Below are 57,671 nucleotides of genomic sequence, written 5' to 3' on the forward strand. Positions count from 1 at the left end.
TACTTCATTTCAATTTTAGCAGAGACCGAAGTAGAAGAACTTCCTAAATCTAATTCAGCAGTAGGGATAGATGTAGGGTTAAAAGACTTTGCCACACTATCAGATGGAACTACCTATCAAAATCCTAGATTTTTCCGTACATTAGAAGAAGGACTAGCAAAAGAACAGCGGATTCTTTCAAGGCGACAAATTGGGTCTTCGAATTGGCAAAAACAAAAAACGAAAGTGGCCCGAATTCATGAGAAAATCGCAAATGCAAGAAGAGATATGTTACATAAAATTTCAACCGAGATTGTCAAAAACCACGACATCATCGGTATTGAAGATTTATCTGTCAAAAATATGCTCAAACATCACAACCTCGCAAAAGCCATAAGTGAGGTATCGTGGTCACAATTCAGAACCTTGCTAGAATACAAAGCGAAATGGTACGGAAAACAAGTTGTTTCCGTAGCGAAAAACTTTCCAAGTAGTCAACTGTGTTCCACTTGTGGTCATAAACACAAAGACGTTAAAAATCTTGCTTTGCGTGAATGGACTTGTCCCATTTGTAAAAGCCATCATCAAAGGGATAGTAACGCAAGTATCAATCTTCGTAATGAAGCATTGCGATTAACCGCAGGAACTGCGGGGATAGCCTAATCATAAACTGACCGGTAGGTTGGTGTTCTTAGGAATCTCCATCTTAAAATTTCATTAGAAATTAAGGTGGGGTAGTTCAATGAGATTGACTTTGTCCTTAATAACCAATCAAAAATAAAAACAGTTGATGATCAGGATAAAATCCGAGAGGAAATTAACAGACATACAAAGGATTTGCGTTATAAAAAATGGCTTACTGTCTCATTTACAAATGATAAAAAATGGGCAGAAAGAATGTTGGTGTAGTGAGTACAATTCACAATCTTAGTATTAACTTGTTGTATCAGAAAGTATTTCATTGTGTACTAGCTCATGATATAATGAAGCACTTAGGACAATTAGATTGTTACTCATAAGTGAACGGATGCAAAAAAGCCTCCGATTAGAGAAAAATAGAGGTGTAAGAAAATGAATAAACGATGGACTATTGATAAAATTAAAGAATTTGTTGAGAAAAATTCAGAAAGTAAGTTACTATCGACAGAATATCATGGTTTTTCTCAAATGCTACTATTCAAATGTGCATGTGGAAGTAACTTTGAAAAATCATTTACTAAATTTAAAAATAAAAACCAACGTAAATGTGACGTGTGCCAACCGCCGAAAATGTCTAGATAAACGTTTAGCAAATAAGAGGTACCAATTTCTATTTATTTAGGAGTTGGTACTATTTTTATAGATGCTCTTATATACAAAATATAATGATTGTGAACTTCTGAATAAAAACATATAATGTACCTTGATAAATAACATCAATTGGAGGGAACTTTTTGAAATCTATTAAACAATTATCATTTGTAACACTAGTCGTATTATGTTTAGTTTTCATGTCTACTGTTTCAGTTATGGCACAATCGTTATACAAAGATATTTCAAGTACATATTGGGCCAAAGATGCGATTTACGAGTTAAGTTATAAAGGAATGGTCGGTGGCTTTAAAGATGGAACTTATCGACCGGACGAACAAGTGACAAGGGCGCAAAGCGCAGTGATTTTAGCAAGAGCACTTGGGACAGAACAAGGTGGTATTCATCCTAATCCAGGCTTTTCTGATGTGCCGAATAGTCACTGGGCATATGATGAAATATCCGCATTAGTAGAAGAAGGGGTTTTTGCAAGAGTAAACAGCTTTAATCCTAATGATTCTTTAACAAGAGCGTAAATGGCAAAGATTCTAGTTGTGGCATTCGAACTTGAAGGTACGAATCAAAACAGATTTAACGATGTATCAAACGATCATTGGGCTTATAATGATATTAACACTCTCGTTGCAACGGGAATTACATCTGGCACAACTCCTACTACATACAACCCAAATGGAAACGTTACAAGAGCACAAATGGCAGTATTTATTAAAAGAGCAATAGATTATGTTGAAGCAGAGGTACCTGAAGTAGAGGAAATACAAATAATTGATGAAATCATTATTGAAGATGAACCAAAGAGTACAGAACCAATAAACGTGGACGAATTTAAGACGGAGCCATCTAGTGTAGAGAAAGAAACTATTATATTAAGTGAAGAGTTACAATTATTCTTTAATCTGTTAAATGAAGAACGTAAGAAGCATAATCTACATGAATTGAAGTTAGCATCAGATGTAAGTGAAGCCGCAATTTTTAAAGCTGAAGATATGAGAGATTTAAAATATTTTGACCATGTTTCACCGGTATATGGAAACCCAAGAGAATTATTACAGTATTTTGAAATATATCCTCCGAGTGTGGGAGAAAATCTCCATGGCGGATATAATACCCCAGAATTAGCGTTGGAAAGTTTAATGAATAGCCCTGGACATAGAGCGAATATTTTAAACCCTAATTGGACAGAGGTTGGAGTTGGCTATGCACAAGGAGGAAATGTTGGTCACTATTGGGTACAAATTTTTGTTACTAGATAATAGTCATGTTTGCTATCCTAAGTCTATAAAGTTATAGATAGCTTACCAGTGAACATCGATTATTTCTATCTAAAAAAAATAAACATTAAGATCCTAGTTACCTGTTTTAAGGTGCTAGGATTTTTGTGTGTTAAGGTGCGTCCCACAATAAATTTATGCGTATTAATAATAAATTAAGTGTTTAATGGTATAATATAGTTAAGATTAAGAATTTTCTAATTACTAATTCAATCAAAAGAGTTGTTGGAAGGGGATGTGCTTACGTGCTAACATTTGGAACCATTATGAAACAGAATGCAGAGAAATATAATAATAAGCCTGCAGTTATTTTTCAAGAAAAACAATGGACATATGGTGAACTAAACATACGTGCAAACCAAATTGCAAACGCTTTCATTACAAAGGGATATAAAAAAGGTGATAAAGTTTCAGTTTTAATGAAAAACAATGCAGCTTATATTGAACTCATGGTTGGGTTATCAAAAATTGGCGTGACGATTGTTCCAATTAATTTTAGACTTGTCGGTCCAGAGATTGAATATATTGTTTTAGATTCACAATGTAGAGGATTCATTACAACGGATGAATATGCGAGTGATATTGAAGCTCTTTTACCAGTATTACCTCAATTGGATACGGTTATAGTAATAGGGAACTCTTCTTCTAGTAACCTAATAGATTATGAGACGTTTATACAAAATGGGTCCACAGCTGAACCGGATATTTATGTGAATGAAAACGATACTCTTTATCTTGGTTATACGTCTGGTACTACAGGTAAGCCGAAAGGTGTAGTAATATCTCATCGTTCTCGAATACTAACAGGAATGGTCGCAGCTTATGAATACAAAATAGATGAATCAGATGTACATATCGTAGCAGGGCCAATTTATCATGCGGCCCCATGGATTTTCTTGATGATGCAATTGATTGTAGGAGGTACTTTAGTTATTGAAGAATCCTTTACACCGGAACAATTCCTTGCAGATGTTGAGAAATACAAAGCCACAAATACTTTTATGGCACCAACGATGTTCAATTTTATTGTTAATTTAGACAATGAAACTCAAACGAAGTATGACACAAAGTCGATGAGAGTCCTGATTTCTGCTGGAGCTCCGCTACCTACACAAACGAAATTAGATGTATTAGAATTTTTCTCTAATGTAGATTTACATGAATTCTATGGATCTACTGAAAGTGCGATTACATTAAATATCAAACCAAAGGATATTCGAAGAAAAGAGAGTTGCGTTGGTCAGCCTTTTCCTTATGTAGAATGCCTTATTTTAGACGATAATAAGAAGCCAGTTGCAAATGGAGAAGTTGGAGAATTATATTTTAAGTCGCCATATCTATTAGACCATTATTATAATAATAAAGAGGCGACCGAGGAATCGTTCTGGCAAGACTATTTTACCGTTGGTGATTTAGCTTTACAGGATGAAGAAGGCTATTATTATATTGTTGATCGTAAAAAAGACATGCTAATTAGCGGTGGAGTAAATATATATCCAAAGGAAATTGAAAATGTTCTTTACTCACACCCGGATATACTGGATGTTGCTGTTATTGGAGTACCTGATTCAGTATGGGGAGAGTCTGTTAAAGCAATCGTAGTCCATAAAGAGGGAACAACTCCATCTAGTCAGGATATAATAAATTTTTGTCATGGAAAAATGGCAAGCTATAAAATCCCAAAATCAGTTGATTTTATAAAAGAGCTTCCAAGAAACCCTTCAGGAAAAATATTAAAAGTAGAGTTGAGATCAACATATAGGGAATCAGAACATACTAAATAAAATCCTAGTGTCATCAATGTTGAACCGAGATATAGTCTTACAGCAGGAGCATGTATGGGTAGATTTTAGGGAAAGAACATTTAAACTGGTATGGAGTTTGAGATTAAACATATAAACAAAAGAAGTCATCTATTTCACTACTTGATGACTTCTTTTGTTTAACCAGCCTTTCACAAGAAAATTATCTACTTTAAGTCTTCAATCTATCAGTAATATTTATAGGATTATTAAACTATAATATTGAATCTATGATATAGAACATTTTAAATAAGGTGGGAGAAACTATGAAAACACGTGTTACTGAGATTTTCGGCATTAAATATCCAATTGTTCAGGGAGGACTTGCGTATCTTGCTTATGCAGATTTGGCAGCTGCGGTTTCGAATGCTGGTGGGCTTGGACAAATTACAGCAGCTACACTAGGTACACCAGAAAAGTTACGAGAAGAAATCCGTAAAGTCCGTACTCTTACCAATAATCCATTTGGCGTAAATTTTGCAATTGCAAAGCACGACAACGGTGGAAAATATCAGGAATTACTTGAAGTTGCCATTGAGGAAAAGGTACCGGCTATCTCTTTAACAGGAGCGAACCCACAACCTGTATTTGAACGAATTAAAGGAGAAAACATTCGCACGCTTGTCCTTGTAGCAGGGGTTAGACAAGCTATAAAAGCTGAAGAACTTGGTGCTGATGCTGTGATGGCAGTTGGACAGGAAGGTGGTGGACATTTAGGACGGGACGATATTGGAACAATGGTGCTTATTCCTCGTGTCGTAGATTCTGTTTCAATTCCAGTATTAGCTAGTGGAGGCATTGGTGATGGACGTGGATTACTCGCATCTCTGTCACTTGGTGCAGAAGGAGTTGAAATGGGGACTCGTTTTATTGCAACGAAGGAATGTATTCAAGCACATGAGAAATATAAACAGGCAATTGTTAATGCAAGTGAAACGGATACAGTGATTATTAAGAAAACAATAGGTGCACCGGGACGAGTCCTAAAAAGTGATTTTGCAATGAGTATTATCGAACGCGAACAAGAAGGAACAACTTACGAAGACCTGAAAGATTTAATTAGTGGTAAAGCAAATCTTACATATATCTATGATGGTAATGAAGTAGAAGGCTTCGGATGGGCTGGGCAAGTAATCGGTCTAATCAAAACTATTCCGACAGTACAGGAATTGTTTGATGAGATGATCCTAACGGCAGAAGAAGGACAGAATCGTATAAGAAAAATTTTACGTAAAGAGGGTTAGATGACTCAGAAACTTGAACTTATTTACTTATTATAATAATTAAATCTGGAGGTTTTATGATGGATGATAGAAATTATAGATGGAGTAACAATCAAATACGAAACCAAGTTAAGGTACTTGAAGGAGAAAAAAGTCCTGATATTATCCTTACAAACGCAACCTATTTAAATACGTATTTGGAAGAATGGACAGTAGCAAATATTTGGATATTTGAAGACCGTATTGTTTATGTTGGAGAGGATCTCCCTAATAAGTTAGATGGGCATGAGATTGTAGATTGTCAGGGGAAATTTGTTGTACCTGGATATATTGAGCCACATAGCCACCCTTTTCAGTTATACAACCCTCTTACTTTTGCAAATTATGCAGGCCAATTTGGTACAACGACATTAATTAGTGATAACATAACTTTTTTCCTTAACCTCCCTACTAAAGTAGCTTTTGAATTACTAGATGAATTTAAAAATATTCCATCAAGCATGTATTGGTGGTGTCGCTTTGATGGGCAAAGTGAATATCTAAATAATGAAGAGATCTTCAATACGGAAGATGTTCTCTCTTGGCTTCAACATGAATCAGTGCTACAAGGCGGGGAGCTAACAGCGTGGCCGAAATTACTAAATGGAGATAACCAAATGTTAACCTGGGTACAAGAGGCAAAGAAGTTACATAAAAAAGTAGAAGGACATTTTCCAGGTGCTTCTGAACGTACTTTGGCAAAGTTTATGTTATTTGGTATAGACTGTGATCATGAAGCAATGACAGGTCAAGAAGCACTTACACGTCTAATGCAAGGCTATACAGTATCTCTTAGACATTCGTCAATTCGACCTGATTTAGAAATTTTATTAAAAGAACTAATAGAGCTAGGTATTAAGAAATTTGATAGATTATTCTTTACAACGGATGGGTCACATCCTTACTTTTATGAAAGTGGAATGACTGATAGACTGATAGACTTAGCAATTAATCATGGTATTCCAGTAATTGAAGCTTATAAAATGGCAAGTTATAATATTGCGCGCTACTATAATATAGAACATTTACACGGATCAATTGCTACAGGGAGAATAGCTAATATAAATATATTAGAGAGCAAAAGCAATCCTACACCGATTAGTGTGCTAGCAAAAGGGAAATGGATTAAGAAAAATGAAATAGCTAGTAATGATGCACCAATCATCGACTGGGACAATTATCAACTAACCCCACTTACTTTAAGCTGGGATTTACATGCGGATGATTTGAACTTTACAAGCCCTATTGGTATTAAATTAGTAAATAACGTTATTACCCAAACATATGAAAAAAATATTGAGTTATCTAATGATGAATTATCACTTGACTATGACGAATGTTTTCTTATGATGATTGCTAGAGATGGAACATGGAGAATCAATACATTAGTAAAAGGGTTTGCCGAACAAATAGGCGGGTTTGCTAGTTCTTATTCTGGAACAGGTGATATCTTACTAATAGGTAAAAATAAAAAAGATATGCTAATTGCTTTTGAACGGATGAAAGCAGTTGGTGGTGGTATGGTCTTAGTGGAAGAAAATCATATTATCCATGAAATTCCATTAACCCTAACGGGAATCATGTCTGAATTAGATATGGATTGTCTAATTAAAGCTGAGAAAAAAATGATTGAGTTACTAAAAAAGATGGGCTATAAATATGATGATCCAGCTTTCACTTTATTATTTTTTTCAGCAACACATTTACCATTTATTAGATTGACTCCAAGTGGGTTATATGATGTAAAAAATAAAAAAGTTTTGGTTTTGCCAACTATAAGAACTTGATGAACTGGAAAAGAAATTAGATAAAATAATAGAATTATTGGAAAAGGAAAAAAAGTGATTGTAGTTTTGATGTATACATAATTAATAGATTGCCTACTAGAACGTTGATTTTATTCAAAATAATATGAAAAGTGCGGTGGATATATGAGTTTTTGGACTTGGTTAGCAATTGCAGTTGCACTACTAAGTGGAATCATAGCTGGAAATTTAGGGAAGAAGAAATGAGTTAATTGTAAGCTATCATTGATTTACTTAATATAAAAATTTCGGGAGGTATTTATGAACAATATATCCCAGCAAAGTTATATGAGTATTCTTTCTTTCATGGAGGAAGTCAATCACACTGAAGATGATATTCAAAAAATGTTAACACATTTTGAAAGAATATTAGGATATTCCCAATCTATTCTTTGGAGATGCGATAATAAATACAATTTACAGCCGATATGTAAATTAAATATAGCCCAAAAACCAATTGATGAGTATATTAAATACTACAATAAATTAGATGTTTACTTAAATCCAAGACATAATAAGCATTTAAACCAAAAAAGAAATTGTGTACACCGTATTTTAGATCTTATTCCTAAAGAAGAATATGAAAAGTTGGAATTATATAATGATTTTTTTAAAAAATATCATCACTATGATATTATGACTATGTATTTATACAATAAAACTAGTCTTAACGTAGGTAGAGGAGACGGGAAGGGGTTCAATGTAAATATCCCTTTACCTGCTGGCACAGGAAATGCAGGGTATCTATATGCATTTGAAAAAGCTGTAGACCCATCGTTGATCAATTTCAGCCAGAACTAATTATTGTCGCTGCTGGACAAGATGCTGGTGTGTTCGATCCACTTGCTCAAATGATCGTAACAGCTGATGGGTTTGGACAGTTCGCCACGTTTGTTAAAAAATTGGCTGAGCGACACTGTGACGGACGTCTAGTTGTTTGTCATGAAGGTGGCTATAGTCCGTCGTATGTTCCATTTTGTACACTTAGAATCATTGAATCATTAAGTGGTTTACAAAGTAAAGTTGTAGAAGATCCATTTTTCGGAGCAATACAATGACTTCCAAGTAATATTTTGGCTCCACACCAAAAAGAAGCTGTAGAACAAGTGATAAAAGTGCAATCTGATTATGAGGGATAAAAAAGTGCAATTTGCATAACCAATCAATAATTGTAAATGAAGACTTAGTAGGTAACGCAAAACGGATGGGGGATAAACTCCTTAAAGGTTTAAAATACCTAGAAGAAAATCACAAAATTACTGCTAGAGCTAAAGCGATTGGATTAATGGGTGGAATGGAAATGTTAGCAGACCCAGAAAGTAATAAACCATTTGATCCATCAATGTATGCGGCTCTTCAAGGAAAAGGGGATGTGTATCACGCGATGAAGGAGTTTTTTAAGAAGGAAGAACAGGAAATGAAGATATAAACAATTAACCCCCGCTTGCAGCAAAGGCTGTGCGCGGGGGTTAACCTTTAACAGAGTTAGAGCTATATTCATAGGAAATAACCTAGGAGAAGCTCTCCTTTGTCCTTTGGTGTTTTGTCAGGACCATTTATACCAGTCAGAATACTAGGTTATAAGGAATATTAGAAGTTTTTTAATTTGACTTCAATCGTTGGTATTTATTTAGGAAAACATCAAGCTCTTGGCTACATTCAATAGTATCAGGATGATTAAATCCTTTTGATTGAGCTAACTTAATCATACGAATTCGTAATGTATCAATTTTGTATTCCAACTCTATTATTAAGGCCCTTTTATCCATAACCATACTCCTACTTTAAGAAATAAAATAAGACAACATAGACCATTATATAGTAGTATTAATGCCTGTTAACCGGTTCGACAATAATTCTTATAAATCGACAAAACCTTTTGAGACTTTATAAAAAAATAGTATCAAAGTACTTATAATTCTTAAAAAAGGTGCCAAACTAATAGGAAAATTAATCTGGGCACCTTTTTCATAATTCTTGTTTATTTTAACAAAGGAATCTTTATTACTAGCTTAAATCTTTGTATAACTAGTAGAGTGACTAACAATGGAATATGTATAGTTATAATACCAGCTAAAATTCGTGACCACGTACCTGCTGCAATTTGTTCAAATGGAATAATTTGAGTAAGAGGAAGAAGTAAAATGATTTCAAAAAATACTAACAAAATAAACCCAATGATACCAATAATAAAACCATGAAGTATTTTAAAACGGAAAATTATCACTACTAATAATGCGAACACTGTTAAGTTAATTAAAGGTTTGACTGAATTCATCATATAAATACTTAAAGTAAAAGCTACTCCACCATATAATACTGAGAAAATAAGCAGAGATTTTAAGTTCTTCTTGATTGAAATACCAAAAAGAGCAAAAGAAACTGCGAGCATAAAGAATGCTTCTGGAAACGATAATAAAAAGAAACTAAACCACTCCATAATAACTCCTTTCTTGTTGTAAAGCATTGATGATATTAGTAGTATAATATTTTTGGCGGCTAAAAGCGACATTTTAAAACTACCCATATATATTATGGAATCATTAGGTGTTAGTGGCTGATTTTGCATTAATAATAGGATTTTGACTAGAAAAAAAGCTATGTTCGGTAGTTCTATCAACATAAATACCTAATCTTTGGCTACTCTTACACTAACGTGATTGATCATTTTCCACCAATTTCGGAAATGAGATTTCAATACTTACTATATTACCTGTAGTATCGACTTCCAAAAAACCATTATATTTCTCAGTAACTTCTTGGATAATTGCTAAGCCGTATCCCCTATCTGATTTCGATTTAGTAGAATAACCGATTTTGAAATGATTTTCAGTAATCTCTTTCAAAATAGAGGTGTTTTTTACGATTAATTTCATTGTATCATTGACTTTCACAATTTCTAATTCGATTTTGCGTTCTTCATTAGGCATTTTAAGTGTTGCTTCATAGGCATTATCAAGCAAGTTGCTAATTAATCGTATTAAATCGGTAGAAGATAAAATAGTTTCAATTTCTTCATTTGCTATATTCACGCTAAAAGGTATGCCTGCTTTTTGATACTTGCCCATTTTCGAATATAGCATTGAAGAGAGAATAGGATTTTTTATCGTCAATGCCTTATTATTAATATTAATATCACCGATCATTTCTTGAATGTATTTATCAGCGGCATCAAAGTTCTTTATTTTTATTAGTCCGGAAATAACCGTTAAGTGATTGTTAAGGTCATGGCGGTCAGATCGAACTGAAGTAACTAGGGACCGGAACTCTTCAACATGAGTAGATTCAGTATTATAAACTTTTCGTTTCTCCTCGCGTTTAAAGATTTTCCCTAATATGTAAAGAGATAGAATGTTTAATACAATAACGAAAATTAAGTGAATTGGGACCCCAATGATATCAAGAGCATTATCCTTTAAGCCTGCGATTGAAATAATAGCGAAGAAAACTAACAATAATTGAATTAAGATGATAAGTACTAAAGTGACAAAATTCATAAAATTGAACATTTATGGCTTGTAACAAAAAAACAGCCATTTTACTCCTTAAAGTTAGTTTTAATAGGATTATAACACAAAAAATATAGATTTTTGACGTTCTCATAAATGTGTTTATTCATACACATTGGTAGACTCTAAATTTATACCACCAAAGAATGTCAGACTGTTTACTACTGCAGTCCTTTTGGTGATAAAAGATATAATAGTTCCAGAAAATGCATTAGGCTTAAAGTATTTTATCCACCGTCAACTCCTTCTCATGTCGTTCCTCCTATATCTTACTTAGCGATCTTTGAATATAGCTAAGTGGATATAGGAGGAAGGAAACACTTACCTTATAGAAATACTTACAAGCTATTTTTATGGTTTTACACGGGCACCGAAAAAGTCCAATCAAAACGATTCAAGAAGTTCTAGCTCTATACGTTGCGCGCTTGTTATGAATAAACCACTCATAGCGCTCTATGTCTGTAGCAGTCTTATCCTAGTAGTAATAATTTAATTCTATATTGCATTACAATATTTTTTTTGTTAAAATCGTTTCATAGCTAACGATTAAGAAAACTTAAGGAGGGGTGTCATATTCATAAATTTAATGACGCTGGGGATTTACTTCCTGAAGAGAAAGATACGATCAACCTCTTAACGAAATTACCAATGAATTCACTTAACTTAGATGCAATTGCTGTTGTTACTAATATTTATCGAATTGCTCAAGGGTTAAGAAATAAAATGGAGCGAGAGGTCTTATCGGAGTACAACCTATCGTGGACATCCTTTTCAATACTATATGATTTGTGGATAGGAAATTCGATCGAAACGAAAAAATTAGCAGAATCGGCAGGGGTAACTAAAGCCACTGTAAGTAATATTACGAATACATTAGAACGTAAAGAACTTTGCTATCGTAAAGTGGACAATAGGGATAGAAGGATAACGTACGTTACGATAACGGATAAAGGGAAGCAAGTAATGGAAGAACTATATCCTCGTTTTCATGAAGGGGAAGTTCAGATCGTTTCAAGTTTGACTGTGGGCGAGCAAAAGAACATATCAGAGTTATTGAGGAAAGTAATTCGAGAGTCTGGCTTTTGATTTAAACAATTTAATATGAAAAGAGCTGTGATCGGAAATCTAGTAGTAGCTATCTCCCTGTATCAGAGAGTCGATGGTTGGTGTGAATCGACACATAGGTAGGACGAAATACATTCCCTGAGCTTTCTTTGTTACAGTAATAGTGACAGAGACGGATGAACCGTTATTCAATTAAGTGGGAGATCGTAATCTTCAACAAGGGTGGTACCGCGTGCAAAACCACGTCCCTTCTATAGTTAGGGATGTGGTTTTTTATGTTTATCAGGACGTATAAATACTTTAGTTTGGAAAGTGGGCATATTCAAACAAATTCCGCTTTGCGGGTTATATTTTATTATTGGAGGAATGAAAAATGAGTGAATTAATCAAACAACTAACAGAAGAACAACTAATAGAGGTTAAAAGACAGATGGAAATATACAAGCAAGGTGTACAAGATATTATCCCACTCGAAGATTTAGAAAAGAAAGTTGCAAAATCAGTGCTAGAAAACAGACCACTAAAAATCAAACTAGGGTTAGATCCTTCAGCCCCAGATGTACACCTTGGCCATACTGTTGTACTTAAGAAAATGAAACAGTTTCAAGATAACGGTCATATTATCCAATTATTAATTGGAGATTTTACAGGCAAGATTGGAGATCCAACCGGTAAGTCTATTGCTAGAAAACCATTAACCGATGAAGAAGTTAAATACAATGCAACAACGTACTTTGAGCAATTTGGAAAAGTGATGGACATGGATAAAGTTGAGCTACATTATAATTCGGAGTGGCTATCAAAATTAAACTTTGAAGACGTCGTTCAACTAGCAGGAAAAATAACCGTCGCAAGACTAATGGAAAGGGACGATTTTGAAGAAAGAATTGCTCTTGGTAAGCCGATCTCACTTCATGAGTTCTTCTACCCGTTAATGCAAGGCTACGATTCGGTGGTTTTAGAGTGTGATATTGAACTAGGTGGAACGGACCAGCATTTTAACATTTTAATGGGACGACACTTCCAAGAAAAGTTCGGAAAAGAAAAACAAGTAGCAATGCTTATGCCGTTACTTGAAGGTCTTGATGGTGTAGAAAAAATGTCAAAATCAAAGAAAAACTATATTGGTATTGATGAAAGTCCACAAGAAATGTACGGGAAAGCAATGTCTATTCCAGATGAGTTAATGAATAAATACTTTGAACTCATTACTGACTTTTCACCAGAGCAAATTGCAGAAATTAAGAAAAACTTGGAGTCGGGAGAATTACATCCTAGAGACGCAAAAATGCTCTTAGGGAAAACGATTGTAAAAATGTACCACGGTGAAGAAGCAGCGAAAAAAGCGGAACAGCAATTCGTGTCAGTCTTTCAAAAAGGGGCGGTACCAGATGAGATCCCAGTGGCTGACTGGAAGGGTAATAAAGAAGTTCTCATTCTTGAACTCCTTGTTACTTTAGATTTATTAAGCTCAAAAAGTGAAGCACGCCGAATGATTGATAATAGAGGTGTGAAAATAAATGGTGATAGAGTAGAAGACACTGGTATGCTCGTTACCATTAAGGATGGATTGGTTATACAAGTAGGAAAGCGGAAGTTTGTTAAAATAAAATTATGATGTGATTGGAATATTTCGATAGAAACTAACTTAATGAAGCCACAGAAAAAGTGAAATACACACTTTTTTCTGTGGCTTTTACCTTTAGTAAGCTATATTATAATCAAGTTATAGCCTGTTCTATATACTATTTTCAAAAAATAATGTAATACCTTGACTTCTTTTGTCGAAATCATATAAATTTATAAATAATCATACATAATATATGTTATCAGCTATTGTTAATTTACTAGAATTGAGGACGTATTATGATAATGCCTACTATTATTAAAGATTTTATATTAAATCTTTCCTTTGTGTTTCTACTGTATTTTGTCTATTACGGTTATATCGAAGGGAAAATAAAGAATCGTTATTCAAATGAACTTTTTATTGGTGTCTTATCCGTACTTGCGATAGTGTTGTGTATGACATTTCCTGCATACCCTATTACTGGCTTTATCTTTGATATGCGACAAGTACCTTTTATCATTGGTGCATTATATGGAGGGCGTAGAGTTGCGCTATCCCTTCTAATTGTAATAATATCATATCGTTTTTTCCTAGGGTTAGATGCGGGTTTTTATGTCACTGTTGTCATGTATGCAATTTTATTTCTTGTATTGCTTTATGCTATTCCACTTTTTAAAAAGGCAAATTTGACAAAAGAAAAGGTGAAAATCACCTTAGTATGTTCGGTTTTTGGTAAAGCAATATTAGCTATTTCATTGTACTTTTTTGGAATTAGTAATGATTTAAGTGTAATAATGAGTTTGCTTATTGTTTATGGGTCACAGACTGTAGGAATTGTCTTGTTTGTTACATATATTGAACGTGCGAAAAAAGAACAGCTAATGATAGGTGAGATAAAAAAACTTGAGAAATTAAGAGTTGTTAGTGATATAGCAGCGAGTATCTCACATGAAGTACGAAACCCTCTAACTGTTACGAAAGGTTTTCTACAATTACTTCGAGAACCGGGGCTTCCTCCTGAAAAGCAGAGAATGTATGCGGATCTTTCATTAGATGAATTAGAACGCGCGGAGTCGACGATTTCTGATTATCTAACGTTTGCGAAACCTTCATTAGAAAATACGGAAATACTTGACTTAGAAAAAGAACTAGAGTACCTAAACAAAGTCATGATTCCTTATGCTAATATGCATAGTGTCGATGTAGTTGTTGAAGTTAAACACAAGCTTTTCATTGTTGGTGAACGTCAAAAGTTACATCAATGTTTGATTAATCTATCTAAGAACGCAATAGAAGCTATGCCTGACGGGGGATGTTTAAACGTCATATTGGAAGAACAAGAAGGACGAGTGGTAATTACAATTATAGATACAGGAGTCGGAATGAATTCAGAACAAGTTAATCGACTTGGAACACCGTATTATTCGACGAAAGATAAAGGGACAGGTTTAGGTACAATGGTTGTTTATAGCATCGTAAAAATAATGAATGGAGAGATGAATGTTGAAAGTGAAGTTGGTAAAGGGACTACTTTTACACTTTCGTTTCCAAAAATGGACCCTACTAGTTGAAGAGTACAATACTAGAATTTGATTGAAATTTATATATATTCAGACGAAAAGGCATCTTCACTCAAAGAAGATGCCTTTTCATATAATAGTAACTTCAAATGCATTTATGTTGAGACATATGTCGTTACTATTACGTTTTTTAGAAAATTAAATGTATCAAACACTATACATATTTTGTTTTTTATAGTATATTTCAGGATGTTTAATTTTAAAGGGAGTGTATATTCATATGAAACAAAATTATCTTATTATAATTTCCTTCGTAGCTTTTATTGTTTTTCTGTTAATATCGTACCAGTCCATTTATGGCAATGGGTTAGTATACGATGATATTCTGATTGCATGGATTCAAACTAATCATTTACCCTATTTTACTGAAATAATGCGAGTGGTAACAGCAGTAGGTTCAGGTGAAATGATTTTGATAATAACGTTTGTCATTGTATTCCTATTGTTAGTTAAGAAGAATGTCTTTACTAGCATATTTTTATTATCCATTACAATTGGTGGCATTTTCATTAACTTTGTATTAAAGGTCTTATTCCAAAGAGAACGACCAGGAGAGGGAAGAGAACTTGAAGTATTCAACTATTCACTTGAAATTCCATCTTACAGTTTCCCTAGTGGACATACTATGCGAAGTGTAATACTTTTTAGCTTTTTAATTTACTTGATATATCAAGTAATTAATCATTATTCAATAAAAATATTATTATCTATTTTATGTGGAATAATGATAATTCTCATTGCTCAAAGTAGAGTGTACTTAGGACTACATTATCCATCTGATATTATTTCAGCGATAAGTATCTCAATATCTTGGTTCTTTGTCTGCTTGTATTTCTTTAGAAAGTTTAAACCAAAACGAAAAGTAGGTTTCACCTTTCAATAAATAATATGTTATAAATTTAGGAACTGTTTTAACGACAGTTCTTATTTTAATTTTGCGAGACAAGTAAGGAGTAAAATACTGCGAGCAAAGAAGAAAGAGAAGTACTTGCAGCAGTAATAGAAGTAATTTTATTAGTCAATATAATCATTGACACCATTTGCTAGCTTAAGTATATTAAATAGGTACAAATAATAACTGTTACGATTTATTGTATTAGTAAAAGTTTTTATTCTACATTTCTTATAATATATAAATCGTAATGATTACATTTATCGAAAGAGTAGTGGTACATACTAGCTATCGAAAAAATATTAGGAGTGGAATGAATGTTTAAAAAGAAAGTAGTTCTGTTTATTATGATTGCAGCTCTTTTTACAGTTATTACTGGTTGTAATAATGCGAAAGAAACAGTTAATAAAGAGGTGGCAAGTGAAACCTCAGAATCTAGTAAGAAGTCTGTTACATTGTTGTTTAGTTTTGCATCAAAAACTATTGACCCTCATCAAGACTGGATGGGTGTTCGTGCTGGAATTGCAGAAACGCTTGTAAAAATTGATGAACAGTTGGAAATTCAACCATGGTTAGCAGAGTCATGGAAGCAAGCCGATGAGAGAACATGGATATTTACTATTAGAGATGGAGTTACGTTCCATGATGGATCATCTGTTGATGGAGAGGCAGTTTTGGCTTCGTTTGAACGTCTAATTGAAGTTAACGATGCAATTGCATCAAGCTTAAAAATTGAATCTATGGAAGCAGATGGTCAAGAAATTAGTTTTATCACTTCTGAAGAATACCCAGCATTTCTTTCAGAATTAGTCCATATAAATACTGCTATCATAAAAGCTGATCACGAAAATATTAGTGAACAACCAATCGCTACTGGTCCATTTCAAGTAGTTGGATTTACAACTGAAGCTGAGATTAACCTTGAAAGGTACGAAGAATACTGGGATGGTGCAGCTAATTTAGATGAAGTAACAATTAAATTTAACTCGGATGGTAATGTTCGAGCACTAGCTCTTCAATCAGGTGAAGTCGATATTGCGTATCATTTACCTCCAGAAGGATTAGCACCAATTGAAAATAGTGTCAACCTTCGTGTTGAATCAGTTTCAAGTTTACGTGTTCATTTTCTACTATATAATGCTGCAAAGCCCGAATTACAAGATGTTAACGTACGTAAAGCTTTAGACTTACTTGTTAATCGTCCAATCGCAGTAAATGAAATCATGAATGGACATGCAACAGCAGCAAATGGTCCTTTCTATCCTGAATTTCCATTTGCGAGTGAAGAGGAACCAGTAAATTATGACCCAACGCAAGCAGAGGCATTACTAAATGAAGCTGGGTATGCATTAAACGAAAATGGAAAGTTAGAAAAAGATGGAGAGATTCTTCAATTAACATTGGCGACGTATCAGGGCAGACCTGAACTACCGTTAATGGCGCAATACTTCCAAGCGGAAGCAGCAAGTCTAGGTATTGATTTGAATATCGTGACGGTTGAAAACATTGATAGTTATTTATGGGAACAGCAGGATGAGTGGGATATCGCAACATATTCCATATTAACAGCTCCGCGCGGAGACGGAGGCTACTTCTTAAATGTATCCTATTTGCCTGAGGGTTCGCTAAATCCAGGACAAATTACTATTCCTGCATTAAATGAGCTAACACAACAATTAAATGTAACATCAGATTTAAACGAACGGATTTCTCTTCAAAAACAAGCTGTGGCAATTATCCAAGAAGAGGTACCACAATCGTTTATCCTACATCCTCATATTATTGTTGGCGTAAATGAGCGGATAAAAAACTGGAGTCCCGGTTCTGAAGAATACTATTTAATTACGAATAAAATGAATGTTGAATAGTAACGAAATAGAAGTGGCATTTGCTATGAGGACCAAAGACGACTGAAAAGTTCAATTAGCAGATTTAAGAAGTGGTAATGACTTCGCGCATTACTTCGAGGATGTCCCCAAAGGTAAAAAATGACCTTTTGGGACATCCTCTTCTTGTTGACTAGTAAATAACGTTGTTCAGGAGGTGAAGAATATGCTTAGAGTCTTATCGATTATTGGTTCGAGGATAATTCAATTACTCATTATGGTATTAGTTCTTTCGTTTATCACTTTTTTATTAATGAAAATTACACCTGGCGATCCAATTAGAGCGATTTTAAAGGTAGACGATGTGATTTCCACAACGGTTGATGAAGAGAGGTTAATGAAAGAGTATGGTTTTGACCAACCAATTTTAGTCCAATATGGTCAGTGGATTTGGAGTGTTGCACAGTTAGATTTGGGTGAATCGATCATTGCTAATAGGCCTGTTCTAGATATGATCATGAGCAGATTACCAGCGACAATTGCATTATCAATAGGGGGATTGATTGTACTTTTTGTCATTTCTGTTCCACTTGGAATAGTAGGTGCAGTTTACGAAGGGCGTTGGCCCGATTATCTCAGCAGATGGATAGCGATGATCGGTGCCTCTATCCCAAGCTTTTGGTTAGGGTTACTATTAATCTATTTTTTCTCACTACAACTCAATCTTTTACCTGTTATGGGGAAAGGTACTCTTGCTCATTTTGTTTTACCATCTATAACTCTTGGGATTGCAATGGCTCCAATGTATATTAGGTTATTACGAGAACGGCTTATATCAACGTTGCAAAGTCCATACATAGAGGCTGCAAAAGCGAGAGGATTAAGGAAAGAACGAATACTTATTTTTCATGCTTTACGAGGAAGTCTTATTCCTTTAGTAACTATGTTTGGTTTAAGTATTGGAAGTTTACTGGGAGGGATAACTGTTATAGAGATTCTCTTTTCTTGGCCAGGAATGGGAGAACTGATAGTGAATGCTGTGATGCATCGAGATTATCCGGTCATTCAAGGTTATATTCTCGTGGTTGGTTTTCTTGTAGTCGTAACAAACTTAATTGTTGACTTATTATATTTAGTGATTAACCCACAAATTAAGCAAGGAAAGGATTTAGGGTGATGGAAACAACATTAAATAAGACATCGCGACTTCTACGGAATCCGAATATCGTTTTTGGAATGTTGCTTGCTATATTCCTTGCAGGTATTACATTTCTTGGAGGAGTTCTCACGCCTCATGATCCGTTTCAAATTAATATGGGGAACAGGTTACAAGGAGCTTCGTCTGTACATTGGTTAGGTACGGATCAATTAGGTAGAGATGTTTTTTCAAGGATCGTATATGGTGCTAAATTAACGATTGGTTTAGGTATGTTTGCTATCCTAATGGCCATCTTCATTGGAGTCCCAATCGGACTTATCTCTGGCTATATTGGTGGGAAGATTGATGCATTCTTTATGAGAATAATTGACGGGATTTTGGCTTTTCCAGATTTTATCTTGGCTATTGCTATTGCAGGAATGTTAGGTCCTAGCTTAACCAATATAGTCATTGCAATTGTTCTAGTTCGGTGGATTGTTTATGCACGAGTCGTAAGGGGATTAGTCCTTGTGGAAAAAGAGAAAGAGTATGTATTAGTTTCAAAAGCTGCTAATTCAAGCTCTCTAAAAACAATACGGAAGCATTTATTACCTCAAGTTATTCCAGATATTATTGTCATGGCAGCAATTGATGTAGGAAAAGTGATTTTACTTATTTCAGCTTTATCTTATATTGGCCTTGGAGCGCAGCCACCTATCCCAGAGTGGGGAGCGATGCTTAACGATGGTCGTGGTTATTTTCAAGTGATACCTTCGCTTATGATTTATCCAGGACTTGCAATAATGATTACGGTTCTATGTTGTAACCTACTTGGCGATGGGTTAAAAAGTTATTTCGATATCAGAAAAGGGAGGGATTATTTGTGAGTAAACCTCTAATTTTCATTCAAGATTTGTGTATTGAGCAAGGAAAAGAGAATAATTTTCTAGTAAAAAAGAGTAATATAAAGATAGAAAAAGGGGAGATTGTCGGTCTAATTGGAGAGAGTGGTAGTGGGAAGAGCTTAACTGCAAGAGCAATAATGGGACTTCTTCCTTCAGAAATGAATGTATCTGGTCATATTTTTTATCAAGGGACAGATTTGTTATCAATTTCTCAAAAAGAACATCGAAAACTTCTTGGTCGTGAAATAGGGATGATTTTTCAAGATTACCGTGGTAGTTTTACTCCTTATATAAAAGTAGGAAAACAAATGATAGAAACGATTTGTACTCATCAGAAAGTACAGAAGAAAGAAGCAATAACTATAGCTTATTCAGTTCTTGAAGAAATGGGGTTAGATTCAGAGCGGGTTTATCGAAGTTATCCTTTTCAATTAAGTGGTGGGGAAGTTCAACGAGCTACGATAGCCATGACTCTAGCATTAAGGCCTGCCTTACTTATATGTGATGAAATTACTACAGCCTTGGATGTGATGAATGGCGAAAAGGTACTAGATTATATAGACAAAATTCGTAATAATACAGGATGCGCGGTGTTAATGATTACTCATGATTTAGCTCAAGCATATAAGCGAACTGACCGTATGTATGTGATGAATCAAGGTGAAATCGTTGAAGAAGGGCTACCAGAACAAATTCGTTGCCATCATAAACATCCATATACAAAAAAATTATGTTCTTGTTTACTTTCTCTCCCAGAAGAGAAGCCATTACAAAATGTAAGAGTGAGTGCGTTATGAGTTTAATAGTAGATGGATTATCAAAACATTATTCAAAGAGCATACAAGCCTTACAAAATATTTCTTTTCGTGTTGCGGAAGGGGAATGCATAGGAATTGTAGGAGAAAGTGGTAGTGGTAAGAGTACTCTCGCAAGGATACTTATAGGGTTAGAACCTTATAAAGAAGGCTGTATCAAGATAAATGGTCAATCAATAGCACCGAAAAAACGAGCCCTTTTACGTGAGTTCAGAAAGAATGTTCAAATGATATTTCAAGATTCTACAGGTGCTCTTAATCCCAAGTTACCGATATGGAAAAGTATAGTAGAGCCTTTAGATAATTATAAGGAATTTACGCCCTCCTTTATATCTGTAGAAGGACTTTCAAGAAGAGAAATTGCAGAAGCCCTTTTAGAGTTAGTAGGATTGGACAGGAAAATGGTTGATCGTTATCCAGGAGAATTAAGTGGGGGTCAAAAGCAGCGCGTATGTATTGCTAGAGCAATAAGCATTGAACCGGCTTTTCTCATTTGTGATGAACCTACAGCAAGCTTAGATGTTACGGTTCAAGTTCAAATATTGGAGTTACTGAAGGACCTCCAAAAGAAAACGAATATGACGATTCTTTTTATTTCTCATGATATAAGGGCAGTTTCCTTTCTATGTGAAAAAATGATCGTACTTCATAATGGCATCATCGTTGATCAGTTTAGGTTGGAAGAGCTTTATCATAAGGAGCGTCACTCATATACCAAGGCCTTAATTGAAGCAGCGAAAATCGACTAAATTTAGTGATGTAAATAGTGGATTAAGCCTTTTGAAAATTTATAGTAAATGAGGAAGCGTATGAAACTAGAGACAGCGCCTACAGAGTTAAAGAATACGATTCCCTTTAGCCAAAAAGAGTATTTAATATTAGCAGTTCCACTAATCATTTCAGGTATCTCTACCCCAATATTAGGTGCAGTCGATACAGCAGTGGTTGGTAGGATTCCGGACCCAGCTGTTATTGGTGGAGTAGCGATTGGTGCCGTTATTTTTAATACAATGTATTGGTTATTAGGGTTTCTTCGAGTTAGTACAAGTGGATTTACGGCTCAGGCTGAAGGAGCAAATAACCAAAGTGAAATACTTTTATCTTTATTCCGCCCGATGATCATTGCAATGATATTTGGTATGTTCTTCGTCATTTTTCAACAACCTATTTTACAAATTGCTTTAGCTGTTATCGGAGGTAGTGAAGCAGTATCATCCTTTGCAGCAACCTACTTTTCTATTCGAATATGGGGTGCACCATTTATTTTGCTCAGCTATGTCATTATTGGTTGGTTAATTGGGATGGGGAAGGTACGCCTAGCTTTAGCAACTCAAATACTAATGAATGTATTAAATATTGTATTAGATTTTATTTTTGTTTTAGGTTTTGGAATGGGAGTTAGCGGAGTTGCGTATGCGACATTGATTTCTGAAGTTACATCTGTATTATTTGGTTTATGGCTTATTATACGTTTAAATAATCTGACATTAGCTGACTTTAACCTTAATAAGCTATTAGATTCTGAACCATTACTTAAAATGATGAAAGTTAATCGTGACTTATTCTTACGTACTGTATGCCTCCTTATAATGACAGGAATATTTACTGCAAAGGGTGCAAGTATGGGAGAAATTACGTTAGCGGCGAATGCCATTTTACTACAAATTCATTATATTATGGCATATATGCTAAGCGGTTTTGCTAATGCCTCAAGTATTATTGTTGGTAGATCTATTGGAGCTAAGAATCAATCGCTTTATAAACGTGCCTATAAGCTCTCTGCTCAATGGGGCTTTATTTCGGCCATTTTCTTATCATTCATTATGATAGGTTTTGGAGAAAGTATCGTTGGGTTATTTACAACAATTATAGAAGTACGAGTAGTAACGGTTGAAGCATTATTCTGGATGCTTGTTTATCCTATTGTTGGCTTTTGGGGCTTGCAATTAGAAGGGATATTCTCAGGAGCTACAGAGGCTGGTCCTGTGAGAGATTCGATTGTCTTAGCATTAATTATGTTTCTATTTGCCCTATGGTTCTTTGTACCTCTGTATCAAAACCATGGAGTATGGATTGCATTTGTATTATTTACTTTTTTCCGTTCTTTCTTTTTATCATTATATATTCCGAAATTAACGCGTTTAAAGTTTACTTGAATGAATTAATGTCTCTTTGTCAATGATAACCCTGTAGGAGGGGTGAATCATAATGGCTCAAGATGTCTTATGTGAAGTAAGTAATTGCGTGTACAATGAACAAGGAAACAAATGTGCTGCTTCAGAAATTTATGTAGTAAGTCACAAAGGGAAAGAAGCCGCTTCTCAAAAAGAAACGGACTGTAAAACATTTGAACCAGGAATGTAATCAGAAAGAGACAGCCAAGTACGTGGTTGTCTCTTTTCTTTATGTTATTATTGATAATGATTATCATTTTTATTCGTGATTTCATCAGTTTTTTTGCCTAGAAATTGAGAGAGGATTTTCTACCTTTTTTAGGACAATACGGAGGCAAAAAGTAAGCCATAGCGACGCATATAGAGAGAGGTCGCTACAGCTTTGTTGGGAGAGTCATATAATGTGTTTATCTCTGCTAGTAATTTTGGATGTTGACTAATACTTTCATTAACTGTCAAAAACCCGTTTGGATGGTCAACAATGTCGACGTGAAATTGTTTAAGATTATAATTAAGCACCTGTAATTACCTCGTTATTACTTGGAATGACACAACGTCCACGACCGAATGGAATACAGTGTGGTGTACCAAATAGGGGGTCATTTGTTACCTGACATTCCATACCAAAAACTGATCGAACCAAGTCACAATTAATAATGTCTTCCGGAGTACCCTGATTGAAAACAGCTCCGTCTTTAATAGCAATAATATTATGAGCATAACGAGAAGCTAAATTTATATCATGTAAGACCATAATAATTGTACGAGAATGTTTCTCATTCAACTCGAATAAAAGGTCTAATATCTCTATTTGATGTGTCATATCTAAATAGGTAGTAGGCTCATCTAGTAAAATAATATCTGAGTCTTGTGCAAGAGTCATTGCAATCCAAGCACGTTGACGTTGTCCACCTGAAAGTTCATCAACAGGTCTATCCCGTAGTTCATCGACACGTGTTGCTTTCATTGCGGCATCAACTTTCTCAGTATCTTCCTCAGTCCAGCGCTTTAGCCATGATTGGTGAGGATAACGACCTTGCTTTACTAAGTCATAAACCGTTAGTCCTTCAGGTGAGATAGGGGACTGTGGTAAAATTCCCATTTTCTTTGCTACTTCTCTTGAAGACATACGATGTACATCTTTCCCTTCTAGTAAAACGGAGCCTTCAGCTGGCTTTAATAATCGTGTCATAGAACGAAGAAGTGTTGACTTTCCACAGCCGTTACTGCCGACAAATACTGATATTTGTCCACGTGGAATAGTCAAGTTTAAGCTTTGAAATAGTAAGCGGTCATTATAACCAACAGATAATTTGTTTGTTTGGATAGATGCTTTCATAAATATATTCCCCCCTACATCAATAATACCTTAAAGAGCATGATAATATTTCTCATTGTATTTATCTTTATCATAACATAATATATTTCAATTGATAATGATTATTTGTATCAAAAAAACTCTTTACTTTATCAAAAAGTGAGGTTAAACTAACGTTTATGGAATGATAATGATTATCAGATTCATAACTACTTAGATGTACACATCATATTTGGAGGTTTTTTAAAATGAAAAAAGTAATGCGAAACATACTTACGCTTGGATTACTATTAGTAGTTTTAGCGGCATGTTCTTCTAGCAAAGTAGAAACTGTAGTAGAAAATTCAGTGACTAAGGGTAATCAAGTTACATTTATGGGCTCGAATGGAGAAGTAACTCTTGATGCTCCGGCTGAAAGAGTAGTAGTTTTAGAGTGGACGTATGCAGAGAATTTATTAGCACTAGGAATCCAGCCAGTTGGAATGGCTGACATTGAATCATATGGAGATTATGTAAATATTGAGCCTCAATTAGATGATAGTGTTGTAGATGTTGGCGGGCGTCAAGAGCCTAGTCTAGAGGCGATTGCCTCACTTAATCCTGACTTAATTATCGGTGTCAGCTTCCGTCATGACGGGATGATTGACCAATTAGAATCAATTGCACCAACAGTCATTTTTAATCCGTATCCAGAAGATGAGAGCATTAATTTGTATGAAGAGATGGAACAAACATTTAATGAAATGGCAAAAGCAGTTGGGAAAGAAACAGTAGCACAAGAAGTGTTAGCTGAGCTTGATCAAAAGTATGATGAAGCACAGTCAACAATTAATGCTGCAAACCTAGCAACCAAAGATGTTATTTTAACGCTTGCCTATACGGGAGCTCAAGCGCCGGAAGTACGAGTTTTTACTCCACATTCTATGGCTTCTATTATTCTAGATAAGATGGGACTTAATAATGCTCATGTGCCAGACCAATTTGAAATTTTTGGTTCAAGTACATTTAATGTTGAAGGTCTTGTAAAATATGAAAATACAAACTACTTATATACTGTACCTGATGCAGACAATATTTATGAGAACCAGTTAAAAGGGAATAAAGTATGGGAAAATTTAACGTTTGTTAAAGAAGACAGATTATACGACCTTGGAGCGGATACATGGCTTTATGGAGGTCCTTTATCAGCTGGTACGCTTGTTGAGCAGATTACGAAAACATTGGTGAGCAAATAATGGGTAGGAGCTCGCAGAAAAAGTCATTTGCCTTATTGGCAGGGGGCTTTTTCTTGCTTATCGTTTTATCTCTAGTACATCTAACTCAAGGACAAGCAGATTATTCTATGTATGAGTTACTAGATCAGGTGTGGGTAGAAGGTCGGATACAAGACATTGTATTGTCTCTTCGTTTACCAAGACTAGTGATTGGTATTATTGCGGGTGGAGCACTAGCCGTTTCCGGTGCTATCCTGCAAACGTTAACGAAAAATCCACTTGCTGCACCAGGTACACTAGGGATTAATGCAGGGGCATTTTTCTTTGTGGTTGTCTCAACTATTTTTTTCCCAAGTTTTGTAGGGGGTTTTCCATTCATTACGGCTTTACTTGGAGCAACGTTATCATCCATTATGGTTGTCATATTATCAGGTAAACAAATGGAGCCTGTACGGGTTGCATTAACAGGTATGATTATTGCACTACTTTTTGCATCAGTAACTGGTACATTGCAATTATTATTCGAAAATAAAACAAATGGTCTTTTTCTATGGGGGTCTGGTACACTCGTTCAATTAAACTGGGATGGTGTTACATTTGCTGCACCTATGATTGCACTAGCGTTTCTTGCGGCGTTACTATTAGCGAAACCACTTGATACATTATCACTTGGTGAAGAAATAGCTACATCACTAGGACAAAATGTTTCGCTGATTAAACTAGCAACCTGGGCTACAGCGATAGTATTAGCGGCTGTTACTGTAAGTGTCGTAGGGTCAATTGGATTTATTGGCTTAATGGCTCCGCATATTGTGAGAATGCTAGGGGTTCGAGGACACTTCATGATTCTAGTACACTCCTTTTTATGGGGAGCAATTATGCTTGTAGGGGCCGATGTGTTAGGACGTCTTATTCAACCTGGGCAAGAAGTACCTGTTGGAGCTATGACTGCTTTAATTGGTGGACCTTGGCTTTTATATTTAGCATGGAAAACAGCTCGTTCATTAAAAAGTTCTGACCGCCAAATGGGTGGCACAACGTCCCCGATTAAATTAAAAGTAATTGTCCCAATTATGATTGGGTTAAGTAGTGTCGGTATAGTCATTGCTTTTTCATTTAATGGAATAGCATGGACATTTGATTGGTTTAATTCAATCGTATGGAACTTCCGTATTCCACGTGTATTAACTTCATTTATTGTAGGGATGATGCTAGCAGTTACTGGGGTATTATTACAGGGAGTTCTACGTAATCCATTAGCTGATGCAAGTGTAATCGGTGTCACATCAATGGGTGGAGCAGGTGCTATGATGCTTCTTGTGATGTTCCCAGCACTTCCTCCTGCGTTTATGCCGATTGGAGCGAGTATCGGTGCAGCAATCGCTTTATTTATTATTTTAGCTACTGCTTGGAAAAATAATTTTCAACCTTTACTAGTAGCGTTAATGGGTATTGCCATAGCTGCATTCGGTTCGGCAGCAACTCAAGTATTTATTGTAAAAGCAAAGTTAGCTGTTGCTTCTGCTCTAGTCTGGCTTTCAGGAAGTACGTATGGAAAAGGATGGGATGATGTTCAATATGCATTAATTTTATTTATCCTATTTATTGGTCCCGCCATCTATATGACGCGCAAATTGGATACGTTAACTTTTGGTGATGACGTTGCGACTGGACTTGGACTATCTGTTCGTTCTACACGAGTTTGGGCATTATGTATCGGCGTTGCGTTAAGTACGGCAGCTGTAGCGCTAGTCGGAACAATCGGTTTTATCGGACTTGTTGCACCACATATTGCAAGGAGATTGGTTGGATTCAGGCATCTTCCTCTTACGATTGTGTCTGGTTTGCTTGGTGGATTCTTGTTAGTAGTAGCGGACTTTGTAGGACGAATATTAATTGCGCCGAATGAAATACCGAGTGGACTAATCGTTGCCTTAATTGGTGCTCCTTATTTATTATATTTACTTAGAAAAATGAGATAATCTATCACTTTGTACTAGAAAGGATGAGGTATGTGGAGAAAGTAAGCTTTGTAGAAAATGCGATTACTTCAGAAGTAGCGCTGAGGGAAATCGTTGGAACACCTCATGAGTTAGTAAAGAACAAATCGATTTCATTTATTGATGAAACTGCTAAAAAATATATTTCAATGTCACCACTGATGTTTCTTTCTACATCAGATGCTGATGGTAATTGTGACGTTTCCCCTAGAGGCGATGAACCTGGTTCGATTCACGTATTGAATAAAGAACAGTTAGTTATCCCAGACCGACCAGGTAATAGAAGAGTGGATTCAATTATTAATATTATTTCTAACCCTCATGTTGGTCTAATCTTCCTCATCCCTGGTTTGGAAGAAGTACTACGTATCAATGGACGTGCATATATCATTCAAAATAACGATATTTTAAGTAAGATGAGTGTAGACAGCAAAAATCCACTACTAGGAATAGGAGTAGAGGTAGAAGAGTGTTTCATACATTGTCCACGAGCTCTGAAAAAGTCAATGGTTTGGGACATTGATAAGTGGCCAAACAAAGAGAATATACCTTCGATGATGGAGATATTTCAAGCACATTTAAAGATAAATGGCATGGAACTGAAAGAGTAAGTGGATTATTATTTGAACGTTCAAGTATCGAAGGTTTTAGTCAGAAATTCTTTTAGCAAAAAAATCCTAAGAGTCCTCACCTCAATATGGGAAGGCACTGAAAAAGTCCAATCTAGACGATTCGAGAAGTGGTAATGGCTCCGCACGTTGCGCGCTTGCTATGAGAAAACCACTCATAGCGCGCTTTTGAAAGAGGCAACGGCTTCGCGCATTACTTAGAGGCCGCTGAAAAGTGAAAATCACACTATTTCGCGGCCTCTCAATATGGTGTGGGCTCTTTTACATATGCAACTTATAAGAATAGAAAAAAATATTAAAAAAATCAACACGGCTTATTTACTCACTATAATAAATTAGCGAAATTTCCTTGACTTTGTAGTTGGTAGAAATGTCTATAAAATCCTAAATTACAAGTTAAAAACTTTAACCGATAATAGTAGTTAGATTCACTCTTTTTTTCTTTTGAAATTATTTCACCAATTACTTTGACTTGAGGTAAGAGTTTTAATTTTAAAATTAAAGATTTTTCATCTATTGAAGGGAATTCTAAATTTGTAGAAAAGCATAGTTCTTCTAAACTAATATTATGTACTTGAACTTCCTTTTTCTTCGAATGATTTATCAATACCCCGTTAATTTCTTTTATAGTTAAATTTGCTTTTGTAGGGAACTGAAAAACGATTGAATGTTTTAATCGACGTTTCATATTGAGCCCTCACTTAAGTTTATTGTTACTATAATAATAGTGTAAACTCAATGCGAAGTCTGTCATTATTTGTAGGGCGTGGAAAAATTTTTAAAATCCTTCCACAATAGGGAGTTTGTTGTTATTTTACCTCTTTAATAATTGGGATTAATTTGCATCTTTAAGAAAATGTTTGTGATAAGCTTTGAAATTAAAAATATTATGCAATACAAAATAAACAAATGAAAATAAGTGACTCCTTTATGTAATACGAATAAGTTTAGACCTACTAGTAATGGTTTAAAGACAAATGCTAATAGTAGTGACAATGCAAATGAAGAAACATAAATATTTTTCTTAAACTTTATTGTCCATTGATAAACAAGCATAAACACAACAGGAATTAAAGTTGCATCTAAAGCAAGATTGCCAGGGATAAATGACAGTAGCTCAAAGGGATAACTATAATATCCCTGTCTAACACCAGCAATATTTATATAGCTAAACCAAATGTGAATATTCATGCCATAAAAACCTAAAAGTAGAATGTTCTTTCTATCTATAACAAAATACAATAAGACTAAAGGAAGTATGAACATTAATAAAATAATTTTAAATCCCCAAGTATCAATATGTGAATACAATTGCCAGTACTCCAATTGTGTTTGACTAAGCTTTTCTGTCATTGAAGTTATTTTATTAAGTGCCTCTAATTGGTCTTTTGACGTTAACATAAAACCTAGCCTCCCTTTTTATTTTTATTATTTGAAAAGATGTACGTAATTATCCAACTTAAAGAGTCATTAACAATGCGAGTAAATTGTAGATAGATGGTAATTATATAGAGAAGTAAAAACTGTAAATATGAAGGAGGTATTTGAATTGCCTAATATCATTGAAATGTTAAGCAGTACGTTCAACACGATAGTTGATGATGAACCTAAACTGCAAATAAATATAGTTGAAGCTTCTTACTGTTGGTTTTATTATGGAATTGTTAAAGAGGCTATTGCTTTTGAAGAAATTGGTTTAAATACAACAGATGACGATGAGTTAAAAGGAATACTTACCGATGCTGTAAAATTATGTTCTAAACAATCTAAAAAACTAGAACAGTTTATGAGGAAGGAAGGAGTAGCTTTGCCTCCTGTCTCAGAACCGAAACCTTTCAGCGATCCTAAAGATATTCCTCCAGGAGTTAAATTAACAGAGGAAGAGATAGCGAATGGATTGGCTATGAAAATCTTAGCTATGACTACAAAATCATCTTTAGGAGTAGCAGAGTGTGTAAGGAAAGATGTAGGAGCAATGTGGTTTCAATTTTTTAATGAAACAGTTATTTTTGGTGCAACACTTAAAACGAAAATGAGAAAAAGAGGTTGGGCTAAACTACCTCCAGCTTATACACCACCTGGGACTTAAAAATAAGATGCTATAGTCATACATAGTTACTTTACATTTTCTTAACCAATCCATAATGCTTAATTAATGAATCTCGTATAGAATAAATTTATAAGTACTTCATCCCAAAGTACTTCGACAAACCAACTGTAAAAGCCCATAGCTAATCCCGGCTATGGGCTTTTACTTAAGTAATAACCTTTACAAAACCTTTACATTAACTAAATAGTAGATTAATAAAAGTTTACTATACTGATAATGTGTATTGTTGAAGTTTGTCGAAAAGATATTTTGAAGGGATGAGAGATTTGGACTTACAAACATTGCTTTTCATGTTTTTTGGAGGGCTAGGAATTTTCCTATTTGGGATTAAATTTATGGGAGACGGACTTCAGAAGGTAGCTGGAGATCGTTTAAGAGAATTATTAGACCGTTTTACGTCAAATCCTGTTATGGGGGTACTTGCAGGTCTTGTTGTTACAATACTATTACAAACGAGTACAGGTACAACTGTATTAACAATAGGTTTAGTAAATGCAGGGTTTATGACATTAAAGCAAGCTGTTGGTGTAATTATGGGAGCCAATATTGGTACGACCGTAACAGCGTTCATCATTGGTATTAAGATATCTGCTTATGCTTTACCTATCATAGCAGTTGGTGCCTTCTTACTTTTTTTCTTTAAAAACAAAAAGGTTAGTAATTATGGTCAAGTTATATTTGGTTTTGGAGCACTATTCTATGGGTTAAATGTTATGGGAGATGGTCTAAAGCCTATTAGAGAAGTACAAGCATTTGTTGATTTAACTATTAGCATGAGTGATAATCCATTGTTAGGTGTTCTTATTGGGACAGTCTTTACTGTACTTGTGCAAAGTTCATCTGCTTCAATTGGGTTATTACAAACATTACATTCTCAAGGGGCAATGGATTTAGCTGCTTCACTTCCGGTCCTATTTGGGGATAATATCGGTACGACGATTACAGCTGTGTTAGCAGCAATAGGAGCTTCAATAACAGCGAAAAGAGCTGCACTTGTTCATGTAATTTTTAATTTAATTGGGACACTTCTTGTATTATCTATATTCCCTTTATATTATCGGTTTATTGGTATGTTACGAGATCAATTGATGTTAAATCCAGAGATGACGATTGCTTTTGCACACGGTATCTTTAATACAGCGAATACACTAATCCAATTACCATTTGTCGCTGTATTGGCTTTAATCGTGACAAAATTAATCCCTGGTAAAGAGTATGAAATTGAATATAAGGCGAAGCATTTAGACCCTCGATTTATTACAAGCTCACCAGCGATCGCTCTAGGCCAAGCAAAGCAAGAAGTGTTACGTATGGCAGACTTCGCTGAAAAAGGGCTTTTGGAAGCAAATCAATATTTACAAACTGGACAAAAGAGAAATGCTGAAATGACGGTACAGTTTGAAGAAGCAATTAATAACTTGGATAGAAAAATTACAGATTACCTAACTCAAATATCGTCACGTTCGCTATCTGATGTAGATTCAAAACTCCACTCTACACTAATGGATACAGTTCGTGACATAGAAAGAATTGGGGATCATATGGAAAATATAATTGAATTAAAGGAATATCAATTAGCTCATAAAGTTATCTTATCAGATCAGGCACTAGCTGACTTAGATGAAATGTTTACATTAACGATAGAAACAGTAAGACAAGGAATTACGTCTCTCGATACTGGCAGTATTGAAGAAGCACGTGCTGTCGTGGAAAAAGAAGAATTGATCGATAAAATGGAAAGAAAACTTCGTAAAATGCACATTATTCGTGTAAATGAAGGTCAATGTACAGGGTCAGCAGGGATTGTTTTTGTTGATATTGTAAGTAATCTTGAACGTGTAGGAGACCATGCGGTTAACATTGCAGAAGCAGTAATTGGAGAAGAAGTATAAGGAAATAACTTTTCAGGGTTGAACAAAAGGCATTAGTTACCTTTTGGACAACCCTTATTACTTATTCTAAATCTTCTGGGTACGCTTTGGGATGCTTCTTGTTTATAACTTCATAAAATAGACCCCCATCAATATCTGGAGATTGGTTTTGCTCTATAACCATAGCTCCCATTAACTTTTTAAATTCTCCCACTGTAAGGGGCCTCGCATCAGGCTTTAGTTCATACCCTAATTGTCCATTTGGTTCAATTGTCGCATTCTTTATATCTGCAATATTCGATATTCCTTTTTGCCGCATTTGCATTTCTAACTTATCAATAGTTAGTCTTAACTTTTTTAAGTTCTTTAGATTTATTTGCCCATTTTCAATAACTGAAACAGCCGTTCCAGTTAGCAACCTCTCAAGTGCGTTTGATTTAACTTGAAGATATTCAAGAAATACAAGCGTCGCAATAAAAATAACCATTGTAATGATTGTTTTTGGTACGCTATCTTCAATAATTGGCTGCACAATAATAGCACCAATCGAAATCATGACAACAGTTGTCGTGATTGTCATCTGTGCAATCGATTTTCGACCAGAAATTCTCAGTAACAGAAATCCTATAATAATTAATAAAAATGACTCCCAAATAAAATCCATAAATAATGACTCCTTATTAATACTTTCTGTATAGAATATTATGGAGTTTTCTAGCGGATTCTAGTCACAAAATTTAAATACAATTTTGTTGCTTATAAGTCTACTCGTAAATGTAGGAGTCAGGCTACCAACATCTTCGAATAATACGTAAGATTACTTATTGGATTTTATGTAAATACCTTTTAATGTTATGATAAAGAAGTAATAGAAATCTTTGTTGAGAATGAGGGTTATGATGAGTAAGTTGACAAAAATGATACCGAATATGTTTACATTAGGGAATCTCTATTGTGGGTTCTTATCGATTGGATTTGCGGCAAGTGGACAGTTTAATAATGCTGCGATCCTAATTTTGATTGGAATGATGCTAGATAGTATGGATGGCCGACTAGCTAGAATGTTGAACGCGGATAGTAAATTAGGAAAAGAACTTGATTCATTAGCTGACATTGTTACATTTGGTGTTGCTCCGTCCTTTTTAGTGTATTATACATACTTTTTTCAATTTGGAGTAATTGGCTTTGCTGTAGCTGGTTTATTTCCATTATTTGGTGCTTATCGTTTAGCTCGCTTTAATATCAGTACGGACAAATCATCGTTAAATTATTTTATCGGCATTCCAATTACGGCAGCTGGGGGAATATTAGCGATTCTTACGCTGTTAGGTGACATTATTCCCAACATCGTGACAACTGTGATCTTTACATCATTGTGTTTTTTAATGGTCAGTCGAATTAGAATTCCAAGTCTTAAAGAAGTTCCTCTACCGAAGTACGGGACGATAGTCACTCTTTTTCTAGGGACGCTATTATTTGTCATTTATAAAGGAACGTACGAACAGTTTCCATATCTTATTTATATCGCAACACCATTATATATCGCATACTTAGCTTACCGCTTTGTTGTGAAAAAAAAGAATAAACAGTAAAAAGAGGGCGTTGTAATCAGTAATTGATTTATCCTTCCAAGAAAAAAGGATAGGATGTGTCTTAACAGAGGGAAAAAACGTAGACTTGTGTACTTAAGTCTACGTTTTTCGCTTTTATACAGTGGATGTTTTAGGCTGTGTTTGAGGCATATATTTTCTTATTTCAGCAGGTGTTTTTGCACTTGGTGTATCGAATGTTTTGTAGATTGGAGCTTCTTTAATACCTTTTTGATAACATTCATCGACAGGCTTTCCTGATTCTTTAAATTCTTTTAGCATTTTGAGAAAGCTAAACATTCCTAAAGATCCATACTCTCTTACCCTGCGCACTTCTTCTAGGTTAAGGTAAACAACCGTAAAGGATTCAGAATCTCCTAATTCTTCTATAATTCTACCTTCCGGATCTACTGCTACAGAATGTCCCATCCCGATTGGGTTAGGATGATTAATACTTAGGACAAAACATTGATTCTCTACTGCACGTGTGATAGCAATAGGGAGGTTGTTTCGTTGCCCTCCAATCCAATCTCCTTGTAATGTAGGTTTAATGATCACTTCTGCGCCCTTGAGTGCCAGATTTCTTGCTGCCTCTGGATAGTGACCATCTGCACAAATCATGAAGCCGACTTTTCCGATATTTGGAATCTCGAATACTGGAAAATCATCACCTGGTTTAGATTGCTCAAGAGGGTAGGGAATAAATACTTTTCGGTATTTCATGACGACTTCACCCTCAGGAGAGATGAGAATAGCCGTATTATAGGCTTCCCCGTCCGTTTCAGCTTTTTCAAAAATTGACCCTGGGGCGATCCATTTTTTATGCTCTCTAGCTTTTTGACAAAGCATATCTGTCAATGGTCCGGGAATTGTCTCTGCTGTTTCATACCAGCGCTCAGGATCTAGTCCCGGTAAATACAATTCTGGAAACGTAATTAAGTCAACCGTAGGATTCATATTGGAAATCAAATCAATGTAGTACACCATTTTTTCATAGTTTTCCAGTTTCCTTTGTTCAATGTCATTATTATTGCTTGGAGATGCGATTTGTACTAATGCCACATTTAAATAACTCATAACTCCACTTCCTTTCATTTACTATAATCCTATTATCACTAATTCAGAAAGCGCTTTCAATTACCCGAAAGGATAATTTTAAATTTTTGAAATAGTCTTGAAAATACACCCAAAAGTGTCTATAGTCAAAAGAAAAGTAGAATATGAGGTGAGTAACACAAATGCTGACCAAAGGAGACTATGAAAAAGTAGTTAACTTCATGGATGAAATGATAGATCCTTTTGATGATTTTCGTATACATGCTTTAAAAACTTTTGAGACAATCTTTGGTTTCCATCATGCAAACTTTTGGCTCGCAAATGATAATCTTGAATTAGTAAGTCCAGTCCGGTTGAATGTTGACTATCGCACTATGAATGATTATCTTAATGGCTGTTCCCAATGGGATTATCATGTTCCGACAAACATTTCTCATAAGCTTGCGAAACAGCGTGTTCTGAGAATTAATGATATTATTCCATTTGAAAAGTATGAACGCGAACCATATTATAATGAATTTATGAACAAGCATGGCTATTATCATCAAATGGTCGCTTATTTAATCAATGGAGGAAGATTGCTCGGAGGAATTGCTTTTGTTAGGCCAAAAACAGATGGAGCTTTTACTTTAAATGATGTAACATCCCTAGAAATTGTCACCCGGTATTTAACAAGATATATGGTTAATAATATCGAAAATAAAGAAGAAAAAGATAATCTCCTGCTAGCTAGCTTGTCAGTAAAAGAACTAGAAGTAATTGAATTAGTTAAAAAAGGGTTATCCAATAAAGAGATTTCGCAGAGGCTTTTCATTAGCATTAATACAGTCAAAAAACATCTACAGAATATTTATAAAAAACTTAATGTCTCAAACCGAACAAGCCTGTGCTATATAATCGGTAATAATTAGTCATTGTGATGCCTTTATCCCAATATTCGAAAGATTAGTTTTGAAATAAAGCTATAGATTTTACTATTGATAAAATCATCCAAATCTACTAAGCAATTATAGACTGTTAACTCTCTTTTTCTCGACGCAATATGCTATAATTCTGTTGGGAGAAAACCACATATATTTTTGTGTGGTGAATAAAGTAGGTGGACTGAATGAAGAAACAACGTACGGCATATCGATGCCCGTTGACTCTGACGAATAAGGCGAAAGATAGGATGCGGGAACTCGGCACAGACGGGAACTCGTTTTTTTCGTTAGAGCCATCGTTTCGCGTTTATATAGAAAAATACCCAGAAACAGACGATCGTCCTCTCTCAGTTGCATTATTTTTTGATAATCGCGCAAATGGGAAGATGGCGGTTAAACATAATGAATTAGTAATCGTATTCCATTGTGTTGTGGAAAAGGACCGGTTTATTACGACGAATGTGACGACGAGAAACGCTAATTCATCGGTTGAAACAAATTGGCGTTCGCCTGTAGATATTAAGTTTGATTTGAAAATACAGCGGGGAGATATCGTTCCCTATGATTTGTTAAGTTTAATTAACGAAATGCCGGTAGCTCAGGAAAGTTCAGAGTATGTAAAAAAACGGATTGCCAGTTGGGAAGGCTACTTGAAAATTCAGGAGCGTTCAGCGGATATAGCCGACATGGCGTCTCCTTATTCGAGACTTACATTCAATGGTGATTTTACAAGAATGACGATAAACGGCTGCCATTTAGCTGAAAAAGAATGGAAGTCACTCAAAGATTTGAGCGTCAAACTTACTGGAATTGACCAGGATGTTGGGAAGGTACTGAAAGCAAATCGTTCCTCTCTTACAGTTGAAGTAGAATTACATGGCTATATGGAGGAACGCGCCCGTAAACAACAGTTTGACATGAAGAAAAAAGAAGTCCTTTTCAGTAATTTTGCAGCTTTAAGTCAGGTTAAAAGACTTCGACAAGGTTTTAAGCATTTAGAAAACGGACTAGCTGCAAATCCAGAGCTTGAACGTCTTTTATTTGAAAACAAGCCACCAGTTCGAATACCGAAAAAGCAAGTTACGCTAAAGTTTCACAATCGATTGAACGAGTTTCAGCAACAAGCGGTAAGAGGTGCTGTATCAGCAGAAGATTTATACGTTATACAAGGTCCACCAGGAACAGGAAAAACAACCGTCATCTCAGAAATTTGCTTACAAAATGCGAGGGCTGGGCTACGTACACTCGTTGCGTCACAATCAAATTTGGCTGTAGACAATGCTCTTGGACGTTTACTAGCAAATAAAGATATTCGCATCCTTCGTGTAGGTCGGACAGAAAGTATTGAAGAAGAAGGAAAAAAATTCATTGAAGAAAATGTAGGTCAATATTGGAAGGACCATACATTAAAAGAAGTCTCTGCACAATTTGAAGTAGGTAAAAAACGAAAAGTAGAAATTGAAATAGAATGGGCGGCAAATGTAGAGGAACAAGAGAAACTAGAGCCTGTACTTGCACGACTAGAGGCTGATCTTGAAGCAAAGCAGAAAGCAGAAAAACAGTTTAGTGAGATTCAGTCTATTCTTGCTGAACGAAAACACAACATGACTGTGGCCGAGCAAGAGAAACAAGCGGCTATGAAGCAGGTGCAGGAAAGTGAAGAAAGTATCCATTCTTTAACTACAGCTATTGAAAACGACAAAATTTTTCTACGTAACGAACCGGACCGAGATGTGCTTCAAAAAGAGCTGAAAACATGTGAAGAATTCATTAAACAATTAAGACACAGCATAGCATATCAAGAATTAGAAAATAAGATAATTGAAGTAAACGAATCAATCGACAAAGCAACTGAAGAACGTGAAAAATGGGCAGAGTTAGCATTCGAGATGGATGAACTACTCGCCAAAATAACAAATATCAAACAAATTGACGGCTTAAGATGGATTATACTTGAACAAAATATAGAACGTACGGTAAACGTTCAGGAATTTATAAATGAGCTAGAGGAACTTCGTGGCTCTATCAATCAACTGAACAAATTAAAAGAATATAATGAAATGCTTACTAAAGCAATTTCATATGTTGAATCGATTTTATCACGACAAAATCTACCATTCTACCATCTACAGCAGCGCAAAATAACAGGGACTTATACTGCAAACGAAATTGACCAATTTCTAAATGAGCTGAGAAGCAAACTATCAGCAAAAACCACGATTTACCCACAAATGCTTATCGGATACCTTGAAGGTCTATACGGAAGAAGACAGTTTGTATGGCAAAAGGGAAGTCGTCTTCACTCGTACGAAACGTATAAACAAATGGCACAGGAAGCATTTCAGAAACTGAAACAGGAAATCGTTGAACAACTTCAGTATAAGCAACGTGAAAACAAACAGGCATTGCAAAAGTGGCTACAAGCAATAGAAGAGCAGAGCACCGAGCTTCAATCTCTATTAAACAAACAAAAGCAAGTGACAGTGTCAATAAAAATCATTCCAAACGCACAAGAAATACTTCGTGAACAAGAAGCAGAATCGCTTGAGATAAACAAAAAGATAGAGAAGTATGACCAAGTGAGGAACCAAGTTGAAATTAATACCGAAAAGCATCAAGAAGGAACTAAACAACTCCAAGAAAATATCGAGAAACTTGAGCGGTACGAAGCGAACTTGACTCAGTTACAACAGATGATTCAGGAGAATGAAAAGGAACTGACAACTCTAGAAGAGATCCTTTCAACTGAACCAGAAAAGGAACATGAAAAGGTACTTACTCAACTTGCTAGCCTATCTTTGAATAGAGAATCATTAAAGCAGGAAAAAGATAAGCTACCACTGTTTCAGTCAACACAAGGTAAATGGCTTTCTTTATTGGCAGAAGCAAATGAGCATGACTTAGATGAAATTCGTAAGCTTTATGTTAAGCATGCGAATGTAATCGGAACAACATGTGTAGCTTCAGCACGAAAAGATTTTATCGACACGTATCCTGAATTTGATGTAGTGATTATTGATGAAGTATCAAAAGCAACCCCACCTGAACTGCTATTACCGATGTTAAAAGGGAAGAAAATTATCCTAGTTGGTGACCATCATCAGTTGCCACCTCTATTAGGTAACGACACCTTAGAAGAAACACTCCAGGAGATGGCTGATGAACGTGATGATTTTGAAGGCAAAGCAGAACTAAAAAAACTCTTGAACGAATCGCTATTTGAACGGTTGTATAAAAATTTACCGCAAAGTAATAAGGCGATGCTAGCAATCCAATACAGGATGCATGAAAACATCATGGCAACGATCACACCATTTTACGAACATGAAAATGACAGACTACAATGTGGTCTAAACAACTCTGATTCGGACCGAGATCATTTACTAGAAACACGTCTTATCAAGCGTGAAAATCACTTAGTATGGGTAGATATGCCAAACGAGCCTTCCTATTTTGAAGAAAGAATGAAGGGTGGAAAGAGCTTATATAACTCAGCTGAATTAAAAGAGATTAGTTCGCTTCTTAAAGAATTAGACGAAGCAGTAGAACAAGCCAAATTAGACGGAAGAATGAAAATGAACGAGCAAAAGAGTATTGGCGTTATCAGTTTTTACGGTGAGCAAATCAAAAGAATAGACCGCATCATACAGCAGGAGCTCTCTTTGCGTAATTTGACGATTCGGACGGGTACTGTTGACCGGTTTCAAGGTATGGAAATGGATGTTATCTTGTTAAGCATGGTCCGCAATCATGACAATAAAAAGGATGATATTGGCTTTGCGAGAGACTACAGAAGGCTTAATGTTGCCTTATCAAGAGCGAAAGAGCTACTTGTATTAATCGGCAGTACAAAGATGTTTACGGAACGGACAAAATATGCTGATACAAGACAAATGTATACGCACGTGTTAAATACAGTGGAAAAACAAAATGGCCTACGAATGTTGAGTGAGGTGACATAATCTTTGGAAAAGCTGACCAAACAGCTAGAAGCAAATCTACTTGGAAATCCAGCTGTTCAAATAAAGCAATCTGCTACTTGGTATTTACCAGTCCAGAGACTTGATGTTGCTTTTCAGCGAGTGAGAAAAGCCCAAATGGATATTCTCATGAAAATGATGCTACTTACTTTTGAAGAAGCTGAAATAAGACGAGCAGCGAATTTAGCTGAAATATTATTAGTAGAGGAGCTATTTATTACAGACTTACTTGAGAAAATGGTACGAACGGGCTTAATACAGCTTCAGCACTCCACCTACAAATTAACAACAAAAGGTAAGGAGCAACTTATCTCAGGAATCGTTGAAGAGGAATTAGAGGAAGAAGAGACAGAACTATTATATAGCCCTAGTCATGATGAGCTTTGGCAGGAATTGACGTTATCCTTCGCTGACGTAGAAGACTTGACAGAGTATCGCTATGCGAGTAATCAGGGGCTTATTGAACCAAGTAGAATCATGCAAGTTCTAGCCGAGAGTAGAAATGGGTTAGACGAAAATGGATTTCAAACCGTTGTATCAGAGATAACTAGCTTCGAGCAACAGGTAGAGGAACAAATACCATGTATTGAATTTCAAATGTACAATAAAGAACAAGACATTTTCTATGCTCGTGTTTGGAATACACTGCTACAACACTGGGATGATACACTTGAAAAACAGATAGAAGAACATGAAATGGTGAAGTGGCGTGATGAACAAGAGAAGGAAGCTGAAACGAGCGGGAAATAAGATAACTTGTTCAGTTTAATAGTAGAAGCGTACCATTTCGAAGTGATTTGGTACGCTTGTTTCTTTATTATCGCTTGTTATTATGCGTTTACTTTTAGCTGTTGTGTAGCTGGTTTGATGAATTTAGTTAATAGACCACGAGAGATTGGTCCAACAATAAGTAACTGGGCTGGAAGTGCCACGATAAAGTTTAGACCAACTGTTGTAAGATACCTTGTCAGAATTGAACCTTCAATTCCAATCATGAATGCCGTTAAAATAACTCCGTATACAGACATGATAAGAACCATTATAGGGACCATACAAATAGAAAGAGCTATGATAAAGTTAATTTCTTTCGATTTATCATAAGGTAGTAATAGTGCTAACTTACGAGCTTTCGGCTCAACTAATGACTCTACGATAAATGCGATGATAAATGTAACCGCAAATTGAAGTACTGCGGGTGCATCTTTTATATCGTATACTTCTTCCTTTTCAGATGATAATGGACATGGTACACATGTAGCCGGTATTATTGGTGCAAAAAATAATCATTATGGAACAGTTGGTATTGCCAACGAATCAAGCCTTTATGGTGTAAAAGTACTTGATCGTGATGGGAATGGGAATCTATCAGATGTTATAGCTGGAATTGATTGGTCTATTACAAATAAGATGGAAAACGTAGCAAAAGGGACCTACCACGTAAAAACAGATTCGTCTAAGAAAGACTTCGGAAGTAGTTCGGCAACTACGACTTTTCAAATTCGATAGGCATTCTACACAAGAGTAATAGGAGAAATATTTTCCTGTTACTCTTTTTGTTATTCAGTTATGATAATGATGAAAATACGTCTGAAAATCTTTTAAAAGGAGATATATTTTGAAGTATTTAATGATTTTTGCAGTTACATTAGGAATAGGAATATTGATGACGCTTGCTTATAACTACATAGAAATTATAAGGTTTAACGGTTTTTTTACTGTATTGTATGTTTTTGATTTGATCACGAGATATATCCTACCTTGGATAATCCTTTATTACGTTATAAAAATCGCTAGGAAATAATATTTGAAAGAAGTAAAATGCTAGGAGAGAGTTTAGATGTAGAAAATTTTATTAGTTGGACCATTTGCTAATGTAGTGTGACAACTTTCATAAAAGAAATATGTTTTCTTATGCCTTAAAATAGTTAATTTTAGGTGATACTATAGGTAAAGCATCCTTATTTTATGGGAGGTGTTATCATGAGAAAACCAAAAACCGATAAGCTTTTGAAAGGTTTACTTAGTTCAAGTATGGCTTTAATGGGCTTGGCTGCCTGTTCTCCTGCGTTGGAGGATGAATTATTATCACCACCGCCTGATCCGGAAACGAATGTACAACCAGACCCTGATTTACTACCATCACCAGAGGAAGCAGATTGTGACACTTGGCAATGGGATGAAGAAGCTGAGGGCTACCAATGTGTCGAACAAGGAAACGAAAACTATGGTCATTATTATTATGGTGGGATGTGGTTCCCGACTATTGCTGCGTTCATGGCAGGAAGAGCTACAGCTGGTGGAGGAACTAGGACTAGACAGCCTGCTGTGACACCGCCACGTACCGACCCGAATGTAAACCCTAATCCACAACAGCCAAGAAATCCAACCCCCCGTTCAGGTATAGGCCGAGGAGGTGGCTTTGGTGGTTAAACGAGATAGCTTCAATCTAGATTAACAAAAGGAACAACCTTTGGGTGAAAGGAGCATACGTATGGATTTTAGCTATTATCTTCAAACCTTTGATCATTTTTTGATTTATTTGTCAGTATCTCTTGTTTTATTTGTTATTGGAACATATCTCTTTAAATTACTCACACCATACTCGGAACGGGAGCAAATTAGAAAAGGCAACACAGCAGTTGCTTTAAAGCTATTAGGAAAAATGGCAGGCCTTGTTGTCGTATTACAATCGGCAGTTCGTCATTCGATTAACCTGATAGATTTGATAATTTGGGCCTTTATAGCAATTATTGTTCAAATTGTTTTACATCTTGTCATCGAATATGTATTTACTCGTAACACGAACTTGGCGAAAGAAGTGGAAAATGGCAATGTTGCGGTAGGACTGTTTCTAGGTGGTGTTTCAGTTTTGGTCGGTCTAATTGTTGCTGCTAATATTAGCTTTTAAGATGGATGGTGGATTAAAATGATTGTGTATACATACAAAAAACAGAGACTTACTTCGTATTGGAACAGTTAGAAATGCAATCCTTGTAAACATAACGAGTTCAGTTTTTGGAAAAGAAAATAACAAATAGCAATACAAATAGCGTACTAAATTGCAGTGATTTGGTGCGCTTGTTTTCTATTTATTTAATGTGAAGCCTTAATAATCACGAAGAGAAAACCCTACAATATTGAACGATTGTCTAATAAGAGGTTGGTGGACTGATTTTTAAACGCAACAAAAAAAGCAAAGTTTTTACTTTGCCCTTTCATAAAATTCACTAGCAAAAAACCATCTGTAATATAACCGTGATAAATATATTGTAATCCCCATAGTTATAGTACTCCAATACCATTTCCAGTGAATGTATGTTATGAGTTTTGTATATTTAACTGCAATTAACTCTAATACAGATAATACAACCAAATATAAAGAGTAGTATAGAAATTTAATCATTGAGCGTTGTTTCTCAGGGTATAAAAGGTTAAATAGTACGGAAACAGCCGGAAATACAAAATACTCAAATGTGAAACTTGCTTTATTAGACTTTTTGAACGTCTTGGATACTTAATTAAATTGTTTTCTGCAACAAGTAACCCAATAAACCAAGTAATAATTTGCTGAAATAAAAAAGCAACATGGGCATGTCGTATTTTATTTTTCGGAACTAATAAGAAGAGCACTAGACTTACGATTAGCCAAGATGAAATAACTTATAATTGAAATAATTTAAAGGAGTGATTACAATAGAAATTTTTGACTCGCATCTACATATTATTAATCGAAAATTTCCTTTGTATGAAAATCAAGGGTATTTACCGCAACCGTTCATTTGTGAGGATTATTTGGAAAGTGTAAAAAACTTGAATGTTGTTGGGGGAGCTGTCGTTTCAGGTTCCTTTCAAAAATTTGATCAAATATATCTTGAAGATGCGTTAAAAATTTTGGGCACAAAATTTGTTGGAGTAACTCAATTACCTTACGATACCTCCGATGAGAAAATTATCCGTCTTAATGATATTGGTGTAAAGGCCATACGTTTTAATGTGATGCGTGGTGGATCTGAAGATGTATCTTATTTAGAATCCTTTTCTAAAAGAGTGTATGAATTAGCAGGATGGCATACTGAGTTATACATTGATTCAAAAACCCTATTAGAAATTACCCCAATTATAAAGGAACTACCTGCAGTTTCCATTGATCATCTTGGTTTAGTTAATGAGGGATTTAGTAATTTACTATCTTTAGTTGATAAAGGTGTAAAAGTAAAGGCAACTGGTTTTGGAAGAGTTGATTTAGATGTACAGAGTACTTTGTTATCAATTCATAATGTTAATCCTCATGCGCTAATGTTTGGAACGGATTTACCTTCTACAAGAGCGAAGAGGCCGTTTCAAAAATCGGATATAGAGCTAATAAAATCTATTTTTAACGAGGAACAAGCAAGTAAAATTTTATATGAAAATTCTATCAATTGGTATTTCAAATAAATTTTAGTTGTGTTAGAATTAGAAAAATTCAGATTTTTTATAGTATAAATGAGCGAGCGCTCGGTCGTTAATTAGGGGGGTAAAACAATAAAATGGAGTTAAGATTAAATGAGGAACAGCAAATGATAAAAAAAATGGTAAGAGAATTTTCGAATGAGATCATAAAAAAAGCTGTAGTTGATATGGAAGAATCAGATGAATTTCCACTTGAAACCATTCGGAAAATGGGAGAATTAGGTTTAATGGGCATACCAATTCTACAAAAATATGGTGGAACGGAACTGGATTTTATTTCGTATATTCTGGTCATTAATGAAATATCAAAAGTAAGTGCAACCATAGGAGAAATTGTTTCAGTTCATACTTCTGTAGGGACAAATCCTATCTTATATTTTGGAACAGACGAACAAAAAATAAAATATATTCCCAAATTAGCATCTGGGAAATTTATTGGTGCCTTTGCTCTAACTGAGCCGAGTGCGGGTTCAGATGCAGCAAATATTCGTACTACTGCAGAAAGGAAGGGAAATAAGTATATTGTTAATGGTTCAAAAATGTTTATTAGTGGTGCGGGCGCAGCAGATATTTATATTACCTTTGTAGTTACTGACCCTACAAAAGGTAAAAAGGGAATTTCCACTTTAATTATTGATAAAGATACTCCAGGTTTTTTTATAGGGAAAAAAGAAAGAAAAATGGGATTACATGGTTCAAATACATGTGAATTATTCTTTGAAAATGCAGAAGTACCAGTTGAAAATCTACTTGGAACAGAGGGAGAAGGTCTTAAAATTGCATTAGGTAATTTAGATGTTGGGAGAATAGGTATTGCTGCGCAATCACTTGGAATAGCAGAGGCTGCTTTAGAGGCTGCTATACAATATGCAAAAGAGAGGAAACAATTTGGTAAACCGATTTCTGCTCAACAAGGATTATCGTTTAAACTTGCGAACATGGCCACTAAAGTAGAGGCAGCCAAATTATTAGTCTATCAAGCAGCTGACCTTAGAAATAAAGGAATTCCTTGTAGTAAAGAAGCCTCTATGGCTAAGTGTTTTGCTTCGGACACTGCCATGTATGTGACAACAGAGGCAATTCAGGTATTTGGTGGCTATGGGTATACAAAAGAATACCCAGTAGAACGATATTTTCGAGATGCCAAAGTAACACAAATTTATGAAGGAACAAATGAAATTCAAAGATTGGTTATTTCAAAACACCTTCTTTCCATATAGGTAAAATAAGCATCAAATAGAGGATTATAAAGGTATTGTTTTTTAATTAACTAACTAAAACTGTTCAACCATTAAGAACGATAACAAAAAGTGGTTATCTGTTCTTGATTGATTCCAGTAACTTTCTCACTCTGAAATGATGAAAAATCGTCAATCCAATAATAACGACACTGAAAACCGAAGACATAATTGTGCTATACATTAATCCTTTTACAATATTTTGATTAAACAACCTTATCATTCCTGTCTCTGAGGGATATAGTTCAATGATTATTATTTATTGAAACCAATGAAATTATCCACAAAATAATGACTACACAGTACAGTACAACGTTACTGGTAATAGAATAAACATCTAAGAGACGGTTGCTTTCAAAGTGATCGTCTTTTCATATTTGAATGATAATGCACAGTTTACAAAAGGTGAATCATACAGGGTAGGAACCGAAAAATAATAAAAACGAGCACTAATGATGCAGTGCTCGAATAAAAATAGGTTCTAGTAATGTGGTCTAACGAAAGCTGTGCCGACAATAATCAATAAAATGAACAGCACAACAATTAACGCAAAATTATTATCTTTTCTGTGACCGTAAACACTCATGAAGTTTCACCTCCAATATTTACAGGATTAATATACTTTATGTTTTAGTTGTAAGAAGGGATTGGACGAACTCCTTAAGATTAAATACATTTTTATGTATTCTGTGGAAGGAAGTAAGTTTAATTAACGGTACGAATTTTGCCCTAAATAATTAGGTCATAAACGACAGCATATACGAATTTAAGTGTAGAGAAAGAAAAAAGAGCTGTTTCAGCTCTTTTTAGAAAAAACGTCGTAAAAGAAGTAGAGATGTGATTAAGAAGAAGGGAATAAATAATCTTCTAAACGGTGATGTGCGAAGAAATAATCCTCTTTGTTGATTAACACCTTCGATAATACCAGTATGAATTCCACCATAAGCATCTCTAATTTCTACCATCTGTCCTTGATAAGCCCAAGCTAATTGTTCCATATAATGTCTCCTTATCTATTTTTTATTATCTAATTTACTTTAAGTTTATGATGGAACCTTAGAAAAGATTGGACAGAGAGACTGCAAAAGTAAACTTGGTTAAATAATCTATATAAAGCAAGTGATAGGTAGTTAATTCCAAAAACCATTAAAGAGATGGTTTTAAAGCTAAAGTCGACATATACTTTAAAGTACTTTTTAAAGGAGGTTCTAATTTGAAGGGAATTGAGATTGCGAAGAAATTAAATATAAGCACGAGTGCATTAATACATTACGAAGATTGGGGGGAGTTCCTCCCGTTGAACGAAAAGAGAACGGTTATAGAAATTAAAAAAAAGAACATAAAAAATATTATAAATGTTTCCATTGAATTTGAAGTGTTTTTTTAATTTGCGATTGGTAAGGTTGTACATTTTCTAGAATTCTCAATTTATAAGTTCATTTTTAAAAAAGATAGACATAGATTGTGTTGATTGCCATATTATCCCTGTTATTAGTGTGGACTTTATAAACTTGAGAGGAGAATGTAATGAAGAAAAATGTTGTTAAGTTTGTTTGTAATTACCTTGTTAATGTTTACTGGTGTTTATGGGACGTTTGCTAAGAGTTCAATTGAATTTTCTGATGTCCCAACTTACCATTGGGCAAAATCTACTATTGATGAAGCGGCAATGGCTGGGCATGTGTTAGGTTACCCAGACGGTACATTTAGGCCAAATCAGTCTGTCATTGTTGCTGAATTTGCTACGTTTTTAGCTCGCTTTTATGGTGAAGGGGATAAAATTCACGGTGAGGGAAGTTTTTATGAAAATGTTGAAAGGTTTATGCGAGAAAATCAGTATCCGTATTCTCAACATCCTAGGAACATTAACATATAGTAACTTTGCATTTGAGATAGCTTCATTAAAACACCTAACTTTTTCAATTGAATTAGAAGGTGCAAATGCAAATAAATACGATTTTAATGACATTATATCTAGATTAGGTAACCCACAAGTTGAAGGAAAAACAGATAATGGAGTTTACTATATTGGCTATGGAACAGAAGATCAAAACTTAATTTTTAATTCTCATAACAAGAGTAATGTATCAAGTATAGAGTACCTTTTATGGTCAGCAATCCAATAAATAAATGATGATTTTGTAGAAATAGAGTAGATATCAATTAACAAATCGAAGGTAATCATTGGGAAGGTAGTAGTATTAATTTTGAAAATGACACCATAGGGGCTAATTCATTCTTTTTTGGATGAGTAACCTTTTTGTATCAAAGTACATATTTTTCATTCATAGTAGTGGTAGCAATATAATCTAAAGATTGTTCAATGGGTAAGATATAACGTACAATAACCGCAAAGTAAAAGAAAGGAGACCGTCATGAACTATAATATACAAGCAAATACTATCCAAACTGCAACATTCGGTATGGGCTGATTTTGGGGTCCTGATGCTCGGTTCGGGCATCTACCAGGTGTTGTGAGGACAAGGGTTGGTTATGCTGGTGGCACAACAATTGCTCCAACTTACCGCCAGATAGGAGATCACTCGGAAACGCTACAAATTGATTTTGACCCTAACCTAATTACGTATGATGAGATTTTACGTCAGTTTTGGGAGAATCATAATGCTGTTAAGGAGCGCAATTATAAGGGACGTCAGTATATATCTATTCTTCTGTATCATGATGAAAGTCAAAGAGAAACAGCTAAAAGACTAAAAGCGGAATGGGAACGTCTACAAAATGGAGAAATACAAACGGAATTCCAAGCTTATGCGAATTTCTATGTGGCTGAAGACTATCATCAAAAGTATTATTTGAAAAGGTATGTAAAAGCAACATCCGAAATTCAACATCTGTTTTATGACCATGATGCATTCATAAATTCCACAATCTCTGCCCGTTTAAATGGTTTCGTTAAGGGATTCGGCACTATGAACACTATAAAGGAAGAGATAGAGAATTGGGGTCTTAATGCGGAAGAAAAGACAGATTTATTACACCATTTAGGTAATATTAAGTGGTAACTGAGATGTTAATTCAAAGTTCATTAACAAAGAAAGAAGCTTACTTTGAGCTTCTTTCTTTGTACATATTAGTGATTACATTCTTTTCACTTTTTCAGTCTTCGGGTCGTATATGAATTTTAAATTTTTATAACTTCCTTCAAAAAATTCATTGTAGTAAGGTAGCTTTATTTTACTTTGATAGAGTGTATCAATCTCAATCATTTCACCTGCATAAAGTTCAGGTGGCTCACCTAATTCCGTTCCTACTGTGCTGGCTTTTATTGATTGTAATGCTTCAATCTTACCTCCACGAATGACTGCATCCTTATGAGAGAAGATAATATTTTTACCTGCAAACAGTTGAGATTGAATGACCCCATCTTTCTTTATAATGATCTCACCATTTGTCTTTATCGTTGACGATGTAGCAGACTTTATTTGAATACTACTTTCTTCATTTACCATAGATTCCATCTCTATAATTAACTCCTTAATTGAAAGGAGAATACTATTAAGTGCAGCTATTGACTGAATCATTCGAATTGAATGAAAGTCTTTAAATTTAGATAGGCCATTTAAGAGTATTCTAGTTTTTACAGAATGCTGTATTTGGTTTTCAGGCATTTCACTGAATATTTGATATAATTGATTGACTTCTTTAATGATATGGTCAAATTTCATTTCAAATAGCGTCTGGATTACATGGTTGAAGTTGAATTCAAGGTTCTTTTCGGTCATTGATTTTTCTAGTTGCTTCACTGCCAAGATTAATTTTTCAAAAGAAATTAAAAGATCTTGGGAAGTTTTGTATACTTGACTATAATACATACTAAGTTGGCCAGCTATTACTTTACTATTGATGACGGTTCCCATTATATGAATATCTTGAGTAGCCGCAAGCTTGGCATGATAGACGTTTCCATACACATATATACTTCCAGAGCTTTCAACTTTCATATTGTCTTTTACATGACCTCGAATTAACACATCTCCACTAAAGTAAATATTTCCTGTCTTCATATCTACATCGCTATTTACTTCATATGTTTCAAGAATATCAATATGTTTGACCGAGTGACCAGTAATAGAAGGGCGACCTTGTTGAAGTGCAATCACTTGACCATCTTCAGTAAGACGAACCCTCGGTTTTGGTCTTACTTCGATTTTCTTTGGTGGCTTTGGTTGGAGTACTTCTCCATAAACATTAATTCCATCTTTACCTTCTTTTGGTGGGAAGAGCCTTGCAATAACTTGTCCTGCCTCTACAGTAGGAATTTTCAACCGATTTTTATAATCGGCTTTTCCATCTACCTCTTCAATTACTTCTTTTAAGTCTTTGGAAAAGTATTTTTCTATTACAGAGTCGACTGCTGGAATAGGTGGTAAGCCTTCCGCTACTTTAATAGGCTTGAACGTTGGATTTAACAACTCTTGAATAATTTTCGTTGTGTAAATCTCAACTGAAACACCTTTTTTTAATACTTCTTCAGTAATTTTTGAACTGACTTCTTCTACATCACACGGGCTCGAAACGGCTTCAAGCTCTAGCATCATACGATGAGAACGAGCTTTTGTAGCTAGTTCGTATGTTTTAAACAGTTCTGAGGACACTTGTAATAGAATAGACAATTTATCATCACTAATTTTTATCGTAAAAGGTAAGGAAGAAGATTTTCTATGAATTTCAATTTTATCTTTAGAAAATACGATACGTTCTTTTTTTAGTAGTTGTTCATTTACTAGAATTTGCAGATCTGTATTAGGTACTAATATTGGATTTTTTCCACCTTCATTAGGGTCAATCACAAAAAGTTGTTGATCACGCACTTCAATAAATCCATCATTTTTATTTAGGACTGATTCTCTACTAGTATGTTGAGTTTCATTATCAGAAGATGGTTTATGAATTTCTTGATTTAAGTTAAGGTCGTCTATTAATTCAAATAATTTCGCATCATTTTTCATAGTCTCATCACATCCTTTGCTGTAATTTTATAAGAATTATTATAATCTATAGTAGAGTGTAGAGTTGTACTTTTAATTCGCTAGCACTAATATTTTTCTATATTATTAATCGATTCTAACTATATTTTACTAAAGTAATTTTGGTTTTGATGTGAAATAAGTCACAGAATTGTTTAAAATCACCATAATTGTTACCATAAAAGTTAATAATACATTAAAATTAGATATATTTTAATAGTTTATATATAAAACTATAGGACTTGAAAAAAATTTACTCAATAAATTTTTTAGAAAGGATGTCAAATATGTGCGGGCGTTATACATTAACAGTCGATCCTAACTTAATTATGGCAGAATATCAAATAATAAATGATTTCACTGACCAATATGAGATGCGCTATAATATTGCTCCTAGTCAAGGAGCGCTATCAATTATTAGTGACGGTGAAAATAGAAGAGCTGGATACTTACGATGGGGACTAATTCCATTCTGGTCAAAGGATGAAAAGATTGGCTATAAATTGATTAATGCAAGATCGGAAACATTACACGAGAAGCCTAGCTTCAAAAATGCTTTTAAAAAGCGACGTTGCCTAGTAATGGCTGATGGTTTTTATGAATGGAAGCGTACTGAAGACAAGAAACAGCCAATGAGAATTACTTTAAAAGATAAAAAAATCTTTGCGATGGCAGGCCTTTGGGAGAAATGGACATCGCCTGAAGGACAAGATATTCACTCATGTACAATCATTACAACCAAGCCGAATGATTTAATGGAAGAAATACATGACCGAATGCCAGCTATTTTAACTAGAGAACAAGAGCAAATATGGTTGAATAGAAGTATTGAGGATACGAATATTTTGCAAGATGTTTTAACGCCCTATGATGCAAGTAAAATGGAAGCTTATAAGGTCTCTACACTTGTTAACTCACCTAAGAATGATTCGGAAGTGCTAATGGAAAGGGTTGTAGAACAACAATAGTGCCTACTATGATAATTTCACGGTACCCTATTAGAATTTTGATAGAGTACCGTTTTTCTTTATTTACTCAATTAGTCTTTATCAGTGGCGTTTAATTTCAAAATTATCGCTTATATGTTTATTCGTTTGCTTTGTCAAAAAAAGCCTGAAATTTATTTACGACTGACATTATAATAAGCCCAATAATTAGTATTATCCAGATGCTTAATTCGGGGAAAAAATACATTAAACCTTGGGCAACTATTATAGCAACAATAGGTGCTAGAACTATTTTTAATAGTGGCTTCATAAAAACACTCCTTGAAAACGTATGTTGAAAGTGTAATCTACTTTATTAACAATAGATAATTTTTTTTAGAAGTTAAGTAATAGCATTGGATGTCAGATGTATTTACAGAAAATTTTAAAGTGTTAAAATTAATAGTAGTATCTAGTAATATTATCAAGTAATACCATTAATAATTTATTATAGTAAATACTTTGGAGGGTGAGAAACGATGAACAAAATAATAAAAATAGATATGAAACATTTAACTGTAAAAGAAGAGGATTCAAAACGCTATGAAAGGTTAGGCGGTAGGGGATTAACGTCAAGAATTATTCTAGATGAGGTATTACCAACATGTCATCCACTTGGGGGAAAGAATAAACTTATTTTTGCTACTGGTTTATTGACGGGGTCTGGAGCATCGAGTGCGGATCGTTATTCGATCGGAGCAAAAAGTCCATTAACGGGTGGTATAAAGGAAAGTAACGCTGGGGGAATTACAGGTCTAACATTAGGGAAACTAGGCATAAAAGCATTGGTTTTTGAAAATATTCGAGATGATTTTAAAATTATTCGTATTACAAAAGACGGTATTACCTTTGATAATGCAGACCCTATTTTAGGAAAAGGTTTGAGTGAATCAGCTACTTGGTTAAGAGACACTTATGGGAAACATGTTGCGGTATGGTTAATTGGTGTCGCTGGAGAGCAAAAAATGAACTTAGCCGGAATTGCAGGACAAGATAAAGACGGACACCCTACGCGGTATAATGGCAGAGGTGGTTTAGGTTCCGTTGCTGGTTCGAAGGGGATCAAAGCGATCGTCTTAGATCCAACAGGTATTGAAAAAAATCGACCAAACGATAGGGAGAGTTTTAAACCTGCGTTAAAACAATATCACACGTCGTTAATGGAAACACCAGCAACATCGAAAATTTTTCCAGAACTAGGAACAGCGGCTTTAGTAGAAACGACAAATGCTATCGGAGCATTACCTACTAGAAACTTTTCAACTGGATCAATCGAAGGGTATAAAAACATTACCGGTGAAACGCTAAGACAAACGATACTTGATCGTGGTGGTGATGGAACACCTACACATGCATGTATGCCGGGTTGTATAATTCGATGTTCTAACGTGTATTCTGATGCGGATGGTAATCGTATGACAGGTCCAATTGAATATGAAAATATTGGGTTGCTAGGTTCGAACCTTGATATAACAAATTTAGATGAAATTGCTGAATTAAACACTCTTTGCAATGAACTTGGCATTGATACAATTGAAGCAGGTGGAGCTTTAGGTGTATTAATGGCACAGAACGTAATTCCTTTCGGTGATATAAAGGCTGCCAAAGAGGCTTTAAACGAAATTAGAACAGGAAGCCCATTAGGTAGGATTGTTGGTAGTGGTGCAGATTTGATTGGGAAAATCTATGGGGAGCCTAAGGTACCTACAGCAAAAGGACAAACGATGCCCGCATACGATCCAAGAGCTGTTAAAGGATTAGGAGTGACGTATGCAACATCACCACAAGGGGCAGATCACACCGCTGGTCAAACAGTTCGAGCTCAAATTGACCATCATTCACCAGAGGGACAAGTTAAAGTATCGAAGGGAGCCCAAACTGTAAATACGGTGTTTGATAATCTAGGTATGTGTTTATTTAGTGCTGGTGCAGTTAAAAATCGCTGGGACTTGTTGGCGGAACTAGTGACAGCTTATACAGGAATAGATTTTACAGGTGAAGATATAGTAGCTGGTGCCAAAGAAACGTTAAAAGTAGAGCATCAATTTAACCGTGAAGCTGGATTTACAAAAGCAAACGATAAAATTGCAGACTACTTTTATGAAGACGAAAATGAGGCAAGTAAAACTGTTTTTGACGTTCCAGAAGAGGAACTCCATTCAATTGGAGTTGAAAGAGATGATTTGTAAAATCGAGTATATGAAAATTTTTGGAGTCTTAGAAAATGATTATTAAAGTGACATCTTTTATTCCCTACTTAGAAATAAGTCATTCTGAATATGAAATTGAAGAACGTACGACGATAGAAGAGTTCGTAACTCAATTAGGGGCAATATGGGATGACGATGTATTAGTGGTAGTCAATCGATATATCGTAACTGATAAACAACTGCAGTTACAAAATGAAGACGAGGTAAAACTGTTTATCCCGATTTCTGGAGGGTAATAATTGATTAGAAGGTGAGGAAAGTTATTTTTAAAATGAGAAGTTTTTCAGTCGACAAAAGGTGGAATTATATTGAAGTTAAATAAAGCATTACCTATTCTTTTTCTAATAATGTTCTTAGTTATGATGGGGTTTGGAATTATTATTCCAGTACTTCCATTCTATGCTGAAGAACTTGGGGCATCGCCTACCGTACTCGGTTTACTCATGGCGACCTACTCCTTAATGCAATTTATCTTTGCACCGATGTGGGGGCGTCTTTCTGATCGTATTGGTCGTAAGCCAGTAATCATGATCGGTATTTTCGGGCTGTCACTATCCTTTTTCATACTAGCATTTTCTACAAGCATATGGATGCTATTTGCTGCTAGAATCATTGGAGGCGTATTATCAGCTGCGAATATGCCAACTGTAATGGCTTATGTTGCGGATATTACTAGTGAAGAAGAACGTGGTAAGGGCATGGGAATTATTGGAGCAGCAACTGGACTAGGTTTTATTTTTGGACCAGCAATTGGTGGCGTGTTTACAAATATTAACCTACAAACTCCTTTTTATATATCCGGTTTTGTATCATTATTTACGTTAATCTTAGTCTTTTTTGTTCTGAAAGAGTCCTTACAACCATCGAGTGATAAGGTCATTTCAAGAGAGAAAAAATCGTTAAGAAAAGCTGTTCGTGAACCACTATCTATGCTATATTTTCTTCAATTATTTATCTCACTTTCGTTATCAGGGTTAGAAGCTACTTTTGCTTATTATGCAGCAGTAAGGGCAGGGCTTGATTCCGTGACATTAGGTTATATCTTTATGATAATGGGGTTAGCAAGTGCAATTGTCCAAGGGTCGATGGGGAAACTGACGAAAAAATTTGGAGAAACTACAATCATTAAAGCGGGTATTCTCATATCTGCTACTGGTTTCGGCCTTATCCTATTTATCCAAGACTTCACTACGGCTGCCATTTTTCTAGCTATATTTGGTGTCGGTAATGGTGTAATCAGGCCAAGTGTTTCTTCTTTATTAACGAAAAAAGCAAAAACTGGCTACGGGACTGCTACCGGATATTTAGCTTCATTTGACTCGCTAGGGAGAATCATCGGACCTATAGTTGGTGGGGTTTTGTATTCAATTACGATTGGCTTACCTTATATTTCAGGAATCTTCCTGTCAATAATCGCATTTCTTCTATTTAGAGTGTACACAAAAAGGTCAAGTCAACAGTTACCTTCAACTGGCTGATAGTATAATTAAGAAAACTATATTTTGTAGTAAATGTAACGGATTTAATTTTATAAATGGTTTGTCCTAAGGATAAAAATCAACCTTTTGGGACAAACCATTTTCTGTTCCTTCATAAGATTACAAAAGTTTAAATACTTAGTATAATAAATCAATTTACTTTATCCCCCTAAAAATAATATTTCATCACGTAAAGATTACTGTAAAACAAAATTGGAGGGATTTTTCATCATGTCAAATAACAAAATGCTATTCAGTAAAAATGTTCGAAATGTATTAGCTACAAGTGTAATTACAACGTCTTTAGCATTTACTTCTGTAGCTGGACAAGCTTATGCAAATAATCATGAACTGGAAGCGGACTTACATATTGAGGCAACAACAGATGGTTCTGTAGACTATGAATCTATTAATGTAGAATTAGAAGAGTTAATTGGGTCAGGTGACGAGAATTCGAACGGTGATGACGGTTTACAAGAAACTCCTAAACTTCTCCCAGGTGACCTATTGTACTTTACTAAAACAGTACTGGAAAATGTTAAGCTTGCCTTGACGTTTGACGATGTAAAAGAAATTGAAATAATGATTACCTTTACTCAAGAACGTATCAAAGAAGCTGCAGCTTTACTTGAAAACGGTGAAGAGGAGTTAGCTAATATAGTGCTTCAAAGAGCTATTGAACAACAAGAGTTAGCACTAGCAAAATATGAAAACATTGAAGATGTAGTAACAGAAGAAGAAGCTGGCAAAGAAGAAGTTACTGAGGAAGAAGTTAACGAAGAGGAAGTTACAGAAGAAGATGCTAACGTAGATGAAGTTACTTAGGAAGAAGTTAATGAAGAGGAAGTTACTGAGGAAGATGCTAACGTAGACGAAGTTACTGAGGAAGAAGTTAATGAAGATGTAGTAACAGAAGAAGATGCTAGCGAAGAGGAAGTTATAGAAGAAGAGGAACAAATAGATTCGATTCGTGCTGAACTAGAAGCTAAATTTTCTTCTAATATCCGAGCATTACAAGCAGCTCTAGAAAAGGTAAAAAATCCTAAAGCAAAAGAATCTTTACAAAAAAATATTTTAAAGGCACAAGAAAAGCTTGAAAAGAAAATCGATAAAAGATTAGCCAAGCTCCAAGAAGAAGAAATTAACGAAGAAAAAGTGGTAACTGATGAGTTACAAGAGGAAGAATACGTGGAAGTAGAAGCTGATAAAAATAACGATGACTTAACTGAAGAAAAAGAAAAAGAACAACTCGTTGAGCAAGAAGTTGAAGATAATACGATAGTTGTTACACATAGCGTACAAGTACAAGAAAGAAATAACGACAATGAAGTGAAACAACTTGAAGAAGAAAAACAAGTAATAGAAGCTGCTAACAAAGCTGCAGTACTGCAACGAGAAGAAGAAAAACAAGCTAGAGAAGAAGCTAAAAAGGTTGCCGAACAACAACGTGAGGAAGCTAAACAAACTAGAGAAGAAGCTAAAAAGGTTGCCGAACAGCAACGTGAGGAAGCTAAACAAGCTAGAGAAGAAGCTAAAAAGGTTGCAGAACAGCAACGTGAGGAAGCTAAGCAAGCAAGGGAAGCAGCTAAAAAGGCTGCGGAACAGCAACGTGAGGAAGCTAAGCAAGCAAGGGAAGCCGCTAAAAAGGAACATGAGGACGTAAGAAAGAGTAATTAAGTGTCTCAAGTTAAAAACAAACAATCAAGAAGAATTAGTACAAGTGGAACTAGAGCCAACATGCTTTAGTTCCCTTTGGCGTACCCATTTGTTTCTACTATACCCATGGAAGACATTACTTGTTTAAAGACGATAAAATTTTTGTTAGGGTAGATAGAGAATATTTTTCGAGTTAAGAAGCTGATGCGGCTTCTTTTTTTATTGCCTATAACTACTTCATGCGATAAGTGATAGCATATTCAAAGCACGAAAACAAAAAATCAAGGGGGTTATTAGCTAATGTTAACTATAATTACTTCATTGTTACTAATGACCGGAATAGGATTACCGGAAGTTGATGATACATTACTTATACCGAAATATGAAAATGAAATTATAGAGTGTACAATTGATACCAAAAATGAACGTTTAGAAGAATTAGTAGAGAATTTAGAAACTATAGATGAGCTAGAAGAGAGAGTTCTTCTGACGGATGAGGAAATAGATATGTTGGAACGTCTTGTAACTGCAGAAGCGAAGAGTGAACCGTTAGAAGGACAGGTAGCTGTAGCAGAAGTCGTGTTGAATAGAATGGAAAGTGAACAATTTCCTGATGAACTAGAAGAAGTGGTCTATGAAAAGGATCAATTTAGCCCAGTAACAAATGGTTCAATCAATAATGAACCTACAGAAAATGCAAAGCAAGCAGTTGAGGAAGCTTTATCAGGAACGAATGAGGCAAACGGGGCAATCTTTTTTTACAACGATACGATAATAAAGAAAAGTTGGTTAGAAACTAGACAAACGACAACTAGGATCGGAGAACATGTATTTAAGTTATAGTAGAAAAGCTGACGGCAAGGGAGGTACGAGTTATTTTTCACCTCCCTTTGAACAGCTTCTTCCTTATTCACGATGTGCTAACCCTCTTCTACTAACTGATTGTGGAGGTTGTTCCATCCAACCGTGATCGATTAATATATTGGCACCATCCTCTGCGTAAAACATTACCTCATGCATGAGTCGGTTGTAGTGTAGCCCTATATCACGTCGCGGACTAGTACCTAAG

General features: G+C 35.1%; 58 protein-coding genes, 3 pseudogenes and 1 other annotated feature (2 of these 62 cut by a window edge). Of the genes and pseudogenes, 46 read left to right on the forward strand and 15 right to left on the reverse strand.

Translation table 11 applies throughout. The annotated features are described in order from the left end of the window. The 10 genes from tnpB to CD003_RS06590 all read left to right on the forward strand — a co-directional run. On the forward strand, positions 1-642 hold the 3' portion of the coding sequence (tnpB, locus tag CD003_RS06550; protein WP_096200323.1) for an IS200/IS605 family element RNA-guided endonuclease TnpB. The gene continues 531 nt to the left of window position 1, outside the view; the window shows 642 of its 1,173 coding nt (coding positions 532-1,173); its start codon lies beyond the left edge, outside the window; it ends in the stop codon at positions 640-642. A gap of 408 nt (positions 643-1,050) precedes the next feature. Continuing rightward, entirely contained in the window at positions 1,051-1,260 is a 210-nt protein-coding gene (locus CD003_RS06555) for a hypothetical protein (RefSeq protein ID WP_096200325.1), read from the forward strand. Positions 1,261-1,412: 152 nt separating this feature from the next. Next, positions 1,413-1,805: an S-layer homology domain-containing protein gene (locus CD003_RS06560; protein ID WP_096200327.1), complete on the forward strand. Its 393-nt coding sequence runs from the start codon at positions 1,413-1,415 to the stop codon at positions 1,803-1,805. Beyond that, the gene (locus CD003_RS06565) at positions 1,806-2,543 is read left to right on the forward strand and encodes a CAP domain-containing protein (protein WP_096200329.1); all 738 of its coding nucleotides are present in this window, start codon (positions 1,806-1,808) and stop codon (positions 2,541-2,543) included. It begins immediately after the preceding gene. A 263-nt stretch (positions 2,544-2,806) separates the two neighbouring features. Next, positions 2,807-4,345 (forward strand): class I adenylate-forming enzyme family protein, encoded by a 1,539-nt coding sequence (locus CD003_RS06570; RefSeq protein ID WP_096200331.1) that lies wholly within the window; start codon positions 2,807-2,809, stop codon positions 4,343-4,345. Positions 4,346-4,629: 284 nt separating this feature from the next. Continuing rightward, complete coding sequence (locus tag CD003_RS06575) at positions 4,630-5,607, forward strand: NAD(P)H-dependent flavin oxidoreductase (RefSeq protein ID WP_096200333.1); 978 nt, start codon at positions 4,630-4,632, stop codon at positions 5,605-5,607. A 59-nt stretch (positions 5,608-5,666) separates the two neighbouring features. After that, positions 5,667-7,412, forward strand: coding sequence for an adenine deaminase C-terminal domain-containing protein (locus tag CD003_RS06580; protein WP_096200335.1), 1,746 nt, complete (start codon positions 5,667-5,669; stop codon positions 7,410-7,412). A 279-nt stretch (positions 7,413-7,691) separates the two neighbouring features. Continuing rightward, the gene (locus CD003_RS22215; protein ID WP_257008228.1) at positions 7,692-8,231 is read left to right on the forward strand and encodes a hypothetical protein; all 540 of its coding nucleotides are present in this window, start codon (positions 7,692-7,694) and stop codon (positions 8,229-8,231) included. A gap of 2 nt (positions 8,232-8,233) precedes the next feature. Further along, on the forward strand, positions 8,234-8,488 hold the full coding sequence (locus CD003_RS22220; protein WP_257008352.1) for a hypothetical protein: 255 nt from the start codon (positions 8,234-8,236) through the stop codon (positions 8,486-8,488). 92 nt (positions 8,489-8,580) lie between these two features. Next, positions 8,581-8,859 carry an aminotransferase class III-fold pyridoxal phosphate-dependent enzyme gene (locus tag CD003_RS06590; protein ID WP_096200337.1) on the forward strand — a complete coding sequence of 93 codons (279 nt, stop codon included), beginning with the start codon at positions 8,581-8,583 and terminating at the stop codon, positions 8,857-8,859. A gap of 172 nt (positions 8,860-9,031) precedes the next feature. Here CD003_RS06590 and CD003_RS06595 read toward each other — a convergent pair whose 3' ends face one another. The 3 genes from CD003_RS06595 to CD003_RS06605 all read right to left on the reverse strand — a co-directional run bounded on the left by CD003_RS06595 (position 9,032) and on the right by CD003_RS06605 (position 10,927). Continuing rightward, positions 9,032-9,199, reverse strand: coding sequence for an aspartyl-phosphate phosphatase Spo0E family protein (locus tag CD003_RS06595; RefSeq protein WP_096200339.1), 168 nt, complete (start codon positions 9,197-9,199; stop codon positions 9,032-9,034). Between the two features lie 212 nt (positions 9,200-9,411). Then, positions 9,412-9,870, reverse strand: a complete 459-nt coding sequence (locus CD003_RS06600) for a hypothetical protein (RefSeq protein WP_096200341.1) — start codon at positions 9,868-9,870, stop codon at positions 9,412-9,414. A 211-nt stretch (positions 9,871-10,081) separates the two neighbouring features. Then, positions 10,082-10,927 carry a sensor histidine kinase gene (locus tag CD003_RS06605; RefSeq protein WP_179295462.1) on the reverse strand — a complete coding sequence of 282 codons (846 nt, stop codon included), beginning with the start codon at positions 10,925-10,927 and terminating at the stop codon, positions 10,082-10,084. A gap of 660 nt (positions 10,928-11,587) precedes the next feature. Here CD003_RS06605 and CD003_RS06610 point away from each other — a divergent pair. The 11 genes from CD003_RS06610 (at position 11,588) to CD003_RS06660 (ending at position 23,094) form a co-directional block, all read left to right on the forward strand. Then, positions 11,588-12,025 carry a MarR family winged helix-turn-helix transcriptional regulator gene (locus tag CD003_RS06610; RefSeq protein ID WP_096200345.1) on the forward strand — a complete coding sequence of 146 codons (438 nt, stop codon included), beginning with the start codon at positions 11,588-11,590 and terminating at the stop codon, positions 12,023-12,025. Positions 12,026-12,043: 18 nt separating this feature from the next. Next, positions 12,044-12,257 (forward strand) — a binding site (T-box leader). A 120-nt stretch (positions 12,258-12,377) separates the two neighbouring features. Then, complete coding sequence (gene tyrS, locus CD003_RS06615; RefSeq protein WP_096200347.1) at positions 12,378-13,622, forward strand: tyrosine--tRNA ligase; 1,245 nt, start codon at positions 12,378-12,380, stop codon at positions 13,620-13,622. A 248-nt stretch (positions 13,623-13,870) separates the two neighbouring features. After that, positions 13,871-15,145: an ATP-binding protein gene (locus CD003_RS06620; protein WP_096200349.1), complete on the forward strand. Its 1,275-nt coding sequence runs from the start codon at positions 13,871-13,873 to the stop codon at positions 15,143-15,145. 229 nt (positions 15,146-15,374) lie between these two features. After that, positions 15,375-16,037: a phosphatase PAP2 family protein gene (locus tag CD003_RS06625; RefSeq protein ID WP_096200351.1), complete on the forward strand. Its 663-nt coding sequence runs from the start codon at positions 15,375-15,377 to the stop codon at positions 16,035-16,037. Positions 16,038-16,363: 326 nt separating this feature from the next. Beyond that, a complete protein-coding gene (gene nikA / locus CD003_RS06630; protein WP_179295463.1) occupies positions 16,364-17,914 on the forward strand; it encodes a nickel ABC transporter substrate-binding protein in 1,551 nt (516 codons plus the stop codon). A 184-nt stretch (positions 17,915-18,098) separates the two neighbouring features. Next, positions 18,099-19,049, forward strand: a complete 951-nt coding sequence (gene nikB, locus CD003_RS06635; protein ID WP_096200353.1) for a nickel ABC transporter permease — start codon at positions 18,099-18,101, stop codon at positions 19,047-19,049. Beyond that, positions 19,049-19,897: a nickel transporter permease gene (gene nikC, locus CD003_RS06640; protein ID WP_096200355.1), complete on the forward strand. Its 849-nt coding sequence runs from the start codon at positions 19,049-19,051 to the stop codon at positions 19,895-19,897. The genes nikB and nikC overlap by 1 nt, the downstream gene beginning before the upstream one ends. After that, complete coding sequence (locus tag CD003_RS06645; RefSeq protein ID WP_096200357.1) at positions 19,894-20,712, forward strand: ABC transporter ATP-binding protein; 819 nt, start codon at positions 19,894-19,896, stop codon at positions 20,710-20,712. Before nikC ends, CD003_RS06645 begins: the two co-directional genes overlap by 4 nt. Beyond that, positions 20,709-21,479, forward strand: a complete 771-nt coding sequence (locus CD003_RS06650) for an ABC transporter ATP-binding protein (RefSeq protein ID WP_096200359.1) — start codon at positions 20,709-20,711, stop codon at positions 21,477-21,479. The genes CD003_RS06645 and CD003_RS06650 overlap by 4 nt, the downstream gene beginning before the upstream one ends. 60 nt (positions 21,480-21,539) lie before the next feature. Continuing rightward, complete coding sequence (locus CD003_RS06655) at positions 21,540-22,886, forward strand: MATE family efflux transporter (RefSeq protein WP_096200361.1); 1,347 nt, start codon at positions 21,540-21,542, stop codon at positions 22,884-22,886. A 52-nt stretch (positions 22,887-22,938) separates the two neighbouring features. After that, on the forward strand, positions 22,939-23,094 hold the full coding sequence (locus CD003_RS06660; protein ID WP_096200363.1) for a DUF1540 domain-containing protein: 156 nt from the start codon (positions 22,939-22,941) through the stop codon (positions 23,092-23,094). Between the two features lie 321 nt (positions 23,095-23,415). On the opposite strand, the gene CD003_RS06665 is transcribed toward CD003_RS06660, so the two are convergent. Beyond that, positions 23,416-24,243 carry an ABC transporter ATP-binding protein gene (locus CD003_RS06665; RefSeq protein ID WP_096200365.1) on the reverse strand — a complete coding sequence of 276 codons (828 nt, stop codon included), beginning with the start codon at positions 24,241-24,243 and terminating at the stop codon, positions 23,416-23,418. Between the two features lie 227 nt (positions 24,244-24,470). Between CD003_RS06665 and CD003_RS06670 the strand changes: the two genes are divergently transcribed. The 3 genes from CD003_RS06670 to CD003_RS06680 are packed head-to-tail and all read left to right on the forward strand — an operon-like array spanning position 24,471 to position 28,047. Then, positions 24,471-25,457 (forward strand): ABC transporter substrate-binding protein, encoded by a 987-nt coding sequence (locus CD003_RS06670; protein WP_096200367.1) that lies wholly within the window; start codon positions 24,471-24,473, stop codon positions 25,455-25,457. A gap of 53 nt (positions 25,458-25,510) precedes the next feature. Further along, positions 25,511-27,418 (forward strand): iron ABC transporter permease, encoded by a 1,908-nt coding sequence (locus tag CD003_RS06675; protein WP_257008233.1) that lies wholly within the window; start codon positions 25,511-25,513, stop codon positions 27,416-27,418. Between the two features lie 32 nt (positions 27,419-27,450). Continuing rightward, positions 27,451-28,047 (forward strand): MSMEG_1061 family FMN-dependent PPOX-type flavoprotein, encoded by a 597-nt coding sequence (locus CD003_RS06680; protein WP_257008234.1) that lies wholly within the window; start codon positions 27,451-27,453, stop codon positions 28,045-28,047. 343 nt (positions 28,048-28,390) lie between these two features. On the opposite strand, the gene CD003_RS06685 is transcribed toward CD003_RS06680, so the two are convergent. Further along, positions 28,391-28,753, reverse strand: a complete 363-nt coding sequence (locus CD003_RS06685) for a hypothetical protein (RefSeq protein WP_096200372.1) — start codon at positions 28,751-28,753, stop codon at positions 28,391-28,393. Between the two features lie 134 nt (positions 28,754-28,887). Beyond that, entirely contained in the window at positions 28,888-29,466 is a 579-nt protein-coding gene (locus tag CD003_RS06690) for a hypothetical protein (protein ID WP_096200374.1), read from the reverse strand. A gap of 148 nt (positions 29,467-29,614) precedes the next feature. Between CD003_RS06690 and CD003_RS06695 the strand changes: the two genes are divergently transcribed. Next, a complete protein-coding gene (locus CD003_RS06695; protein WP_096200376.1) occupies positions 29,615-30,154 on the forward strand; it encodes a DUF3231 family protein in 540 nt (179 codons plus the stop codon). 278 nt (positions 30,155-30,432) lie between these two features. Next, entirely contained in the window at positions 30,433-32,067 is a 1,635-nt protein-coding gene (locus tag CD003_RS06700; protein ID WP_179295584.1) for a Na/Pi cotransporter family protein, read from the forward strand. A gap of 61 nt (positions 32,068-32,128) precedes the next feature. Here CD003_RS06700 and CD003_RS06705 read toward each other — a convergent pair whose 3' ends face one another. Further along, positions 32,129-32,710: a DUF421 domain-containing protein gene (locus tag CD003_RS06705; RefSeq protein WP_096200380.1), complete on the reverse strand. Its 582-nt coding sequence runs from the start codon at positions 32,708-32,710 to the stop codon at positions 32,129-32,131. A gap of 235 nt (positions 32,711-32,945) precedes the next feature. On the opposite strand from CD003_RS06705, the gene pssA reads away from it, so the two are divergent. Then, complete coding sequence (gene pssA / locus CD003_RS06710; RefSeq protein ID WP_373558533.1) at positions 32,946-33,638, forward strand: CDP-diacylglycerol--serine O-phosphatidyltransferase; 693 nt, start codon at positions 32,946-32,948, stop codon at positions 33,636-33,638. 114 nt (positions 33,639-33,752) lie between these two features. On the opposite strand, the gene CD003_RS06715 is transcribed toward pssA, so the two are convergent. Then, positions 33,753-34,730: a carbon-nitrogen hydrolase family protein gene (locus CD003_RS06715; protein ID WP_096200384.1), complete on the reverse strand. Its 978-nt coding sequence runs from the start codon at positions 34,728-34,730 to the stop codon at positions 33,753-33,755. A gap of 143 nt (positions 34,731-34,873) precedes the next feature. Between CD003_RS06715 and CD003_RS06720 the strand changes: the two genes are divergently transcribed. The 3 genes from CD003_RS06720 (at position 34,874) to CD003_RS06730 (ending at position 40,344) form a co-directional block, all read left to right on the forward strand. Further along, positions 34,874-35,602, forward strand: coding sequence for a helix-turn-helix transcriptional regulator (locus CD003_RS06720; protein WP_096200386.1), 729 nt, complete (start codon positions 34,874-34,876; stop codon positions 35,600-35,602). A gap of 197 nt (positions 35,603-35,799) precedes the next feature. Next, positions 35,800-39,576 carry a DEAD/DEAH box helicase gene (locus CD003_RS06725; protein WP_096200388.1) on the forward strand — a complete coding sequence of 1,259 codons (3,777 nt, stop codon included), beginning with the start codon at positions 35,800-35,802 and terminating at the stop codon, positions 39,574-39,576. 3 nt (positions 39,577-39,579) lie between these two features. Further along, positions 39,580-40,344 (forward strand): hypothetical protein, encoded by a 765-nt coding sequence (locus CD003_RS06730; RefSeq protein WP_096200390.1) that lies wholly within the window; start codon positions 39,580-39,582, stop codon positions 40,342-40,344. 80 nt (positions 40,345-40,424) lie between these two features. On the opposite strand, the gene CD003_RS22225 is transcribed toward CD003_RS06730, so the two are convergent. Then, on the reverse strand, positions 40,425-40,622 hold the full coding sequence (locus CD003_RS22225; protein WP_257008235.1) for a hypothetical protein: 198 nt from the start codon (positions 40,620-40,622) through the stop codon (positions 40,425-40,427). Positions 40,623-40,788: 166 nt separating this feature from the next. Here CD003_RS22225 and CD003_RS06740 point away from each other — a divergent pair. The 3 genes and pseudogenes from CD003_RS06740 to CD003_RS06755 all read left to right on the forward strand — a co-directional run. Then, positions 40,789-41,007: pseudogene (locus CD003_RS06740) on the forward strand (S8 family serine peptidase); the annotation flags it as partial. A gap of 567 nt (positions 41,008-41,574) precedes the next feature. Continuing rightward, positions 41,575-42,024: a hypothetical protein gene (locus CD003_RS06750; RefSeq protein ID WP_096200396.1), complete on the forward strand. Its 450-nt coding sequence runs from the start codon at positions 41,575-41,577 to the stop codon at positions 42,022-42,024. Positions 42,025-42,085: 61 nt separating this feature from the next. Continuing rightward, entirely contained in the window at positions 42,086-42,502 is a 417-nt protein-coding gene (locus CD003_RS06755; RefSeq protein ID WP_096200398.1) for a DUF350 domain-containing protein, read from the forward strand. Positions 42,503-42,796: 294 nt separating this feature from the next. On the opposite strand, the pseudogene CD003_RS22570 reads toward CD003_RS06755, so the two are convergent. Beyond that, a pseudogene (locus CD003_RS22570) lies at positions 42,797-43,224 on the reverse strand (CBO0543 family protein). A 63-nt stretch (positions 43,225-43,287) separates the two neighbouring features. On the opposite strand from CD003_RS22570, the gene CD003_RS06765 reads away from it, so the two are divergent. Both CD003_RS06765 and CD003_RS06770 read left to right on the forward strand, forming a co-directional pair. Beyond that, positions 43,288-44,031: an amidohydrolase family protein gene (locus CD003_RS06765; protein ID WP_096202275.1), complete on the forward strand. Its 744-nt coding sequence runs from the start codon at positions 43,288-43,290 to the stop codon at positions 44,029-44,031. 92 nt (positions 44,032-44,123) lie between these two features. Further along, positions 44,124-45,266 (forward strand): acyl-CoA dehydrogenase, encoded by a 1,143-nt coding sequence (locus CD003_RS06770; protein WP_096200400.1) that lies wholly within the window; start codon positions 44,124-44,126, stop codon positions 45,264-45,266. A gap of 499 nt (positions 45,267-45,765) precedes the next feature. Here the strand turns inward: CD003_RS06770 and CD003_RS06775 are convergent, their stop codons facing one another. Then, positions 45,766-45,870: a YjcZ family sporulation protein gene (locus CD003_RS06775; RefSeq protein ID WP_096200402.1), complete on the reverse strand. Its 105-nt coding sequence runs from the start codon at positions 45,868-45,870 to the stop codon at positions 45,766-45,768. 220 nt (positions 45,871-46,090) lie between these two features. Beyond that, a complete protein-coding gene (locus CD003_RS06780; protein WP_096200404.1) occupies positions 46,091-46,282 on the reverse strand; it encodes a hypothetical protein in 192 nt (63 codons plus the stop codon). 215 nt (positions 46,283-46,497) lie between these two features. On the opposite strand from CD003_RS06780, the gene CD003_RS21790 reads away from it, so the two are divergent. The 4 genes and pseudogenes from CD003_RS21790 to CD003_RS06795 form a co-directional block, all read left to right on the forward strand. Next, on the forward strand, positions 46,498-46,671 hold the full coding sequence (locus CD003_RS21790) for a hypothetical protein (protein WP_179295464.1): 174 nt from the start codon (positions 46,498-46,500) through the stop codon (positions 46,669-46,671). A 153-nt stretch (positions 46,672-46,824) separates the two neighbouring features. Continuing rightward, positions 46,825-47,160, forward strand: a complete 336-nt coding sequence (locus CD003_RS06785) for an S-layer homology domain-containing protein (protein WP_179295465.1) — start codon at positions 46,825-46,827, stop codon at positions 47,158-47,160. Beyond that, positions 47,072-47,410, forward strand: a complete 339-nt coding sequence (locus CD003_RS21795; protein ID WP_179295466.1) for a hypothetical protein — start codon at positions 47,072-47,074, stop codon at positions 47,408-47,410. The genes CD003_RS06785 and CD003_RS21795 overlap by 89 nt, the downstream gene beginning before the upstream one ends. Before the next feature lie 318 nt (positions 47,411-47,728). Further along, positions 47,729-48,307 (forward strand): annotated as a pseudogene (locus CD003_RS06795) (peptide-methionine (S)-S-oxide reductase MsrA); the annotation flags it as partial. 75 nt (positions 48,308-48,382) lie between these two features. Here the strand turns inward: CD003_RS06795 and CD003_RS06800 are convergent. Next, positions 48,383-50,254, reverse strand: coding sequence for a FapA family protein (locus CD003_RS06800; protein ID WP_096200408.1), 1,872 nt, complete (start codon positions 50,252-50,254; stop codon positions 48,383-48,385). 305 nt (positions 50,255-50,559) lie between these two features. On the opposite strand from CD003_RS06800, the gene CD003_RS06805 reads away from it, so the two are divergent. Then, the gene (locus CD003_RS06805; protein ID WP_096200409.1) at positions 50,560-51,240 is read left to right on the forward strand and encodes an SOS response-associated peptidase; all 681 of its coding nucleotides are present in this window, start codon (positions 50,560-50,562) and stop codon (positions 51,238-51,240) included. A 118-nt stretch (positions 51,241-51,358) separates the two neighbouring features. Here CD003_RS06805 and CD003_RS21800 read toward each other — a convergent pair whose 3' ends face one another. Next, positions 51,359-51,529 (reverse strand): hypothetical protein, encoded by a 171-nt coding sequence (locus CD003_RS21800; protein WP_179295467.1) that lies wholly within the window; start codon positions 51,527-51,529, stop codon positions 51,359-51,361. 208 nt (positions 51,530-51,737) lie between these two features. Here CD003_RS21800 and CD003_RS06810 point away from each other — a divergent pair, with 208 nt between their 5' ends. From CD003_RS06810 to CD003_RS06835, 6 genes are all read left to right on the forward strand, one after another. After that, positions 51,738-53,447 carry an aldehyde ferredoxin oxidoreductase C-terminal domain-containing protein gene (locus tag CD003_RS06810; RefSeq protein ID WP_096200410.1) on the forward strand — a complete coding sequence of 570 codons (1,710 nt, stop codon included), beginning with the start codon at positions 51,738-51,740 and terminating at the stop codon, positions 53,445-53,447. Positions 53,448-53,482: 35 nt separating this feature from the next. Next, positions 53,483-53,704, forward strand: coding sequence for a MoaD/ThiS family protein (locus CD003_RS06815; RefSeq protein ID WP_096200411.1), 222 nt, complete (start codon positions 53,483-53,485; stop codon positions 53,702-53,704). Between the two features lie 72 nt (positions 53,705-53,776). Then, positions 53,777-54,946: an MFS transporter gene (locus CD003_RS06820; protein ID WP_096200412.1), complete on the forward strand. Its 1,170-nt coding sequence runs from the start codon at positions 53,777-53,779 to the stop codon at positions 54,944-54,946. 231 nt (positions 54,947-55,177) lie between these two features. Further along, the gene (locus tag CD003_RS06825) at positions 55,178-55,771 is read left to right on the forward strand and encodes a DUF5667 domain-containing protein (protein ID WP_096200413.1); all 594 of its coding nucleotides are present in this window, start codon (positions 55,178-55,180) and stop codon (positions 55,769-55,771) included. Positions 55,772-56,134: 363 nt separating this feature from the next. Then, positions 56,135-56,623 (forward strand): hypothetical protein, encoded by a 489-nt coding sequence (locus CD003_RS06830; RefSeq protein WP_096200414.1) that lies wholly within the window; start codon positions 56,135-56,137, stop codon positions 56,621-56,623. A gap of 279 nt (positions 56,624-56,902) precedes the next feature. Beyond that, entirely contained in the window at positions 56,903-57,445 is a 543-nt protein-coding gene (locus CD003_RS06835) for a cell wall hydrolase (protein ID WP_096200415.1), read from the forward strand. A gap of 63 nt (positions 57,446-57,508) precedes the next feature. On the opposite strand, the gene CD003_RS06840 is transcribed toward CD003_RS06835, so the two are convergent. Beyond that, positions 57,509-57,671, reverse strand: partial view of a DUF3231 family protein gene (locus tag CD003_RS06840; protein WP_257008236.1) — the 3' end only. 842 nt of this gene lie beyond the right edge of the window; only the last 163 of its 1,005 coding nucleotides appear in the window; its start codon lies beyond the right edge, outside the window; its stop codon occupies positions 57,509-57,511.

This window comes from Bacillus sp. FJAT-45350, from assembly GCF_002335805.1.
Classification (GTDB): domain Bacteria; phylum Bacillota; class Bacilli; order Bacillales; family NISU01; genus FJAT-45350.

Excerpts from the sequence above, each read along its gene's own strand:
- CD003_RS06555 (WP_096200325.1), top strand. The coding sequence starts at position 1,051 with ATGAATAAACGATGGACTATTGATAAAATTAAAGAATTTGTTGAGAAA.
- CD003_RS06565 (WP_096200329.1), top strand. The coding sequence starts at position 1,806 with ATGGCAAAGATTCTAGTTGTGGCATTCGAACTTGAAGGTACGAATCAA.
- CD003_RS06575 (WP_096200333.1), top strand. The coding sequence starts at position 4,630 with ATGAAAACACGTGTTACTGAGATTTTCGGCATTAAATATCCAATTGTT.
- CD003_RS06580 (WP_096200335.1), top strand. The coding sequence starts at position 5,667 with ATGGATGATAGAAATTATAGATGGAGTAACAATCAAATACGAAACCAA.
- CD003_RS22215 (WP_257008228.1), top strand. The coding sequence starts at position 7,692 with ATGAACAATATATCCCAGCAAAGTTATATGAGTATTCTTTCTTTCATG.
- CD003_RS06595 (WP_096200339.1), bottom strand. The coding sequence starts at position 9,199 with ATGGATAAAAGGGCCTTAATAATAGAGTTGGAATACAAAATTGATACA.
- CD003_RS06600 (WP_096200341.1), bottom strand. The coding sequence starts at position 9,870 with ATGGAGTGGTTTAGTTTCTTTTTATTATCGTTTCCAGAAGCATTCTTT.
- CD003_RS06605 (WP_179295462.1), bottom strand. The coding sequence starts at position 10,927 with ATGAATTTTGTCACTTTAGTACTTATCATCTTAATTCAATTATTGTTA.
- CD003_RS06610 (WP_096200345.1), top strand. The coding sequence starts at position 11,588 with ATGAATTCACTTAACTTAGATGCAATTGCTGTTGTTACTAATATTTAT.
- tyrS (WP_096200347.1), top strand. The coding sequence starts at position 12,378 with ATGAGTGAATTAATCAAACAACTAACAGAAGAACAACTAATAGAGGTT.
- CD003_RS06620 (WP_096200349.1), top strand. The coding sequence starts at position 13,871 with ATGATAATGCCTACTATTATTAAAGATTTTATATTAAATCTTTCCTTT.
- CD003_RS06625 (WP_096200351.1), top strand. The coding sequence starts at position 15,375 with ATGAAACAAAATTATCTTATTATAATTTCCTTCGTAGCTTTTATTGTT.
- nikA (WP_179295463.1), top strand. The coding sequence starts at position 16,364 with ATGTTTAAAAAGAAAGTAGTTCTGTTTATTATGATTGCAGCTCTTTTT.
- nikB (WP_096200353.1), top strand. The coding sequence starts at position 18,099 with ATGCTTAGAGTCTTATCGATTATTGGTTCGAGGATAATTCAATTACTC.
- nikC (WP_096200355.1), top strand. The coding sequence starts at position 19,049 with ATGGAAACAACATTAAATAAGACATCGCGACTTCTACGGAATCCGAAT.
- CD003_RS06650 (WP_096200359.1), top strand. The coding sequence starts at position 20,709 with ATGAGTTTAATAGTAGATGGATTATCAAAACATTATTCAAAGAGCATA.
- CD003_RS06655 (WP_096200361.1), top strand. The coding sequence starts at position 21,540 with ATGAAACTAGAGACAGCGCCTACAGAGTTAAAGAATACGATTCCCTTT.
- CD003_RS06660 (WP_096200363.1), top strand. The coding sequence starts at position 22,939 with ATGGCTCAAGATGTCTTATGTGAAGTAAGTAATTGCGTGTACAATGAA.
- CD003_RS06665 (WP_096200365.1), bottom strand. The coding sequence starts at position 24,243 with ATGAAAGCATCTATCCAAACAAACAAATTATCTGTTGGTTATAATGAC.
- CD003_RS06670 (WP_096200367.1), top strand. The coding sequence starts at position 24,471 with ATGAAAAAAGTAATGCGAAACATACTTACGCTTGGATTACTATTAGTA.
- CD003_RS06685 (WP_096200372.1), bottom strand. The coding sequence starts at position 28,753 with ATGAAACGTCGATTAAAACATTCAATCGTTTTTCAGTTCCCTACAAAA.
- CD003_RS06690 (WP_096200374.1), bottom strand. The coding sequence starts at position 29,466 with ATGTTAACGTCAAAAGACCAATTAGAGGCACTTAATAAAATAACTTCA.
- CD003_RS06700 (WP_179295584.1), top strand. The coding sequence starts at position 30,433 with ATGAGAGATTTGGACTTACAAACATTGCTTTTCATGTTTTTTGGAGGG.
- CD003_RS06705 (WP_096200380.1), bottom strand. The coding sequence starts at position 32,710 with ATGGATTTTATTTGGGAGTCATTTTTATTAATTATTATAGGATTTCTG.
- pssA (WP_373558533.1), top strand. The coding sequence starts at position 32,946 with ATGAGTAAGTTGACAAAAATGATACCGAATATGTTTACATTAGGGAAT.
- CD003_RS06715 (WP_096200384.1), bottom strand. The coding sequence starts at position 34,730 with ATGAAAGGAAGTGGAGTTATGAGTTATTTAAATGTGGCATTAGTACAA.
- CD003_RS06720 (WP_096200386.1), top strand. The coding sequence starts at position 34,874 with ATGCTGACCAAAGGAGACTATGAAAAAGTAGTTAACTTCATGGATGAA.
- CD003_RS06725 (WP_096200388.1), top strand. The coding sequence starts at position 35,800 with ATGAAGAAACAACGTACGGCATATCGATGCCCGTTGACTCTGACGAAT.
- CD003_RS22225 (WP_257008235.1), bottom strand. The coding sequence starts at position 40,622 with ATGTCTGTATACGGAGTTATTTTAACGGCATTCATGATTGGAATTGAA.
- CD003_RS06750 (WP_096200396.1), top strand. The coding sequence starts at position 41,575 with ATGAGAAAACCAAAAACCGATAAGCTTTTGAAAGGTTTACTTAGTTCA.
- CD003_RS06755 (WP_096200398.1), top strand. The coding sequence starts at position 42,086 with ATGGATTTTAGCTATTATCTTCAAACCTTTGATCATTTTTTGATTTAT.
- CD003_RS06770 (WP_096200400.1), top strand. The coding sequence starts at position 44,124 with ATGGAGTTAAGATTAAATGAGGAACAGCAAATGATAAAAAAAATGGTA.
- CD003_RS06775 (WP_096200402.1), bottom strand. The coding sequence starts at position 45,870 with ATGAGTGTTTACGGTCACAGAAAAGATAATAATTTTGCGTTAATTGTT.
- CD003_RS06780 (WP_096200404.1), bottom strand. The coding sequence starts at position 46,282 with ATGGAACAATTAGCTTGGGCTTATCAAGGACAGATGGTAGAAATTAGA.
- CD003_RS06800 (WP_096200408.1), bottom strand. The coding sequence starts at position 50,254 with ATGAAAAATGATGCGAAATTATTTGAATTAATAGACGACCTTAACTTA.
- CD003_RS06805 (WP_096200409.1), top strand. The coding sequence starts at position 50,560 with ATGTGCGGGCGTTATACATTAACAGTCGATCCTAACTTAATTATGGCA.
- CD003_RS21800 (WP_179295467.1), bottom strand. The coding sequence starts at position 51,529 with ATGAAGCCACTATTAAAAATAGTTCTAGCACCTATTGTTGCTATAATA.
- CD003_RS06810 (WP_096200410.1), top strand. The coding sequence starts at position 51,738 with ATGAACAAAATAATAAAAATAGATATGAAACATTTAACTGTAAAAGAA.
- CD003_RS06815 (WP_096200411.1), top strand. The coding sequence starts at position 53,483 with ATGATTATTAAAGTGACATCTTTTATTCCCTACTTAGAAATAAGTCAT.
- CD003_RS06825 (WP_096200413.1), top strand. The coding sequence starts at position 55,178 with ATGTCAAATAACAAAATGCTATTCAGTAAAAATGTTCGAAATGTATTA.
- CD003_RS06835 (WP_096200415.1), top strand. The coding sequence starts at position 56,903 with ATGTTAACTATAATTACTTCATTGTTACTAATGACCGGAATAGGATTA.